Origin of the sequence: Halosimplex amylolyticum (assembly GCF_051414035.1) — an archaeon.
GTDB classification, from domain to species: Archaea; Halobacteriota; Halobacteria; order Halobacteriales; family Haloarculaceae; genus Halosimplex; species Halosimplex amylolyticum.
On sequence record NZ_JBLKNW010000005.1, the window covers coordinates 115344 to 169900 of the forward strand.

Annotated in this window: 60 protein-coding genes, 1 tRNA gene and 3 pseudogenes (1 of these 64 only partly in view); 41 read left to right on the top strand and 23 right to left on the bottom strand. The window is 65.1% G+C overall.

All coding sequences use genetic code 11. The annotated features are described in order from the left end of the window. From ACMGFE_RS18840 to ACMGFE_RS18850, 3 genes are all read left to right on the top strand, one after another. A protein-coding gene (locus ACMGFE_RS18840; protein ID WP_436926802.1) for an MFS transporter crosses the window boundary here: on the top strand, nt 1-437 show its 3' end. Its footprint begins 781 nt before the window's first position; only the last 437 of its 1218 coding nucleotides appear in the window; its start codon lies off the left edge, out of view; its stop codon occupies nt 435-437. Nucleotides 438-901: 464 nt separating this feature from the next. Then, nucleotides 902-974 (top strand) — tRNA-Pro (locus ACMGFE_RS18845). A gap of 574 nt (nt 975-1548) precedes the next feature. Further along, nucleotides 1549-2235, top strand: a complete 687-nt coding sequence (locus ACMGFE_RS18850; protein WP_436926803.1) for a hypothetical protein — start codon at nt 1549-1551, stop codon at nt 2233-2235. A gap of 482 nt (nt 2236-2717) precedes the next feature. Here the strand turns inward: ACMGFE_RS18850 and ACMGFE_RS18855 are convergent, their stop codons facing one another. Continuing rightward, nucleotides 2718-3317, bottom strand: a complete 600-nt coding sequence (locus tag ACMGFE_RS18855) for a hypothetical protein (RefSeq protein WP_436926804.1) — start codon at nt 3315-3317, stop codon at nt 2718-2720. A 462-nt stretch (nt 3318-3779) separates the two neighbouring features. On the opposite strand from ACMGFE_RS18855, the gene ACMGFE_RS18860 reads away from it, so the two are divergent. From ACMGFE_RS18860 to cofG, 11 genes are all read left to right on the top strand, one after another. Then, nucleotides 3780-4160 (top strand): hypothetical protein, encoded by a 381-nt coding sequence (locus ACMGFE_RS18860; RefSeq protein ID WP_436926805.1) that lies wholly within the window; start codon nt 3780-3782, stop codon nt 4158-4160. A gap of 114 nt (nt 4161-4274) precedes the next feature. Continuing rightward, the gene (locus tag ACMGFE_RS18865) at nt 4275-4874 is read left to right on the top strand and encodes a hypothetical protein (RefSeq protein ID WP_436926806.1); all 600 of its coding nucleotides are present in this window, start codon (nt 4275-4277) and stop codon (nt 4872-4874) included. Between the two features lie 151 nt (nt 4875-5025). Beyond that, nucleotides 5026-6081 (top strand): hypothetical protein, encoded by a 1056-nt coding sequence (locus tag ACMGFE_RS18870; protein ID WP_436926807.1) that lies wholly within the window; start codon nt 5026-5028, stop codon nt 6079-6081. Further along, nucleotides 6051-6578, top strand: coding sequence for a hypothetical protein (locus tag ACMGFE_RS18875; RefSeq protein WP_436926808.1), 528 nt, complete (start codon nt 6051-6053; stop codon nt 6576-6578). Before ACMGFE_RS18870 ends, ACMGFE_RS18875 begins: the two co-directional genes overlap by 31 nt. After that, on the top strand, nt 6575-7069 hold the full coding sequence (locus tag ACMGFE_RS18880; RefSeq protein WP_436926809.1) for a hypothetical protein: 495 nt from the start codon (nt 6575-6577) through the stop codon (nt 7067-7069). The genes ACMGFE_RS18875 and ACMGFE_RS18880 overlap by 4 nt, the downstream gene beginning before the upstream one ends. Nucleotides 7070-7453: 384 nt before the next feature. Continuing rightward, on the top strand, nt 7454-7654 hold the full coding sequence (locus tag ACMGFE_RS18885; protein ID WP_436926810.1) for a hypothetical protein: 201 nt from the start codon (nt 7454-7456) through the stop codon (nt 7652-7654). A gap of 282 nt (nt 7655-7936) precedes the next feature. Further along, complete coding sequence (locus ACMGFE_RS18890; RefSeq protein ID WP_436926811.1) at nt 7937-8842, top strand: complex I NDUFA9 subunit family protein; 906 nt, start codon at nt 7937-7939, stop codon at nt 8840-8842. 276 nt (nt 8843-9118) lie between these two features. Beyond that, nucleotides 9119-10303: a tubulin/FtsZ family protein gene (locus ACMGFE_RS18895; protein WP_436926812.1), complete on the top strand. Its 1185-nt coding sequence runs from the start codon at nt 9119-9121 to the stop codon at nt 10301-10303. Continuing rightward, on the top strand, nt 10281-11054 hold the full coding sequence (locus ACMGFE_RS18900; RefSeq protein ID WP_436926813.1) for a hypothetical protein: 774 nt from the start codon (nt 10281-10283) through the stop codon (nt 11052-11054). Before ACMGFE_RS18895 ends, ACMGFE_RS18900 begins: the two co-directional genes overlap by 23 nt. Beyond that, nucleotides 11055-11690: a 2-phospho-L-lactate guanylyltransferase gene (gene cofC, locus ACMGFE_RS18905; protein WP_436926814.1), complete on the top strand. Its 636-nt coding sequence runs from the start codon at nt 11055-11057 to the stop codon at nt 11688-11690. Between the two features lie 364 nt (nt 11691-12054). Next, nucleotides 12055-13203: a 7,8-didemethyl-8-hydroxy-5-deazariboflavin synthase subunit CofG gene (gene cofG, locus ACMGFE_RS18910; RefSeq protein ID WP_436926816.1), complete on the top strand. Its 1149-nt coding sequence runs from the start codon at nt 12055-12057 to the stop codon at nt 13201-13203. 21 nt (nt 13204-13224) lie between these two features. On the opposite strand, the gene ACMGFE_RS18915 is transcribed toward cofG, so the two are convergent. Next, nucleotides 13225-14106, bottom strand: a complete 882-nt coding sequence (locus ACMGFE_RS18915) for a DNA polymerase sliding clamp (RefSeq protein WP_436926817.1) — start codon at nt 14104-14106, stop codon at nt 13225-13227. Between the two features lie 288 nt (nt 14107-14394). Between ACMGFE_RS18915 and ACMGFE_RS18920 the strand changes: the two genes are divergently transcribed. Beyond that, a complete protein-coding gene (locus tag ACMGFE_RS18920) occupies nt 14395-14955 on the top strand; it encodes a DUF8102 family protein (protein WP_436926818.1) in 561 nt (186 codons plus the stop codon). Nucleotides 14956-14979: 24 nt separating this feature from the next. Here the strand turns inward: ACMGFE_RS18920 and ACMGFE_RS18925 are convergent, their stop codons facing one another. From ACMGFE_RS18925 to ACMGFE_RS18940, 4 genes are all read right to left on the bottom strand, one after another. Then, entirely contained in the window at nt 14980-15636 is a 657-nt protein-coding gene (locus ACMGFE_RS18925) for a helix-turn-helix domain-containing protein (RefSeq protein ID WP_436926819.1), read from the bottom strand. A 205-nt stretch (nt 15637-15841) separates the two neighbouring features. Continuing rightward, nucleotides 15842-16639: an MFS transporter gene (locus ACMGFE_RS18930; RefSeq protein WP_436926820.1), complete on the bottom strand. Its 798-nt coding sequence runs from the start codon at nt 16637-16639 to the stop codon at nt 15842-15844. Between the two features lie 200 nt (nt 16640-16839). Further along, nucleotides 16840-18243 carry a 7,8-didemethyl-8-hydroxy-5-deazariboflavin synthase subunit CofH gene (cofH, locus tag ACMGFE_RS18935; RefSeq protein WP_436926821.1) on the bottom strand — a complete coding sequence of 468 codons (1404 nt, stop codon included), beginning with the start codon at nt 18241-18243 and terminating at the stop codon, nt 16840-16842. A gap of 73 nt (nt 18244-18316) precedes the next feature. Next, nucleotides 18317-19351, bottom strand: a complete 1035-nt coding sequence (locus tag ACMGFE_RS18940; RefSeq protein WP_436926823.1) for a sodium:calcium antiporter — start codon at nt 19349-19351, stop codon at nt 18317-18319. Between the two features lie 115 nt (nt 19352-19466). On the opposite strand from ACMGFE_RS18940, the gene ACMGFE_RS18945 reads away from it, so the two are divergent. From ACMGFE_RS18945 to ACMGFE_RS18965, 5 genes and pseudogenes are all read left to right on the top strand, one after another. After that, entirely contained in the window at nt 19467-20519 is a 1053-nt protein-coding gene (locus tag ACMGFE_RS18945; RefSeq protein WP_436926824.1) for a phosphoribosylaminoimidazolesuccinocarboxamide synthase, read from the top strand. An 18-nt stretch (nt 20520-20537) separates the two neighbouring features. Beyond that, nucleotides 20538-20705: pseudogene (locus ACMGFE_RS18950) on the top strand (CHY zinc finger protein); the annotation flags it as partial. A 131-nt stretch (nt 20706-20836) separates the two neighbouring features. Then, entirely contained in the window at nt 20837-21268 is a 432-nt protein-coding gene (gene tnpA, locus ACMGFE_RS18955; RefSeq protein WP_436926826.1) for an IS200/IS605 family transposase, read from the top strand. Next, entirely contained in the window at nt 21265-22539 is a 1275-nt protein-coding gene (locus ACMGFE_RS18960; protein ID WP_436926827.1) for an RNA-guided endonuclease InsQ/TnpB family protein, read from the top strand. The genes tnpA (ACMGFE_RS18955) and ACMGFE_RS18960 overlap by 4 nt, the downstream gene beginning before the upstream one ends. Nucleotides 22540-22566: 27 nt before the next feature. Next, nucleotides 22567-22809 (top strand): annotated as a pseudogene (locus ACMGFE_RS18965) (CHY zinc finger protein); the annotation flags it as partial. 158 nt (nt 22810-22967) lie between these two features. On the opposite strand, the gene ACMGFE_RS18970 reads toward ACMGFE_RS18965, so the two are convergent. Both ACMGFE_RS18970 and tnpA (ACMGFE_RS18975) read right to left on the bottom strand, forming a co-directional pair. After that, nucleotides 22968-23954 (bottom strand): formyltetrahydrofolate deformylase, encoded by a 987-nt coding sequence (locus ACMGFE_RS18970; protein ID WP_436926828.1) that lies wholly within the window; start codon nt 23952-23954, stop codon nt 22968-22970. 146 nt (nt 23955-24100) lie between these two features. After that, a pseudogene (gene tnpA, locus ACMGFE_RS18975) lies at nt 24101-24513 on the bottom strand (IS200/IS605 family transposase). Nucleotides 24514-24542: 29 nt separating this feature from the next. Between tnpA (ACMGFE_RS18975) and ACMGFE_RS18980 the strand changes: the two are divergent. The 6 genes from ACMGFE_RS18980 to ACMGFE_RS19005 all read left to right on the top strand — a co-directional run bounded on the left by ACMGFE_RS18980 (nt 24543) and on the right by ACMGFE_RS19005 (nt 28710). Next, nucleotides 24543-25847, top strand: coding sequence for an RNA-guided endonuclease TnpB family protein (locus ACMGFE_RS18980; protein ID WP_436926829.1), 1305 nt, complete (start codon nt 24543-24545; stop codon nt 25845-25847). Between the two features lie 175 nt (nt 25848-26022). Continuing rightward, nucleotides 26023-26415: a hypothetical protein gene (locus ACMGFE_RS18985; RefSeq protein WP_436926830.1), complete on the top strand. Its 393-nt coding sequence runs from the start codon at nt 26023-26025 to the stop codon at nt 26413-26415. Nucleotides 26416-26559: 144 nt separating this feature from the next. Then, complete coding sequence (locus ACMGFE_RS18990) at nt 26560-26778, top strand: hypothetical protein (RefSeq protein WP_436926831.1); 219 nt, start codon at nt 26560-26562, stop codon at nt 26776-26778. A 193-nt stretch (nt 26779-26971) separates the two neighbouring features. Beyond that, nucleotides 26972-27223, top strand: coding sequence for a phosphoribosylformylglycinamidine synthase subunit PurS (gene purS / locus ACMGFE_RS18995; protein WP_436926832.1), 252 nt, complete (start codon nt 26972-26974; stop codon nt 27221-27223). Further along, nucleotides 27220-27897: a phosphoribosylformylglycinamidine synthase I gene (purQ, locus tag ACMGFE_RS19000; protein WP_436926833.1), complete on the top strand. Its 678-nt coding sequence runs from the start codon at nt 27220-27222 to the stop codon at nt 27895-27897. Before purS ends, purQ begins: the two co-directional genes overlap by 4 nt. Nucleotides 27898-28047: 150 nt before the next feature. Beyond that, entirely contained in the window at nt 28048-28710 is a 663-nt protein-coding gene (locus ACMGFE_RS19005) for a hypothetical protein (protein WP_436926835.1), read from the top strand. Nucleotides 28711-28747: 37 nt separating this feature from the next. Here the strand turns inward: ACMGFE_RS19005 and ACMGFE_RS19010 are convergent, their stop codons facing one another. After that, entirely contained in the window at nt 28748-28933 is a 186-nt protein-coding gene (locus ACMGFE_RS19010) for a hypothetical protein (RefSeq protein WP_436926836.1), read from the bottom strand. Between the two features lie 57 nt (nt 28934-28990). Further along, nucleotides 28991-29521 (bottom strand): NUDIX hydrolase, encoded by a 531-nt coding sequence (locus tag ACMGFE_RS19015; protein WP_436926837.1) that lies wholly within the window; start codon nt 29519-29521, stop codon nt 28991-28993. Between the two features lie 148 nt (nt 29522-29669). On the opposite strand from ACMGFE_RS19015, the gene ACMGFE_RS19020 reads away from it, so the two are divergent. Continuing rightward, complete coding sequence (locus tag ACMGFE_RS19020; protein WP_436926838.1) at nt 29670-30392, top strand: ABC transporter ATP-binding protein; 723 nt, start codon at nt 29670-29672, stop codon at nt 30390-30392. A gap of 37 nt (nt 30393-30429) precedes the next feature. After that, complete coding sequence (locus ACMGFE_RS19025) at nt 30430-31674, top strand: ABC transporter permease (protein ID WP_436926839.1); 1245 nt, start codon at nt 30430-30432, stop codon at nt 31672-31674. A gap of 359 nt (nt 31675-32033) precedes the next feature. Here the strand turns inward: ACMGFE_RS19025 and ACMGFE_RS19030 are convergent, their stop codons facing one another. The 4 genes from ACMGFE_RS19030 to ACMGFE_RS19045 all read right to left on the bottom strand — a co-directional run bounded on the left by ACMGFE_RS19030 (nt 32034) and on the right by ACMGFE_RS19045 (nt 37702). Then, complete coding sequence (locus ACMGFE_RS19030; protein WP_436926840.1) at nt 32034-33113, bottom strand: archaeosine biosynthesis radical SAM protein RaSEA; 1080 nt, start codon at nt 33111-33113, stop codon at nt 32034-32036. A gap of 191 nt (nt 33114-33304) precedes the next feature. Beyond that, a complete protein-coding gene (locus ACMGFE_RS19035; RefSeq protein WP_436926842.1) occupies nt 33305-35290 on the bottom strand; it encodes a hypothetical protein in 1986 nt (661 codons plus the stop codon). Between the two features lie 170 nt (nt 35291-35460). After that, nucleotides 35461-37305, bottom strand: coding sequence for an archaeosine synthase subunit alpha (gene arcS, locus ACMGFE_RS19040; RefSeq protein ID WP_436926843.1), 1845 nt, complete (start codon nt 37303-37305; stop codon nt 35461-35463). Between the two features lie 79 nt (nt 37306-37384). Continuing rightward, nucleotides 37385-37702 carry a hypothetical protein gene (locus ACMGFE_RS19045; RefSeq protein WP_436926844.1) on the bottom strand — a complete coding sequence of 106 codons (318 nt, stop codon included), beginning with the start codon at nt 37700-37702 and terminating at the stop codon, nt 37385-37387. 117 nt (nt 37703-37819) lie between these two features. On the opposite strand from ACMGFE_RS19045, the gene ACMGFE_RS19050 reads away from it, so the two are divergent. Continuing rightward, on the top strand, nt 37820-38017 hold the full coding sequence (locus ACMGFE_RS19050) for a DUF8107 family protein (protein ID WP_436926845.1): 198 nt from the start codon (nt 37820-37822) through the stop codon (nt 38015-38017). A 99-nt stretch (nt 38018-38116) separates the two neighbouring features. Continuing rightward, the gene (locus ACMGFE_RS19055; protein WP_436926846.1) at nt 38117-38815 is read left to right on the top strand and encodes a type 1 glutamine amidotransferase domain-containing protein; all 699 of its coding nucleotides are present in this window, start codon (nt 38117-38119) and stop codon (nt 38813-38815) included. Nucleotides 38816-38833: 18 nt separating this feature from the next. Here ACMGFE_RS19055 and ACMGFE_RS19060 read toward each other — a convergent pair whose 3' ends face one another. Next, the gene (locus tag ACMGFE_RS19060) at nt 38834-39274 is read right to left on the bottom strand and encodes a universal stress protein (RefSeq protein WP_436926848.1); all 441 of its coding nucleotides are present in this window, start codon (nt 39272-39274) and stop codon (nt 38834-38836) included. 581 nt (nt 39275-39855) lie between these two features. Here ACMGFE_RS19060 and upp point away from each other — a divergent pair. The 3 genes from upp to ACMGFE_RS19075 all read left to right on the top strand — a co-directional run bounded on the left by upp (nt 39856) and on the right by ACMGFE_RS19075 (nt 42376). Further along, nucleotides 39856-40536, top strand: coding sequence for a uracil phosphoribosyltransferase (gene upp / locus ACMGFE_RS19065; RefSeq protein WP_436926849.1), 681 nt, complete (start codon nt 39856-39858; stop codon nt 40534-40536). A 190-nt stretch (nt 40537-40726) separates the two neighbouring features. After that, nucleotides 40727-41317: an NUDIX domain-containing protein gene (locus tag ACMGFE_RS19070; protein WP_436926850.1), complete on the top strand. Its 591-nt coding sequence runs from the start codon at nt 40727-40729 to the stop codon at nt 41315-41317. 111 nt (nt 41318-41428) lie between these two features. Further along, nucleotides 41429-42376, top strand: coding sequence for an aldo/keto reductase (locus ACMGFE_RS19075; protein ID WP_436926852.1), 948 nt, complete (start codon nt 41429-41431; stop codon nt 42374-42376). A gap of 50 nt (nt 42377-42426) precedes the next feature. Here the strand turns inward: ACMGFE_RS19075 and ACMGFE_RS19080 are convergent, their stop codons facing one another. Both ACMGFE_RS19080 and ACMGFE_RS19085 read right to left on the bottom strand, forming a co-directional pair. Beyond that, nucleotides 42427-42657, bottom strand: a complete 231-nt coding sequence (locus tag ACMGFE_RS19080; RefSeq protein ID WP_436926853.1) for an Lrp/AsnC family transcriptional regulator — start codon at nt 42655-42657, stop codon at nt 42427-42429. A 1-nt stretch (nt 42658) separates the two neighbouring features. Next, nucleotides 42659-43339: a potassium channel family protein gene (locus ACMGFE_RS19085; RefSeq protein WP_436926854.1), complete on the bottom strand. Its 681-nt coding sequence runs from the start codon at nt 43337-43339 to the stop codon at nt 42659-42661. Nucleotides 43340-43553: 214 nt separating this feature from the next. Between ACMGFE_RS19085 and ACMGFE_RS19090 the strand changes: the two genes are divergently transcribed. Next, nucleotides 43554-43784, top strand: a complete 231-nt coding sequence (locus tag ACMGFE_RS19090; RefSeq protein ID WP_436926855.1) for an Lrp/AsnC family transcriptional regulator — start codon at nt 43554-43556, stop codon at nt 43782-43784. Between the two features lie 157 nt (nt 43785-43941). On the opposite strand, the gene ACMGFE_RS19095 is transcribed toward ACMGFE_RS19090, so the two are convergent. Next, entirely contained in the window at nt 43942-45009 is a 1068-nt protein-coding gene (locus ACMGFE_RS19095; RefSeq protein ID WP_436926856.1) for a thiamine pyrophosphate-dependent enzyme, read from the bottom strand. A gap of 486 nt (nt 45010-45495) precedes the next feature. Here ACMGFE_RS19095 and ACMGFE_RS19100 point away from each other — a divergent pair, with 486 nt between their 5' ends. Next, nucleotides 45496-45846: a DUF7991 family protein gene (locus ACMGFE_RS19100; protein ID WP_436926857.1), complete on the top strand. Its 351-nt coding sequence runs from the start codon at nt 45496-45498 to the stop codon at nt 45844-45846. Nucleotides 45847-45876: 30 nt separating this feature from the next. On the opposite strand, the gene tmk is transcribed toward ACMGFE_RS19100, so the two are convergent. Beyond that, the gene (tmk, locus tag ACMGFE_RS19105) at nt 45877-46482 is read right to left on the bottom strand and encodes a dTMP kinase (protein ID WP_436926858.1); all 606 of its coding nucleotides are present in this window, start codon (nt 46480-46482) and stop codon (nt 45877-45879) included. A gap of 292 nt (nt 46483-46774) precedes the next feature. Continuing rightward, a complete protein-coding gene (locus ACMGFE_RS19110) occupies nt 46775-46984 on the bottom strand; it encodes a hypothetical protein (protein WP_436926859.1) in 210 nt (69 codons plus the stop codon). Here ACMGFE_RS19110 and ACMGFE_RS19115 point away from each other — a divergent pair. Next, entirely contained in the window at nt 46983-48281 is a 1299-nt protein-coding gene (locus tag ACMGFE_RS19115; protein ID WP_436926860.1) for an outer membrane protein assembly factor BamB family protein, read from the top strand. The genes ACMGFE_RS19110 and ACMGFE_RS19115 overlap by 2 nt on opposite strands. A gap of 39 nt (nt 48282-48320) precedes the next feature. Here ACMGFE_RS19115 and ACMGFE_RS19120 read toward each other — a convergent pair whose 3' ends face one another. Together ACMGFE_RS19120 and ACMGFE_RS19125 are read right to left on the bottom strand one after the other, a co-directional pair. Continuing rightward, nucleotides 48321-49562: a hypothetical protein gene (locus ACMGFE_RS19120; protein WP_436926861.1), complete on the bottom strand. Its 1242-nt coding sequence runs from the start codon at nt 49560-49562 to the stop codon at nt 48321-48323. A 114-nt stretch (nt 49563-49676) separates the two neighbouring features. Continuing rightward, a complete protein-coding gene (locus ACMGFE_RS19125; protein WP_436926862.1) occupies nt 49677-50144 on the bottom strand; it encodes an NUDIX domain-containing protein in 468 nt (155 codons plus the stop codon). A 119-nt stretch (nt 50145-50263) separates the two neighbouring features. Here ACMGFE_RS19125 and ACMGFE_RS19130 point away from each other — a divergent pair, with 119 nt between their 5' ends. The 5 genes from ACMGFE_RS19130 (at nt 50264) to ACMGFE_RS19150 (ending at nt 53514) form a co-directional block, all read left to right on the top strand. Further along, complete coding sequence (locus ACMGFE_RS19130) at nt 50264-50815, top strand: NUDIX hydrolase (protein ID WP_436926863.1); 552 nt, start codon at nt 50264-50266, stop codon at nt 50813-50815. Between the two features lie 46 nt (nt 50816-50861). Beyond that, nucleotides 50862-51029: a hypothetical protein gene (locus tag ACMGFE_RS19135; protein ID WP_436926864.1), complete on the top strand. Its 168-nt coding sequence runs from the start codon at nt 50862-50864 to the stop codon at nt 51027-51029. A gap of 42 nt (nt 51030-51071) precedes the next feature. Beyond that, nucleotides 51072-52544, top strand: coding sequence for a tRNA guanosine(15) transglycosylase TgtA (tgtA, locus tag ACMGFE_RS19140; RefSeq protein WP_436926865.1), 1473 nt, complete (start codon nt 51072-51074; stop codon nt 52542-52544). A 365-nt stretch (nt 52545-52909) separates the two neighbouring features. Continuing rightward, nucleotides 52910-53044, top strand: coding sequence for a hypothetical protein (locus ACMGFE_RS19145; RefSeq protein WP_436926867.1), 135 nt, complete (start codon nt 52910-52912; stop codon nt 53042-53044). A gap of 44 nt (nt 53045-53088) precedes the next feature. Continuing rightward, entirely contained in the window at nt 53089-53514 is a 426-nt protein-coding gene (locus tag ACMGFE_RS19150; protein WP_436926868.1) for a hypothetical protein, read from the top strand. 270 nt (nt 53515-53784) lie between these two features. Here ACMGFE_RS19150 and ACMGFE_RS19155 read toward each other — a convergent pair whose 3' ends face one another. Next, nucleotides 53785-54186 carry a VOC family protein gene (locus ACMGFE_RS19155; protein ID WP_436926869.1) on the bottom strand — a complete coding sequence of 134 codons (402 nt, stop codon included), beginning with the start codon at nt 54184-54186 and terminating at the stop codon, nt 53785-53787. Nucleotides 54187-54557: the final 371 nt, after the last annotated feature.

Genomic DNA, 54557 nt, shown 5'->3' on the forward strand with positions numbered 1-54557 from the left:
GCTTCCTGTTCAGCGCCCTGTTCGTCGTGAGTCTCGTGCAACTGCTCACCGGCGAGGTCAGCGACCGGACGGGCGCCCTCCCGCTCGTCGTGCTCACGCTCGCCCTCGCGTCGACCGGTCTGGGCTCGGTGGTCCTGCTCACGGACGTCGGTGGCCCCGTGGCGCTGGGCGCGGCGGTCGTCTGTCTCGGCCTCGGCGCGCACGGGTACCGCCCGGTCCGGGGGGCGTACATGATGTCGGTGCTCCCCGCGGCTGGTACCGGCGGGAGCTTCGGCGCGGTGCGAACGGTACAGATGATCGCCGGCGCGTCGTCTCCCGCCCTGGTGGGCGTCCTCTCCGAGACGGCCGGGTTACAGCCGGCGTTCTGGCTCCTCACCGCAGCACTGCTCGTCGCGACTGGTCTCTCCGTCGTTCTCTGGCTGTCCGATTCGGCCTGACGCGGCCGTCGAATCGACGTGATGCAGCCATCACGCGTCTCGCCCGTTCGATCGGTACTTGCGCGGCGGTCTGGTACTGCGCGCGACGCCAGGAGGCAGTCGACGCGGTCGACGTCCCGATCTGGGTCGACGCCGACACCGGCGACGGGAACGCGGTCACCGCCCAGGTGACGACGGACTACCGCGAGTCCGAGACCCGAACGTGACCGTCTCGGTCTCGGCGGCTCGGCCGCGTCCGGGACTGTCGTCGCCGGCCGCAGGTCCTGGCTGTGACCGGTTCGGCGTCTCGGCAGTCGACGGAGCGCTGCGACTGCCTTCCGGGATAGCGAGGCCCTACTGGCGGTCTGCCCCGCGCTGTGTCTCGAACGACCCCGACCGGCGGACGGGAGCGCCGCCTCGCGGTCCTCGCCCGGGTTCGGAAGCGTTAAAAACAGCCGGCGTCTTCGTTCAGATGCTACCAGCACGGGCCGGTGGGGTAGCTTGGTATCCTTCGGCCTTCGGGTGGCCGTAACCGCGATTCAAATTCGCGCCGGCCCACTTTTCACCGACGCTCCGTGCCGAGCGACAGCGACCGAGTTCGGAAGGGTGTCTCTCGTTGTGACTTCGACACTGGTGAGTGGGTTGTGAACTTTCGGGGAGCGCTATCTGGTCTGCCGGGGTGATGAGGTCACGACCGGACGGCGAGCGCTGTAGAGTCGACGCCTGGAGGCTGCTGGCGTAGCGGCCGCCTGCCCGCGGACCGGGAGCGTCCCGTTCGCGGTAGTGGCGACACTCTCAATCCCCTCTACTTCCCGGGTATTTTCGCCCCTGTTGCGGGTTTCACCGCAGGGTGAGGCAGGAGATAGAGGACGTCGAGCTGGGCGCGGTGGGCTATGGGCGGTGGGCTGAAGCCACCGCCCGAGCGGAAACGCGACCGGGGCGGTCGCGTTTCCACTTAGGGGTGTGGCTAAGGCCACATCATCAAAATACACAGCACCGCATCTCAGAGTGTCGAGCCGAAACCTGCCTGCCTGCCTCCCTTGGCGGACACGCGAAATTTCAGGGTATTTGCTCAACACACAACCTACTGTCGAGAAGAAAATAGTATAACATATCAACCAGATCTCCGGATGTGAGTCGATTAACTCGGGTATCAGAATACGAAAAGCCGGTGATTATCGCTGTTGTGCTATTCCTCGCCACGGTCGTTATCTATCTGGAAACGGACCTCTATACCGCGGACGAGGCAGTTGCTTTTGGTACTCTTTTCTTAGCACTCATCACCGCGATAACTGTCTATTATTCGCGAAGACAGACAGAATACATGCGAAAGGAAGTCGAGTTTATGAGACGGCCTCGGCTATCCATCCATCACGAGACAGATGATGAACGGACTGGATTTCTTGTGTTCGAGAATACTGGTCAAGTTCCGATTGAAGCGACAGTCCAATTATCGCTTGCTCCAGTAGCTGAGACTGAATCTGAGTATCCTATTTTGGATGATGAGATTGCTTATGAAGACTTACCCGATCGGATAAAGGTCTACGAAGGCGGCATGGGGGATTGGCGCAACACGACTGAGTTCTTAGAACCCGGACAAAAGGAAAAATATATTATTGGTATGTTCGGGCATGAAATGACTGCCCGAGATAACGATTACGACTTGGAGGATTTCCACTGGATACGGGTCGATGGCACTATAAAATCAAATATTCACGAAGAGGACACACGCTTGCTGCAACGATTGTATATTTACTCTATTGATGATTCGAACGTTATATTCTCTTCATACTCCTTTCTAGAAGCTCGACGCCGCTAAGGCAATTACTGGTTCTCTTGAAATCCACTATATTGAGGCTTCTGTCCAAGTAGCAACATGCAATGAATAATGGTTATTCGCCCGTCGCGCGTCTTATATATACACTCCGCCGGCCGCTCTCAAAGCGCGGCCCATGGCGTGCGCCACTCGCCATCGAGGCGAGCGGGCGCGATGGGCTATCCATTGTATACTATGGGGGGTGGCTTTCCGTTTGCACCTTTACACCCGACCGCTGTCTGGTGGTTTTCAGTGACTCAGTGTAAAGCAGTTGAGTAGCAACGTAGATAATCTATCCGAGATTTCGGTGGATTCGGTGAGTATCAGCGCTATCTGTTGAGAAACATCGGGTTTCACCACTGAGGAATACGTCTTAGTTTGGCGCCTATAGCACGCAGGACATTCCTAGAACTGAGGGATTTGGTATCAGGAAATAGGCGATGGAAAGGCCTTCATAGGCCTGAATTCCCTTCTTGAAGTCTAGATTATTCTAATAGCTCATCAGGGTCTTTGGTGATTATTATCGGGTGCCCGGTTTCATCACAAACGCCCTCGTATTCCATGAGTCCCATCGAAGAGGGGAACGAATCGGGCTGTGCCGTTAGTTCATGTGAACCATCACACATATCGCAGTCCTTTCTGATTTTGTCGGGGACGTCGAGGCTATCTAAGAAATCTGGGCTGGGTGCATCACCTGTTACTTCGCCTATGTCTTCAGAAAGCCATCCCATGTGTTTCTCTTTCACCTCTTCGTAGTCGGGTCCTTCAGCAACGATAGCCCACTCCGCAGTGTCGTGGTCACAGTGCAGACCGTATGAATAGCCATCTATCTCGACTACTATCGAAATTGCTTCGCGATCTCCGGGAAGCGGCATATCTAACATTTTCTCGACGCGAGAAATCCGGGCGTCATTCTTCAATTCTTCAAACTGCTCTTTATCTATGACCTCATCTGGCATTTCATCCGGCTTTGGCTCGGGCAATAGTGCATCTTCAACCAGACCGCCCTCATCTGGACAATCATGGAGACGGAGGCTGCTGAGTGTCTCAAATGATTCACCGCAGCTGTCGCACGTTCTTGCCATGGAGAGTTAATTACTCGACTTCCTATATGAAATGACGGGTCAAGTTCTGACCAACAAGGCGGCGTTTTCACTGGGTTCGTACAATCGAGGGAGTACTTCTTCACACTACCCCTGGCGGTCACACGTTGAGAAAGGCATTCGACGCGATATGCACACTAGAGGGATCAATCTGTGTGTATATTTGCGCTCATGTTCTCCCAGTCGAGTGGCGGATCGCGGAACTTGTGAGGTATCCGGTGTGGAGTTTATTAACAGCGGAGGCTTGGGATACTCGCTTAGGACGGTATTTTCGCTCTGTGTTCACGAGTTTTCGCGTACAAACCCTCGAAGACAGCAAATTCACACCTGTCTCATTACCATAATATTTTGTAACAGCGTTCTATTTCTGAAATCATGGTTTCACGTACGTTCCGTAGATTTGCCGTATCATTCGTTCTAAGCGCGTTGTTCGTCTCGGTCCCTATGTTCTTCATCAACGTGGACTCAATATCTGGAGTGAGCGACGAAGGCGGGATAGCGCTTAGTTTGATTCAACTAATAGCGCTATTTATTCCTGCACTCGCTATATTTACCCAGGCTATTTTACAATATTCCGAAAGTAGAGCAAATGAACCCGGGAAATCTGGTGGCGTAGGGAAGCTAGGTGCAGAGGAGCTTCGATTTTTTACGTTTATGTCAGGAGCGGTGTCGTCGCTCCTACTTGGCATCGGTCTAGTCATGTTAATTGCAGCACTCAAGCTTCCCAGTTCGATTGAGGTTGCCGCGGTGTTCATAATGATAGCAATTCTTTTTGTTCCATTCACGTTATCGACCGTCTGTTGGAATATGTATGTGGATAGATAGCTCGGCTGCATTATACGCCTGATTCGGGCTGGAAAAGCAATAGCGGATTACTTTCACTTCCACTCCGGACCAGGCTGGCCTCTTTTTACCACCCCTCCCTGGATTCGAGCGACGATGGCAACGAACCAGGCCGTCGAGATCGGCGAAACGTGGACGGGTGAGAGAGTTCTGGACGACGCGACGCGAGCGCGAATCAAGTCCGCAATCCGGGGCCTTCTCACTCTGAAGGAGCCACAGGACGACCTCGAAGAACTCACCGACGACCTTCCGCTGGAGGTGACCCAACTCAACATCTCGTACGCACCGGAGTACATCCTTGAATTCGACCTATTCGTGGACCACCCGGACGGGATGACGTTCGTCACCGACGAACCGATAGACTGTCCGCACCACGAGAGCGGGGAACCGCTCTCGACGCTCGCGGAGCTGGGCGAGGACTACGCGGCCCTGGAGAAGGACCTGCTCGAAGTCATTTGCCTGATGGCTGACCTGCCGGAGATCCCGACTGACCGCGAAGAGTACGTCTTCGGCGACTTCGCGTTCACGAACCTGTTCTGCTACGACGGGACGCTGGCGTTCACGTTCATGTGTCCGGTCAACTATCCAGCCAGGAAGATGTACCAAGATGGTGCCTTTGAACTTGGGAGGAAAGTCGGACTTCCAGTAGAGCCGGCCTTAGAAGAACAGAACGTAGTGTACCAAGACGATAACTAATTATGACCGCACCAATTGTCTCCGTTGTCTAAACTATGATCGTCGGATTTACCAAGGTGAGTTGTTCTTGTCATAACAACCACTACTGATAGCAAGGATCAAACTTTTAGGTACTAGACACCATGCTCCGAGTCAATCAAATCATATAACGATGGCACCCCCGATACCCCTTATCATCCTCTATACTCGCAATTCTACCGCCGTAGAGGGTGCCACTCGCTTCCAGAAATTAGTGTTTCTGGCTCAAGAAGAGACAAGAATTCCCCCTAGATACACATACGAACCTGATAAGTTCGGACCATATTCCTGGGAATTAGAATCTGATTTGGAGAGGGCAATTGAATCAGGCTTCATTGAACGTAACGTTGAGTTTAATAGCGTTGGAAATCCGAAATACAAGTACTCACTAACGCCAGATGGGATCCGTGAGGCGAAATCACTTCTCCCTTCATACGAACCCTTATTTAGCGAACTTGAAAAGATAAAATCGAGATACAACAATTGGAACTTAGAAAAACTCCTTAGGTATGTATACAGAAAATATCCGAACTATCTTGATAACACTGACCTCGACGTTGATCGTTTATTCGATCCAGAAGCATCTTCTCAGTTCTATGAAACTGACGAGGAATTCGTAGGTGAGTTCAGGTACTTAGAGACTTTGAGTAGAGTAGCTGGCGAAATCACAAGGTCTGGAGAATCTTTTGAGCGAATTGCAATTAGCACTCTTCAGGAAACTGAACTTCAGGTCGAGAAGTTTGAGAATGGGCGTATCTCGGTTTATTGGGAAACAGATACTAAAATCACTGATTTCATTGATTGCTTAGAATCAGATTCGAGTATTGTATCTGAATCGAGTTTAGAATTTACGCTTGGTAATAGGTGGATGAGAGGGAAATTTGGTGAAATTGCTCCAAGGTTGTATGATCGTCGCGATTGTAGCTTCCTTGCTGTAGCTAGTGAAGATCATGAGTACGAAGTTACGTGGGAACGAGATATTACGGGAGTGGAAGGTGTGAATGAAATCACAGCTCTGTTCATGCCAGAGGATGAACTCACCTCTACAACTATCAGAAGCGTTCTTTCGACGTACTTGGCTCAGGAATACAAGTCGAATGAAGCAGGCCGAACGATTGATCCTGGCACAATCACTAGTGATGATGTTCGGCAGTCGGTATGGGAGACCGCGAAATTCATTCTTGGATAGCATCATCTACTATCGAAGAATCTAACTTAAATGAGCGTGAGGTGGGAAAACAGATGTCTGGAAACCCTAATCTAAAAGGAACAAAATGCTTTGATTCCTGTGGGAGCGACGGCAATATAGATCTAATCTCCTGCGTAGATGGCACTTCTGAGAAGTGCACGTTAGGGAAGAGAGAGACTGGTTCTCAGAGCGTCGAGATAAAAAATGCAAAAAGGCATACTGTTGATACAGAAGTAATTCTAAATAGCCAAAATGACGCAATTGAATTTCATTCAAAATCCGGCTCTTCAGCTCCTGAGCATGATGAAGATATAACCGTGGGTCCTGCCTCAATCGGTAGTGCTGGAGCTAATTCATTTAAGATCGACATCAAACAATCAACACAAACACTTGTTTCAGAGGAAACTCTGGAAGTCTCCCTGGACTATGAGTATCAGAACTCGTCTCGGGGAACTATAACCGGCCCAGATGTCTTTCCTCGAATTAACTTAAAGTGACAGTGCTGGATGCAAGGCTCATCCTTGAACTTACTCCGTTTTTCACAACTATTGTTATCGAATTATTGGGGGCCGGGGTAAGCTCAAAATTTGAAGACCAAATAGAAAGAGTACATATCGGCGATCTCGTTGGAGAAGTTGAATTGGACGATATCAAAGATGCGGCGACTCATAGCTTCCACTACAAACAATGTATGCTCTACTACGATTTTGGACTTACTGCTGTATTCATTGTTTTCATGACAAAGGCCCTTGATAATACCGCCAATCTGAATACAACTATCATTGCTGGTGTAATCAGCTTCTTAACTATTTTATTCGCGCGCGTTCTAACTGAAAAATATTTTGAGGAACGGGATCCAAATAAGTATAGCAATCTTGACCGAATTCCCCTTAACATCCGGGGTCACGTGATATATCTGTACTACAAAGCAGTCTTCGTGATCATTGCCAATCTCGTCCCTATTGTATTACTCATTGCTTTAGGTTGAAGACGAGTTTTCTTCGTATTATTTTTTCAGTATCTCATTCTTTCTCGCAGCAAAATTTGTACGTAATAGCCTCTGATCCCGTAGAATTGGCGGTTTTACTTTCACTCACCCCCTCAGACTCGGTTCTTTTACACACCCCTCGAAATTCGCCGACTGGCCATGTCGAAGTTGACGATTGAGACGCAGGAGGATAGCTGGCGACTCCAGTGTCCGAACGGGCACAAGGTCGCACCGACGAACAATCACTGGTACTGCCGCCAGTGCGCACGCAGGTGGGACGACGAAGGGACGCTGGGGATAGAGGAAACCATCGACCAGAAGACTGGGAAACAAGTGTCCGTGATCGAGCACACTTTTACTACACACTCCGTCGAACTGGCAGGTATGTCCACGGCGGACGACCTCAGACAGCGAGTCGAACCGGTCGAGTGCGGGGCGGGCCACGCGGCGGTCGAGATGTACGAGAAGGAGGCCATCGGAAGCGAAATCACGTACGCCTGCCCGACGTGCGGGAGAGCGATCGCCCTGGAACTGCTCGGGAGCGAGGTGGAGCGCGAACTGGTGAACGAGGGGGAACTCGTCTGAGTCGAGGCAGCCGAGACCGGCCAGAGTCCCGTGCAGCCGCTCCGATGGTCGGTCGAGCAGCTGCTCGGGCGTCCGTCCGAACGAGTCGGGTGCAACGCACCCAGCCGGTACGAGAGAACTCTTCGGGCGGTCGACCGATTCGGGCCGCCGATCGACTCGACCCGCCGACCGCTTCGGACCGCCGATCACTTCCACCCGCCGACCGGTTCGGACGCTCGAACGCGCGGATACACCACCAGTTGGGCGGGAACGTTTAGGGGGCTGGCGTTCAACAGTTCTGACATGAACGCACTCGTCGTCGGCGGGAACGGCTTCGTCGGGTCGCACCTCTGCAGGGAACTGGTCGAGCGGGGCCACGACGTGACCGTGCTGGCGCGCAGGCCCGAAGACGGCGACCTGCCCGACGGCGTGGACACGTACGCGGGCGACGTGACCGACTACGACTCGATCGAGGGCGCCTTCGAGGGGCAGGACGCGGTCGTCTACCTCGTCGCGCTGTCGCCGCTGTTCAAGCCGGACGGGGGCGACGAGATGCACGACCGGGTTCACCGCGGCGGGACGGAGCACTGCCTGCGCGCGGCGGCCGAACACGGCGTCGACAGGTTCGTCCAGCAGAGCGCCCTGAGCGCGGACGCCGACGCGCCGACCCACTACCTGCGCTCGAAGGGCCACGCCGAGGACCTCGTCCGCGAGTCGGATCTCGAGTGGGTGATATTCCGGCCGTCCATCATCTTCGGCGAGGGCGGCGAGTTCGTCGAGTTCACCAAGAAACTGAAGTCGTGGTTCGCGCCGGGCCTGCCGGTGTATCCGCTGCCCGGTGGCGGGAAACAGACGCGCTTTCAGCCGATCTGGGTCGGGGAGTTCGTTCCGATGATGGCCGACGCCGTCGAGGACGACGAGCACGTCGGGGAGACCTACCAGATCGGCGGCCCGGAGGTGCTGACGCTCCGGGAGGTGACCGAACTGGTCTACGAGTCCGAGGGGAGGTCCGTCTCCATCGTCCCGCTGCCGATGGCGATGGCGAACGTCGGCCTCTCCGTCCTCGGCAGCGTCGGCTTCCCGATGGGGAAAGACCAGTTTCGGTCGCTGCGCCTCGACAACACGGTCGATTCGAACGACGTCGACGCGTTCGGCGTCGACGAGCGCGAGCTCCGCACGTTCCGGTCGTACCTGGGTCTGCCGGGCTGACGCGCCCGTCTTTCGGCGACCCGTCGAACAGTGCTTCCGGGTAGCCGAGTGCGTCTCCGGATTCTGGCAACTGGACGACGAATAAATCCCGCTCCCAATTCCTCTCAATGAGTTTTCAGCTCGATCGCGTTCGGACGGGGAAAGCACTGCTTACCGGCCCGCAGTCGTGCGATTTCGAAAAAACCGATTCGTGTATTGACAGCATCACGTTCGATAGCCGGGCAAAAAGCTTATAGTCGCGATGGGACTGTTTATTTCTCAACGGTAACGGCAGCTATGAAATTGGCGATGATCGGCTTCGGGCAGGCCGGCGGGAAGATCGTTGACAAGTTCCTCGAATACGACGAGGCTACGCAGAGCGGTATCGTCCGCTCTGCGGTCGCGGTCAACACTGCCAAGGCGGACCTGCTCGGGCTAGAACGAATCCCGGAGGAGAATCGAGTACTGATCGGCCAAGCGCGCGTGAAAGGTCACGGCGTGGGCGCCGACAACGAGCTCGGCGCGGAGATCGCCGAGGAAGACATCGACGAGGTCCAGGGGGCGATCGACAACATCCCGGTCCACGAGATCGACGCGTTCATGATCGTGGCCGGACTGGGCGGCGGGACCGGCTCGGGCGGTTCGCCGGTGCTGGCGAAGCACCTCAAGCGCATCTACACCGAACCCGTGTACGGACTGGGGGTCTTGCCCGGCGGCGACGAGGGCGGTATCTACACCCTCAACGCCGCGCGCTCGTTCCAGACGTTCGTCCGCGAGGTCGACAACCTGCTCGTGTTCGACAACGACGCCTGGCGCAAGTCGGGCGAGTCGATGGAGAGCGGGTACGAGGAGATTAACGACGAGATCGTCCGACGCTTCGGCGTCCTCTTCGGTGCCGGCGAGGTCGGCTCCGGCGACGAGGTCGCCGAGAGCGTCGTCGACTCCTCGGAGATCATCAACACGCTCTCGGGCGGCGGCGTCTCGACGGTCGGGTACGCCGCAGAGCGAGTCGAGGAGAACGACTCCGGCGGTCTACTCTCTCGCTTCAAGGGGGACGACGACGGCATCGACGACGGCGGGATGGAGACCGCCAACACGACCAACCGGATCACGTCGCTCGTCCGGAAGGCGGCCCTGGGTCGCCTGACGCTCCCCTGCGAAATCGACGGCGCCGAGCGCGCGCTGCTCGTGATGAGCGGTCCGTCGAACCACCTCAACCGGAAAGGCATCGAGCGCGGCCGCAAGTGGCTCGAAGAGCAGACCGGTTCCATGGAGGTCCGCGGCGGCGACTACCCGGTTCGCGAGAACAACGTCGCCGCGTCCATCCTGCTGTCGGGCGTCCACAACGTTCCGCGGATCAAGGAACTCCAGCAGGTCGCCATCGAGGCACAGGACAACATCGACGACATCCGGCAGCAAAGCGAAGATAACTTAGAGGAGTTGGTGGAAGATGACGAAGATGAGTTGGACCCGCTCTTCTAAGAGCGCTGCGTTGGTCGTATTGCTCGCCCTCTCGCTGGCGGCGGCCGGGACAGCCGGAGCTATCTCCGTCCAGGCCGGCGAGGTCCCCGAGGACTCTCGGGTCGGCGAGACGGTGACGACGACGGTGACCATCGAAGACCCGTTCGTCGACATGAACGACCAGTGGACGCTCCAGGGGAGCACGGAACTGGAGAACGTCAGCTGGACGATCACCGTCCTGCAACAGGGCGAGCGGGTCGAGCAGTACAACTTCGGCGAGCAGTCCTTCGAACAGGAACTGAACGCCAGTAACGGCGGCGACACGGTCGAAGTCGAGCTCACCGGCGACACGCCGGCCGTCGAGAACTACACGTACGAACCGCCCGAGACGTACACGCTCTACGACTTCGACGCCGTGGAGGGTAGCTCGACGAGCGGCCTGAACGCGACGCAGGTCCACCACTACACGAACGACAGTCGCGACGCGCGGACGGCCATCGACGACGCTGCGGCCGCCATCAACGAGTCCGGCGGCAACAGCGACGCAGAGAACGACCTGAACCAGGCGATCTCCGCCTACGAGAACAGCAACTTCGAGAACGCCCAGTCGCTGGCCGGTGACGCCCAGAGCCAGGCCGAACAGGCCCAGCAGTCCGCCCAGCGGACGCAGACCATCCTGATGGGCGTCGGCGCGCTGCTCGTCCTGCTCGTCGTCGTCGGCGGCGTCTACTACTGGCGCTCCAACCAGGACCAACCCACGAAGCTCCAGTAGATGCGCGTCGTCGTTCCGTTCGCACCCGAGCGGCCCAAGACTCGCCTCGCGCCCGTTCTCAGCGAGGCCGAGCGGGCCGAATTCGCGCGGACGATGCTCGACGACGTACTCGACGCGCTGTCCGCGCTCGACCGTGAGCGTCGCGACTCGCTCGACCTGCTCGTCCTCGCGACGGCGCCCGTCGACTGCGACGCACCGGTGACCGTCGACGACCGTCCGCTCACCGCGGCCGTGAACGCGCAACTCCCCGACAGCGCCGACGACCCGCCGACCGCGGTCGTCATGGCCGACCTCGCGCTGGCGACGCCCGACGCGCTCGAACGGCTGTTCGCGCCCGACGCGGACGTGGTGCTCGCACCGGGCCGCGGCGGCGGGACGAACGCGCTCGTCGCACGCGACCCCGACTTCGCCGTCGACTATCACGGCGCCTCCTTCCGGGACCACCGCGAGACGGCCCGCGAGATCGGCGCAGACCTCGCGGTCGTCGACTCCTTCCGCCTCTCGACGGACGTCGACGAACCGGCGGACCTGGTCGAGGTCCTGCTCCACGGCGAGGGGGCGGCCCGCTCGTGGCTCGACGACGCGGGGTTCGACCTCGCGGTCGCCGAGGGTCGCGTCGATGTCGAACGGAATTAGGGCCGATTCAGAACGAAATTCGGACAACGGTTTTCACCGGGCGAGCCTGTGATCCACACGCACGGGCCGGTCCCGTGCCGCTGGGTCGCGTCTCGTGCCGCGCCCGGACTGTACCGAGCTGGCCCCCCACCCTGCTCCCAGTCGCTTCGTCGTCCGCGGGCCGCGGGGGCACGTGCGGTCCGCCGTTCCGCGGCCGGCGACGCGCCGGGTCCGTCGCCGGCCGTCCATTGTTCACCCCGTTTGTCCGCCGTCGGACTCCGACCGCGTCCGCGGGACCCCGTCTGGCCCCCTCGGCTCTCCGAACCCGCTGTGCCTCGTCGCCGGGAACGTCAACACTTTGTCCGTCGAACGTGCACGGGCGACTGTGATACCCGGCGCGGACGAGTACGACGTGGACGTTAGCCCCTCTCAGGAGGCCATCGAGCGCCTGCTCGCAGTCGGCCCCGACGACGTCGACCCGGCCGACGAGCTGACGTTCGCCCGCAACGTGTTCGTCCCGCTGACGACCGCGTGTCGGTACACCTGTACCTACTGCACCTACTACGACCCGCCCGGCCAGGCGACGCTCATGTCGCCCGAGGAGGTCCGCGACGTGGTCCAGACGGGCGCCGACGCCGGCTGCACGGAGGCGCTGTTCACCTTCGGCGACGACCCCGACGACCGCTACACCGCGGTCCACGACCAGCTCGACGAGTGGGGCCACGACTCCATCCACACCTACCTCCGCGAGGTCTGCGAGATCACCCTCGACGAGGGGCTGCTCCCTCACGCCAATCCCGGCGACCAGACGCGCGAGCAGATGGCGACCGTCGCCGACGTGAACGCGAGCATGGGCGTCATGCTCGAAACCACCGCCGAGGTGCAGGCCCACGGCGGCCCGCGAGCGAAGAACCCCGGCCAGCGACTCAACACCATCCGCACCGCGGGGCAACTCGGCGTCCCGTTCACGACGGGCATCCTCGTCGGTATCGGCGAGGACTGGGAGGACCGCGCTGAGAGCCTGCTGGCCATCCGCGAGTTACACGACCGGTACGACCACGTCCAGGAGGTCATCGTCCAGCCCGTCCGCGAGAACGAGCGCTGGACGAACGGTTCGCCGGGCGTCGAGACGCTCCGGCGGACCGTGGCGATGGCCCGCTACGCCCTGCCAGAGGAGGTCTCGGTGCAGGTCCCGCCCAACCTCGCTCCCGTCCGCGACGTGCTGGACTGCGGCGTCGACGATCTGGGCGGCGTGTCGCCGGTCACCGACGACCACGTCAACCCCGACTACAAGTGGCCGGCGCTCCGGGAACTCGAGGACGTCGCCGACTACGCTGGCGTTCCGCTCGGCGAGCGACTGCCGGTCTACGAACGGTTCCTGCCCGCTCACCTCCGGAGTCCGAACGTCGAACCCGCCTCCCCGCCGACAGACGCCGACCGCTGGGTCTCCGCACAGATCGAGGAAGCCATCGCCGGCGCCGACGACGCCGGCCAGCGCTACCGGTCCGTGCTCTCGGGCGCGGCGGCGGACTGAGCCGCTCGCTGTCTCCCCGTTCTACCGCCTGATACGCGGCGCGAGGAGCCACCGCCCCGTTCCGTCGCCGTCCGCGATGGGATGTTCGAGCGAGAGCGGACAGCCGCCCTCGCCGCCCCCCACGAACTCGACGCTCACAGGCACGCCGTCGGGGATCGCACCGACGATGTCCCGGAGGTAGTCGACCGAGTACAGCGACTCGACCGGGTCGGCGCCGGCGGGGCCGGGGTCGAGCGCTTCGAGGTCGTCGTCGTCGAATTCGAGGCGCACGTCGTCGGTGTCGCCGCTGGCCGCGACCGCGAGCAGGCGCTCGTCCGGATCGACGGTGACCTCCGCGTGGTCCGCGACGAGAGCCGCTGCCCGGACCGACCGGCGCAGATCCGCCGCGGCTATCACCGCACTCGCGTCGACCGACCCGGCGTCGATCCACTCGACTCGTCTGACGGACTCGGCCGAAAGCGGCGCGAAGGCGTACTCGACGGCACCCGCGTTCACGTCGAAGCGACCGCTCTCGCCGAGCGCGAGTTCGATTCCCTCGCCGTCGGCCATCGCGACGGCGTCGCGGAGTCGGTCGAGGGCCACGCCGAACGTCTCTCCGTCCGCGGTGTACCTGTCGAACGCGTCGCCGTCGAGTCGTAGTTCGGCCATCGCCACGTCCGCGGGGTCGCGCGCGCGGAAGACGAGACCGTCGTCGAAGGTCATCCGACACTCGCTCGCGACGGCCATCGCGCCGTCCAGCGCGGTGGCCAGGGCCGCGGCGTCGACGCTGACGTCGAGCGAGCGGGCTGGCCCGTCGTCGGTCGCAGATGTGTGCTCGTCGGTCGATCCGCTCGGCCGTTCGTCGGTCGGTTCGTCGCTCTGTTCGCCGGTGTCGTCGCTGTCCTGTCGCTGTCGAGGGGTCATGCGTGTGGTCGTGAGTCGCGTGCGTGCCGGGGGAGAAGCGTTATCCGGCCCGTGGCCGAACCGACGACCGGGCGGCGCTTCGCTGCCCCGCGCTGTGCGCGGCCGGCGACACCTGCCAGGGAGTCCGGCCGCGCCGTCGATGCTTCCCGAGCGACTGCGCTCGCCGCCCGGAACCGTGTCTCGTCGTTCCCACAGAACCCGGTTAAACGTTGTGCCGCTTCCGTGAATCGTACCCCGATTCCGGGTATAATAACTTATATAGTGCGAGGATATAATCCAAAACAGAGTATGATAGGGGACGATCGACCGCGGGGGATCCTCTCGCCCGCGGACCGGGCGTACCTGCGGGGCGAGACGGCCTTCGAGAGCGACCAGAGCGAGCGCAACGCCCGGGCGCGGATCCGCGACCGCGTGCTGGCGGGGCTCTACGACGCCGATCTCCTCGCGGACGCGCTCTCGGAGCGCGACCGCGAACTCGTCTTCGGGAAGCACGTCGGCGGTGACCCCGAGGCCGTCCGCGCGCTCATCGGGACGCTCTCGCTGCTGTATCGGGGCGCTGAGGAGGCGGGGCTCGACTTCGGGAGCCTCCTCGAAGAGGGCGTCAGCCGCGCGGAGGCCGACCGCAACGTGGCCGCGGCCGTCGAGTTCGAGGTCCGGCGCGAACCGCTCGACCCCGACAGCCTCACCCGGAAGCTCAGGCGGACGGGGTCACTGACGCTCTCGGAACTCTCGTACCTCCGCGAGGCCGACGACGTGAGCCTCGACCGGCTACTCGACCGCTACGCGACCGACGTCGAGACCGACGAGGCGGACGACGACTGGGTCCAGGCGAAGATGACCAGTTTTTGATCGACGCGGGCGCCACGACCCTCGTCACTCTCCGGCGACGAACCCCGAGAAGACGCGCGACTCGATCTTCCGCAGGTGTTCCCCGACGGTGGCGGGCGAGACGTCGAGTCGTTCGGCGAGGTCGGCGTGGGTCGCCCGCCGGGGCGCGTCGTAGTAGCCTGCCCGTACCGCGGTCGCCAGCACTTCCCGCTGGCGGGCGGTCAGTCGCCCGAACAGCTGGCGGACGCCCGGCTCGTACGAACCGGTCTCGACCACTTCGATCGTCACTCCCTCGGGGATCTCGTCGAAGGCGTCGGTGAACGCCCGCTCCTCGCCGACGAGCGTGACGACCACGCCGCCCTCGGCGGCGGGCTCTATCGGCATCTCGACCATCGGGTCCGAACTACGTCCATAGCGCATGAGTCGGCGCGTGAGGTCGTCGAGTTCGAAGTGCGTGTAGACGAATCCGCGGTCGGGCCCCGTCGTCGTGTACTCGATCACGTGCGGCGAGTCGGCGAGGATCTCACTGTAGCGGTCGATGCCCGCCCGGACCTCCGACAACGAGACACCGGTCTCGCCGTCGATCAGTTCGAGCTGGTGCATCGGCCCCGGCGTGATCGCCGGCTCGTCGGCCACCGCAGCGTCTAGCGGGTGGAAAGCGTCCTCCTCGGCGGGCGTCGCCCGAACCGTCACGTAGCGCATACGCGAGCGAACGGGCGCCCGACTGATAACGCCATTGTATAAACCCGCCTCGTATAACTGGCAACAGACATACCCGGCGAGCGTCGTAATGGAGAGGTGCTGGACGGGCACGGACGCGACGGACCCGGGCGCTCGTCCCGTGTCCGCCCTGAATCTCACCCCCTCTCCCGGTCCGTCGCCCTCGCTGACGTTCGCGCTCCACTCGCTAGCCCGTCGGTTCGCGCTCCCGTTCCTGCCCCTCGTCCCGCCCGTCGCTCTCTACGTCCGTGTTGGCGACCACCTCGGAGCGGTTCCCTACGGAGTCGACACGTCGGTCGCGGTCGCGTTCAGTCGCTGCAGGTGGCGATTCGTCGTCGTCTGGCTTGCTCAGTTCGAGCGTGAGCGGCCGGGCCAGCCGACGAACGAACCCGCCGCTCCGTTCGCGAAGGCGGCCGACGACACCGGGGTCCTCCGACTCGGCCGCGCGGATGGAACTGCCTTCGCGGACGACGACCCCGCGGGATTCGAGTCGCTCGACGGCGGCGTCGACGGCGTCGTCGTCGGCCTCCAGCACTTCGGAGAGCTCACGCCGCGTGTGAGGTCGCTCTTCGACGGTCTCGTGGACCCGTCGCGCGACGTAGTCGTGATACACCTCGCGACCCGTCCGCTCCGTCTCGGTCGCGCCCTCGTGGCGGACCGTCTGGACGGCGTCGGCGACGAACCAGAGCCCAACGAGGACGAACGCGACCGGGAGCCACAGGGTCCCGTCGTCGAACAGGGCCATCGCGACCCCCCCGACGAGGGCGTAGACCCCGATTCCGCCGTTCCTGACGGACTGGCGGACGTCGTACACGTCGGTGACGAGTTCCGTCAGTCCGAAAATTGCGAGGGAGACGAGCGTCGTGATAAACTGCGCGGGGGAGGGACCGAGTACGTACCAGAGGAACGCCAGCACACCGGCCCACTGGAGGGCGGCCCAGAATCCGAGTCGCTCCCGGAGGGCCTCGCGGAGGGTTTCGGCCATCGCTGACGTGTTAGACGGACGAACGGATAGAACCGTCGGACCGAGGCGCTCACTCCGTTCGCACCTCGCGGCTCACGGCGCTTCGCGCCGCTCACATCGAGGTCTCCCTTCGTCTGCTCACGGGCGGCGAAGCCGCCCGTTCGCATGTATGAGGGACCGAAGGTCCCTCACTAGTCGACCTCGCTCCGCTCGGCCACGCGTCAATCGTCGGCGCTGGTCGGATCACTCGCCGCCTCGCCGAGCCAGTCGGGGTCGACCAGCGGCGTCCCGTCGGCCTTCGGACCCAGTTCGGGGCCGTGGGGGGCGTCGTCGGGGTCGATGGGCCGCCGCTGGCGGTAGTCAGTCGATCGCTCGACGGGGACGCGGCCGATGGCGTCGATCATCTCGACGTACTCGTCGAACGAGCGCACCTCGCCGAACTCGCCGCCCGCGCGCTTGGTGATCTCCTCGCTGAGGATGGTGCCCATGAAGTCGTCGGCGCCGCAGGAGAGCATCTTCAGCCCCTGCTCATCGCCGTACTTCACCCACGACGACTGGACGTGGTCGACGTTGTCGAGGAACAGTCTGGAGACGGCGATCAGCAGTTCGTCCTCGTGGGTCGTGGCGCCGGCCTCGACCATCCCCTCCTCGTGGAGCGGCGTGTTCTGGTGGACGAACGAGAGCGGGACGAACTCGGTAATCGCATCCGTCTTCTCCTGCAACTCGCGGATGCGCTCCAGGTGCATGACGCGGTGCATCTCGTTGTCGACGTGGCCGTACATGATCGTCGAGGTGACGTCGAGTCCCACGTTCGCGGCGGCCTCCATCGCTTCGAGCCACTCGTCGGTCCCGATCTTGCCCGGACAGATGACGTCGCGCACCTCGTCGACGAGGATCTCGGCGGCCGTGCCGGGCACCGAGTCGAGACCGGCCTCCTGCAGCCGACCGTACACCTCCTCGTAGGACCAGTCGGTGCCGCGGCGGCCGTGGTAGGCCTCCTCTGGCGTCATCGAGTGGACGTGGACGCCGTCGACGCTCATCGCCTCGATCTGCTCGCAGTAGGTGCCCGGGTCCACGTCGTACTCCTCCGGCGGCCGGTAGTTCAGGTCGCCGCGGTCACTCGCCTCCAGGATCTCGCGGTGTTCCTCGTCGAGGGCGAACGCCGGGTGGAGTCCGGAGACGGACGTGACCTCGTAGATGCCGCGCTCGACGGCCCTGCGGACGATATCGCGGGACTCGTGGGGGCGCTTGGTGAACCCGCCGTGGCTCTCGTCGTTCGCGGAACGGAACTGCTCGGAGCGGTCCTTGAAGTTGCAGAACAGACAGCCCGTGTTGCAGGCGGTCGTGACGTTGTTGTTGAGGTTGGCGACGAAGGTCACCTCGTCGCCGACCACTTCCTCGCGGCGGCGGTCGGCCGCTTCGAGGACGAGTTCCTTGCGTCCGGTGTCGATTCCCTCGTTCTCGGTCCCGGTCGTCAGCAGTTCGACGCCGTCGGCGACCGTCAGTCGCTCGCCGGCGCGCGCCTTCGCCAGCGCGTTCTCGAACGACTGGTCGGTCTCGGGGACGTGGTCGAACCCGAACTCCCCCCGCGGCACGTTGGCCCGCGGGTCGGCGGCGTCTGTCATTGGTCGCTCTCACAGCGTCCAGTGTGATAAACGGCCGGGAACCGGCCGGAGCGCCCGCCGTCTGAGACGGCGATTAGCCGCCGACGTCCGGCAGGACGGAGACGACCGACGTGAGCGTGTCGAGGACGACCCAGGCGACGAAGAGGAGGTACGCGGCCAGCAGCGCGGCCGATTCGGCCGTCGAGAGGGCCAGGTCCGTCCGGAGGACGGTAAAGAGGAGGATCGTCGCGAGCGTGAGGACGGCGAACATCGGGATGGCGAGCGCGAAGTTGAACGTCCACACGCCCACGATGAGGACACCCACCGGGATGGCGACGAGCAGGTCGAACGTGTTCGAGCCGAGGACGTTCGCCAGCGAGGCGACGCCGCGGTCGTCGCGCGCGGCCCGGACGCTCACCAGCGCGTCCGGCAGGCTCGTCGCGCCGGCGGCGACTGTGACGCCCATGATGAACTCGTCGATGCCGAAGGCCAGCCCGATCGCCTCGACCGCGTCGACGAGCTGGTGGACGGCGACGAGGATGACGAGCAGGCCGGCTAGCAGGTATCCCCACTGGCGGCGCGGGTCTACGCCTTCGCCCGCTTCGGGGTCGGCCACGTGGTCGGCGGTGTCCTGGACCTGGATGAACAGGTAGAGGCCGTAGAGGGCGAGCGGGATCATCGCCAGCGACCGGTTCATCTCGCCCGCGATGTGGTCGGCGCTCGCGTCGGGATAGTAGATCACGGCCATCGCGAAGGTGATCACGAGCACGGAGACGGCGAGCATGTAGAACTGCGCCTCCTTGTAGACGAGCGTCCGGTTGGCCTCGATGTCCTCCTCGGTGGAGATGCCCGCGATCGCGGGGATGACGAGGACGTTGAAGATCGCCGAGCCGACGATGGCGCCGGCGCCGAGGCCCAGCGACCCCGTGACCAGCGCCGAGAAGACGACCGTCGCTAGCTCCGGGAAACTCGACCCGACGGCGGCGACGACCGATCCCTGGACGACCTGTGGGAGCCCGTAGTAGGCCGAGAGGTCCTCGCTGGCGGATTCCAGCCAGGAACTGCCCAGCCAGACCGCACCCGTCGTTACCACGATGATGCCGACTGCGAGCCCGATGGATTCGACCATCGGTCCGACGTGCACGGGGCTGGCAAGTAGGTGTTTGGGCGGAGACGCCGGCGTGGAACCCGTCCGTCGCCGCGAGTGAGAAACGTCTTTGGCGCGGGGGAGCGAGACTCCGCTAATGACCTCTGTGAAGGAGTTCCGGGTGGAGCGGGCCGCCACGGCCGACGAACTCGGCCGCGGGGCGTTCGTCTTCACCGACGACTACTCGGTGTTCGACTGGGGGAAGATGCCCGACGAGATCCCCGACAAGGGCGCCTCCCTCTGTACCATGGGCGCGTTCAACTTCGAACTCCTCGAACGCGAGGGCGTCCCGACCCACTACGAGGGAGTCGCCACCGACGCGACCGACGGCGCGGTCTCCCTCGACGAAGCGTTAGACGCCGGCGACGCGCCCCGCGAGATGGTCATCGAACTCACACAGGTGCCCGACCTGCCCTTCGCGGGCGACGACGCCGACGACCCGAGCGGCTACGACTACGCCGCCTACCACGAACAAGCGGGCGAGAATTACCTCGTCCCGCTGGAGATCGTCTTTCGCAACCGCGTCGGCGTCGGCTCCTCGCTCCGTACGCGCACCGACCCCGCCGACCACGGCCTCGACTTCTCGGAGTGGCCCGACGAGGTGGTCGACCTCGACGACCCTATCGTCGAATTCTCGACGAAGTACGAGGAACAGGACCGCTACCTCGGCCGCGACGAGGCCGACCGGATCGCCGGCGTCGCCGACGTGGACGACCTCGCGGCCGTCGCGCGCGAGGTCAACCGGCTCGTCACCGAGCGCGCCGCGGACGTCGGTCTCACGCACGAGGACGGGAAGATCGAGTGTCTCTACTACGAGGGCGAGATCCGCGTCGGCGACGTCGTGGGAACGTTCGACGAGAACCGCTTCTCCTACGACGGCCAGCAGGTCTCCAAGGAAGTCGTCCGCCAGTACCACAAGCGCACCCAGCCCGAGTGGGTCGAGGCCGTCTCCGCCGCCAAGGCCGAAGCCGACGAGCGCGGCGTCGCCGACTGGAAGTCGCTGTGCGACCACGAGCCCGAACCGCTCGCCGACCACGTTATTCAGACCGCTCGCGACCTCTACTGCGCCGGCACCAACGCCTACGTCGGCCGCGACGCCTTCGACACACCCTCGCTCGACGCCGCGGTCGACGCGGTCCGCGACCTCTGACCGCCCGTCGCCTGACCGATGACGAACGGACCGGAAACCGATCGGCGAACGACCGCGCCGCCCGAGACGGACGGCCGGTTTCCCGTCCCGCTTCGCGGCGCCGCCGTCGGTTCCGAGACCCGCTGTGCGCACTACGATTCGCCAGTCGACGTGGTCGCGCTCCGATTTCCCTGCTGCGACTGTTACGGAAAATTCGTGGCGAAAGCCTCGCGCTTCAGGGCGGGGATGAAGCCGACCAACAGTATTCAACCGCTGACGATGTGCAGACGGGGTTCCAACGCAACCTTGAAGACGTCGAACCGTGATAGTATGCGTAGATGGTAAAGAGTACCCGTCATGCGAAATACGAACTCTATTACCACATAGTGTTCGTCCCGAAGTCGGGCGGAACCGAAGGTCCCGCTGACCTCGCGGAACAGGGTTCCGCTCAGTATCGTCGTTCGCACCTGACGGGGAAGACGAAGGAACGTCTCGAAACCATCTTCGATGAAATCTGTGAGGACAAGGGCCTCGAACTTGCCGAGTGCGAGGTCATGTCCGACCACGTACACCTGTTCATCGGGAGTCCGCCGAAGAACGCCCCTTCGCTTATCGTCAACTGGGTCAAGGGCATCTCGGCGCGGAAGTACAACAATCGCTACGACGACCACGTGAAGTGGACGCGTTCGTACTATGTCGGGACGGCGGGAAGTTCCTCAAAGGGCGCTATCGAACAGTACATCGCTGAACAAGAAGGGGGCGACGAATGAAGCGCGTCAACACCTTCGAGGTGGTTCCACAGACCGAGACCGACAAAGAGTGCCTCCGACGGCTCCTCGACGCCTCCGCCTCGCTGTGGAATGAACTCACCTACGAACGCCGTCAGAACTACTTCGGTGACGGCGACGTGTGGGACACCTCCGAGTACCGAGGGCGCTACAATGGTGTCGTCGGAAGCGCGACTGTTCAACAGGTCACGCGCAAGAACGGCGAAGCGTGGCGGTCGTTCTTCGCGCTGAAAGAGAAGGGCAAGTACGCTAACCCACCGTCGTACTGGGGCAACGAGGAGGACGGACGCGAACTCCGCACCTACATCCGATGCAACCAGTACACGATTCAGTGGGGCAAGCGAAGCCGTCTCGAAATCCCCGTCGGGCAAGCACTGAAAGACGAATACGGACTCGGCTACCACGAACGACTCCGCCTCGAACTCCGAGGCAACCCGAAATGGGTCGGCGAACAGGGTCGTCTGGAACTCAAATACGACGAGGTGAGCGACACGTTCAGGGCTTTCCAACCAGTCACCGTCCCTGATTCTCGACTGGATTCACCACTGGCTTCCCACGAAGCCGCCCTCGACGTTGGCGCGAACAACCTCGTCGCCTGTTCCACGACCACTGGGAACCAGTACCTCTACGACGGACGGGAGTTGTTTGAACGGTTCCGCGAGACGACAGACGAGATCGCCCGCCTACAGTCGAAACTCCGAGAGGGGAGCTACTCCTCGAAGCGGATTCGACGACTGTACCGACAGCGCACGAAGCACCGTGACCACGCACAGAACGCGCTGGCGCGCAACCTCGTTGAACGGTTGTACGACGAGGGCGTGGCGACAGTGTACGTAGGTGACTTGACCGACGTGCTGGAAACGCACTGGTCGGTCAGAGTCAATGAGAAGACGCACAATTTCTGGGCGTTCAAGCAGTTCATCCACCGTCTCGCGTGCGTCTGCGAAGAGTACGGCATCAGCCTCGAAGCCGAGTCGGAAGCGTGGACAAGTCAGACGTGTCCCGAGTGTGGCGGACACGTGAAAACGGTTCGCCACGGGGAGACGCTGACGTGTCCGTGTAGTTTCGAGGGGCACGCCGACCTCACGGCGTCAGAGACGTTCCTTCGGGAATACAGCGATTGCGAAGTCAGGCCGATGGCACGGCCCGTGCGATTCGAGTGGGACGACCACGAGTGGTCGGGGAAACCACACCCTCACGAACGTCCCAAAGAAGTGCGCACAAACCCGCAAGTTGCCTCCGTGGGTCGGTAGCCGAACCCCCAGCGGAGGAAACCTCGCGCTTTAGCGCGGGGTGGATGTCAATACCCCTGCTTTCGCTGCCACGACGCGGTGACCGACCACGAACCGGAGCGCGTCCCTCGCGAGGCATTCGACGACCCGGCGGTTCTCTGCGGCGTCTGCGGCGCGACGCTCTCCGTGCGGACGTACCTCGACTGCGACGACGCCTGTCCCGACTGCGGTGCTGCGTTCAACCCGGGCTGTCGCCGCCACCGCGATCGGTACTTCGCCGTCGAGGAGTGACGGCTCACGAAACTTCAAATGCGAGAGCGAGGCCACTCCATCGCGTGACCTGAACGCCGCCGCAGAGCGGTCCGCGGGAGCGCGACACGCCGCCCTGTGAGTTACTTGTGTCGCCTGTTCGCCAGAAACGCGGCTCCCCTCGGCAGACCGACGACGCGTCAGTCGTCCGCTTCGGCTTCCGGTTCGGTCTCGTCGTCCTGGTCGGCGACGTACTCGCCGAGCCCGTCGATCGGTCGGTCGGGGTTGGCCTGTTCGAGGTCTTTGGGCGCGCCGAGCTGCGCGTCGGTCTCCTCCGGGTCGCGGAGCCTCGTCCGCCCGCGGTGGACCGTCACCTCGTCGCTGAGGTGCAAGTCGATGGCCTCCAGCAGCGCTTCGGCCTCCAGCGGCTGGCCGATCTGCTGGAGCTCCTCCTCGGTGGCGTCGTCGGGGACGTTGAACGCCCGCTGGGTGATGATCGGCCCCTGGTCGAGGTCGGTCGTCACGTAGTGGGCGGTGACGCCGGCGATGCGGACGCCCTCTTCGATGGCCTGCATGTACGCCGACGCGCCCGGGAACGCCGGCAGCAGCGACGGGTGGACGTTGATGATGCGGTCCTCGTAGCGGAAGACGACGTCGGGGCTGAGGATGCGCATGTACCGGGCCAGCACGACGAGGTCGGCGTCGTACTCCGCCAGCAGGTCGAGCAGTTCCTCCTCGTCGGGCGTGCCCTTCTCGTCGCCGATGTCGTGGAACGGCACGTCGTACTTCTCGGCGAGCGGTTCGAGGTCGGAGTGGTTCCCGATGACGACCTCGACGTCGGCGCCCAGGTTCCCGCTCGCCCAGGCCTCGAAGATCGCCTCCAGGCAGTGGGACTCCTTGGTGACGAGGACGGCGATCTGCTGCGTCTCCCGGTCGTCCGGGAACCGCACCTGCACGTCGACGCCGAGTTCGTCGCCGAGGTCGTGGAGGTTCTCACGGAGGGTCTCTTCCTTGACGATCATCTCCGAGGTGTCGACCCGCATGGTCATGCGGAAGACGCCCTCGCGGACCGCCTGGTCCAGGTCTTCGATGTTGATGTTGCGCTCGAAGAGCATCGAGGTGATCTCGGCGATGAGCCCCGTGTCGTCCTTCCCGACGACGACGATCTCGGTCAACTCGCGCGTCATCGCGACCACCTCGACCGGTACCGTACCGGCGAGTGCGTACGTGAACGGACAGTCATCGGGTATCGCTGACGCCCGCTAGGTCTAAAGAACCTTCGAGGGAGAACTGCCCGATCCACCGGGGTCGGGCGTGAAGCCTAACATTCGGTCTAGTGTTCCGTCTCCTCGATGTACCGCTCTACCACCTCCTCAGATACCGCACCGGTCATTCCCAGGGAGTACCCGACCTTCTAGAGCCCGCCACCCCAGAAGTACGACCCCAAATCCTCGGGCGACTGTCCAGCGAGTGCTACCAAGAATATTAGTTGAATTATCGAGCAGTATCCGCAGGACTATACTTCGGATCGGACTGGACGAACAAGTGGACGTGGTCGTCAGCGCTCTCCAAGGCGATGATTTCGTGATCGTAGTGATCAGCAGTTTCCGCAAACAGCTTTCGCACAACCTCTTTCACTACGCCGAGGATAACGTGACGGTACTTGGGACGCCACACAAAATGATACTTGAGAGAACTAACCAAGTGTGCGTTACTGCAATATTTTCCCTCGCGAAACCAAAATATTCTTGATAAAATAGGCAGCTTATCAAGCTATGGGTAAGGAAGCCACGAAGACGATCCAGATGCGACTTCACGTTGTGTCTGGTGATCGGTCGTGGCTTCACGACGCCCGCCTCGCCTCACGCGAGATCTTCAACCAAACCATCCGCCTCAAACAGGACGGATACGCCCGCACCGAGATCCAGAAAGAAGTAGACCGCGACGATTTCCTTCGCAACAACAAGTGTGCGGTCGTCGGGAAAGCCCTCCAAACGTGGGATTCCTATCAGTCCCTTCTTGACCGATGGCGCGAACAGGACGACCCCGACGGGAGCAAGCCGACGCCACCTAGTACGGACAAATCTGGTGCGTACCCGCTCGTGATGGCGCACGGAGAAGGCTACCGCATCACCGTTGATGACGACACAGATCGCATTCAGTTCCGTATCAGCCCGAAGCCCTACAAGAAAGTGAAGGGTCATCTTCGCGGTGAACCGGATGCGATGGCTGAACTCCGAGATGTTATCGAGTCGGACGAGGTGGATGTAGGGCAGACCGAACTTCTGTACCGCGATGGCGTGTACTACCTACACGTCACGGTTACACGTGAGTTCGACCTGCCTGAACCCGATACGGCCGACACCTTGGTCGGCGTGGACATCAACGAGCGCACCGTCGCCCTCACCGCTCTCGACCGCGATACACTGCGGACGAAGGGCACACTCGTCCTCGACTACGGACGAATCAAACAGGAACGCCAGCGCTACCACACGATCACCAAACGCTGTCAGGAACACGGTAAGACGACTATCCACCGGAAACTCGGTGACGAGGAAGAGCGGTTCACCGAGTGGGTGTTGCACCGCCTCTCCCGAGCGGTCGTGGAGTTTGCGGACCAGTTCCCTGACCCGGTGATCGTGTTCGAGGATATGGAAGGCATCCGCGAGGAGATGCAGTACGGGTCATATATGAATCGACGGCTGCACAAACTTCCGTTCCACAAGTTTGAGACGTTCGTCTCGTATAAGACGACGTGGCAAGAGATTCCAATGGAAACGGTGGATGCCTACTACAACTCGCAAACGTGTTCTTGCTGTGGTGAGCGCGGGTATCGGCAGGGGCGACGATTTCGGTGTACCAACGATGAGTGCGGTCTGCGTCAGGATCACGCCGACCGGAATGCGTCGGTCAACATCGCGTGGCGCGAGAAGGCGAAACTCGACGGTACCAACACAAATTACCGGACTCACAAAACCCAGCCGCAGGTTCGCTTGGTGCGTCTGTCCGGGTCGGGGCGCGTAAGCCGCCCAACCTCATCCCGCTCGCTTGCCGAGCAGGGAGTGCTAGCGCACGGCTGAGGGAAGCAAGAAAAGCCTCGGGTCACTGTGCCCGCGGTCGTTTACAGGTTTCCCGTCCACCGTCGTGGGTTCGCACTCACGTTGGCCCGTCAGTATCAACGCTGGATTGCGCACGCCGAGAGTTATCGGGGCGGAGCGACTACTGACCACAGAGACGTTTATACGTGAATTGACTGTGCTGTCCGTCGACGCTGACGAGCGCGACTACGATGCGCTCGTCGCGGACGGTGATATCGCCGTGGTCGAAGCCCCTTCGGTCTCCGAGGCGGGCGACGCGCTCGACGCAGATCGCGTCGACTGCGTGGTCACGGAGTATGATCTGCTGGACGGGACTGGGTTGGACGTCCTCACTGGGGTCCGTGAAATGACGCCCGATACGCCAGTTGTCCTGTTCACCGACGCGTCACCGGCCCGGATCGACCCCGGCGGCGCGGCGGCGTCGTCGAGTACCTGCCGCGGGACAGGCCCGATGCGCGGGATTCGCACGCCCGTCTCGTCGGCAACGTCGTCGGCGAGCGGACGTAGGTCGGCTACCCGCTACCGACCGAGGAGGACGAACGCCTCGTGACACTCGAAAACTACAATCTGCCCGGATCGGAGGCCGCCGAGACGTTCGACTGGCTGACGGCGATCGCACGGGCGCACTTCGGCGTGAACGCGGCGTTCATCGGTGCTCGATGCTCACGAGGAGCGATTCCTGACCTGCTCGGGTGTGGCCTGGGAGACGCTCTCCCCCGAGAACTCGATGTGTACCCACACCATCCTTCGGGACGACCTGATGGTCGTCGAGGACACCCTCGCCGACGACCGCTTGGCAGGAAACGACTGCCTGGACGAGCTGAACATCTGCGCATACGCCGGCGTTCCGCTGAAAACTCCGCGATGCGCGACGAACGGCGCCTTCTGTCTGGCCCACGACGAGCTCCGCTGATTCTCCGAGGGCGAACGTCCCTCAGGGTTGGGCGACGGTCATCTCGCCCTCAAGAGCGGGACAGTGAACCTGAACGGCGATTACATCGCCTTCGGCACTCTATCGGCAGAAGGGGAGTCCCACGCTCAAGCCCACGGCTTTAGCCGTGGGTAGATGACAAGCGTTTTGCCCGCCGGTGACCGCTCTTCTCGCAATGACGGCCTACACCGCGACGGTCGAGGTCCGGCTCAAACACGGCGTCCTCGACCCCGAGGCGGAGACGACCGAACGCGCGCTCGAACGGCTCGGATTCGATCTCGACGACCTGCGAGCCGCCGACCTGTTCGAGGTCGACCTCGACGCAGAGAGCGCCGACGACGCCCGCGAGCGCGCCGGCGAGATGGCCGAGCGGCTGCTCGCCAACCCGACCATCCACGACTACGAGGTCGCCGTCGAGGAGCGATGACTGTCGCTGTCATCCAGTTCGGCGGGAGCAACTGCGACCGCGACACCGTCCAGGCGCTCGCCCACCTCGGCATCGACGCCGAACTCGTCTGGCACGAGGACGGCCTCCCCGACGACGCCACCGGCATCGTCCTCCCCGGTGGCTTCTCCTACGGCGACTACCTCCGCGCTGGCGCCATGGCCGCTCGCTCGCCCATCATGGACGAAGTCCGCGAGGCCGCCGACGCCGGGACGCCGGTCCTCGGCATCTGTAACGGCGCCCAGATCGGCTGTGAGTCGTCGCTCACCCCCGGCGCGTTCACCACGAACGAGAGCGCCCGCTTCCAGTGCGAGCACGTCCACCTCCGCGTCGAGAACGCCGACACTCCCTGGACCGACCACTTCGAGGAGGGCGAGGTCGTCGAGTTCCCCATCGCCCACGGCGAGGGCCGCTACGAGATCGACGACGAACGCCTCGACGAACTCGAAGCCGACGACCGCGTCCTCTTCCGCTACTGCGACGAGGACGGCGAGGTCTCCCCCGAGGCCAACCCCAACGGCTCGAAACACAGCATCGCGGGAGTCACCGGCGAGCGAGACTCCGTCGCCGTCCTGATGCCCCACCCCGAGCGCGTCTCCCTGCCCGACATCGGCTCCACAGACGGCCAGGGCGTCCTGCGCGCGTTCGGCGAATAACGTTCTCTTGCGTTCTGTTTCGGCTATCTGTCCGTTCGAGCAGCGTGTGCTGTCGCGAGCGATATCTTTCTCGCGAGCAGAGCAGCGCTCTATCAGAAAGGAAACTCTCTGGGAAAGGATTATATCGGAAACCGGTCAGAGTGGTTATCGATGGACGGAGCGTGGTTCACAGACGCGGGCGAACGCGGCGAGATAACCATCGAGCGCCGCGACGATAGCTGGTTCGTCGCGTCGCCCGGCGATATCGGGCAGACCAAGTGTGTCATCGCCGGTGGGCTCACTCTCGACGACGCTACCGACGAGCAAACGATCACTGCCACAGTGACAAATTTCCGCCGCGGCATCGGTGACAGACCCCATTTTCTCTTCGTTGAATCGTCCGCGGACGCGACCGGCACCGAGCGACAACTGGATACTGGGACCGACACTGACTCGGAGTCGAAACCCACCGCTTCCGACGGAAATCGGAATGCCGACAGTCCCGCCGACGACCGCTCGGCGTCTGCGAACGAACTCCGGGCCCTCTACGACTTCGGTGGGACGGGCGACTACGTCGACGTCGATGCCGTCGTCGATTCGATCCACTACGTCGACAAGGAGACAAACGGGACTCCGGATGTCAGGGGGGAACTCGTGGACGACAGCGTACTGGAACCGGTCACTTTCATCGTGAACGACGGCGTCAGCCATCCCTTCTTCGAAGAAGGCACACGCTTTCGATTCGAGAACGTGAAAGACCACTACTACAGCAAGAAAGCTGAAGTCCAGGTCGTCGTCAACAGAAATACCGAGTTCACCGAACTGGAGCGATAACGCTGCGAATCCGTGTAGCTACCGAAGACAGCCTGTTTCAGGAGTCGCGCTCGTCCTGCAGTTCCTCGACCTGTTGCTCCAGTTCGTCGATCCGCTCGTCTTTGCCGGAGTTTCCGAATCGCCGGACGAGAAACGCGATGCCGCCGACGATGCCGACGAAGACCGCGAAGACCAGCAGGACGACTACCAACTCGGTGGCGCCGGGTATCTGGAGGGGTATCACAGGGGGATGTCGCGCGGTCGACTTGTAGGTCTGGTGTTCCCGCAACCACTGTACGGACTATCGATCCGCTTCGAGTGCGCTGGCGAATTCGTACACGTCACGCGTGTACTCCGGGTTGTAGACGTCGGTTGGTAACTCCTCGAGCCAGCGCGCGTCGGTGATCTCTTCGTCGGGGTCGCCCAGGTCTCGCGCGGTGTCGACCTCGGGATCGGTCGCCCGGGCGAGGAAGTGGACGAATCGCATCTCGGTTCTGCGCTCCCCGTCCGTGACCACGCTCTCGTCGGCCCCGACCGGTCGCACGGGTTCGATGCCGACGCCGGTCTCCTCGGCCACCTCGCGAACCACGGCGTCTGGCAGCGACTCTCCGTCCTCGACGGCACCGCCAGGGAGCGTCCATTCGGTCGGGTAGGCCTCGTTTCGGATGGCCAGGATCCGCTCGTCCGCGTCGAAGACGACGCCGGCGACGCCCCACCCGGACCGGAACACTTCCGACTGGCGTAGCTCGTCGAAGCGGTCGGCGTCGACCTCGTGGCGCTCGGAGTCGACGACCAGGTCGTCGTACCGTTCCCGGGGGTCGGTCCGCTCCATGGGTGGTCTGTATCGCCCCGCAGTCGATAATCGCATCGGAACTCGGTCGCGACCGGCCGACTATCCCGGCTCTCGCCCGGTCGACGACCGTTCGCGGCGCCGGCAACCAGAACAGTCAACTACCTGATGGGCGCACCTGCCGACCAGCATGGCCGCCCAGGCAGTGCAGGTGGAGAACCTGCGGAAGCGCTACGGCGACGTACAGGCCCTCGACGGACTCTCGTTCGAGGTTCGTCCGGACGAGATATTCGGGCTGGTCGGCCCCAACGGGGCGGGGAAGACGACGACGCTGCGGACGCTCGCGACGCTGCTCAACAAGGACGACGGGACGGTGACCGTCGCCGGCCACGACGTCGACGGCGACCCGGACGCAGTCCGGCGAGCGATCCGATACCTGCCCGAGGACGCGGGCGCCTACGAGTCGATGAGCGGCCGGCAGTTCCTGGCGTTCGTCGCGGACTTCTACGCGGAGGGCGAGCAGGCGGCGGCGATGGTCGACCGCGGGGTCGAGATCGCCGACCTCGGCGACCGCATCGACGACGACACGCAGGCCTACAGCAAGGGGATGACGCGCAAACTCCTCCTCGGGAGCGCGCTCATGACCGACCCGAACCTCGCGATCCTCGACGAACCGACCTCGGGGCTGGACGTGCAAAACAGCAAGACCGTTCGGGAGGTCGTCAAGGAGTTCCCCGACGACGAACGGTCGATCCTCCTCTCCAGCCACGACATGCTCGAAGTCGAGTACCTCTGCGACCGCGTCGGCCTGCTCAACGACGGCGTCATCGTCACCAGCGGTTCGCCCGCGGAGCTGATGGCCGAGTACGACGCCGAGAACCTCGAAGACGTCTTCCTGGAGGTGGTGGCGTGAGCCGCGCCGCGACCACTCGTCGCGTGGAGGTGTGCGGATGAGACCCTTCACTCGCCTCATCTGGAAGGAAGCGAGGGAACTCCTGCGGCCGCGCTACATCCTGCCGATCCTCCTGCTCCCGCTCATCTTCGTCGGGATGGGCCAGGGATTCTCCGGCGTCGAGGCGCAACTCGGCCAGGAGCCGACGGTCGGCGTGGTCGACCGCGACGGCGGGCAGTACGCCGAAGTCGTCGCCGAGACGCTCGACGCCGAATCGGATCTCGCCTACCGCGCGACGAACGGCTCCGTCGAGACGGCGATGAACGAGACGGCCGCCGCGGGAGGGAGCGCGGTCGTCGAGATACCGTCGAACTTCACCGAGCGGATCGAGTCCGGCGAGCGGGGGAGAGTCCACCTCTACACCAGCGTGGAGAGCGTCAGCATCGTCGGCATCGCCAGCTCCGCGCAGGTCGAGGAGCTCCTCTCCCAGTCGGCCCACAACGTGACCGTCGCAATCACCGGCGCGAGCGAGACCCAGCTCGACCCGATCGAACGCGACCACACTACGTACGTGAAGGGTCGCCAGCTCTCGGCGCCGCCCGGCGTCGTCTCCGCCGCGTTCACCTCGCAGTTCATCTTCGTCCCGGTGATCATCATGCTGGCCATCGTCTTCTCCGGGCAGATGGTGATGAACTCGATGGCGAGCGAGACCGAGAACAAGACCCTGGAGACGCTGCTGTCGATGCCGGTCGAGCGCCGCTCGATCGTCGCCGCCAAACTCGTCGGCGGGTCGGTCGTCGGCCTCATCGCGACCGCGCTCTACACCGGGGGAATCGCCGTCAGTAACCTCTCGATCGGCGGGGTCGGCGGGGCCAGCGCGCTCACGCTCGGTGCCGGCGACTACCTGTTCATCGGCGTCTCCCTGTTTTTCACCCTCGTGGGCACGCTCGCCGTCGCCCTCTGCCTCGGGCTGTTCGCGGATAGCCAACAGGGTGCGCAGATGCTCCTGCTCCCGCTCTCGGGGCTCGCCATCGTCCCGATGTTCGCCACGATGTTCACCGACGTGGACGTGCTCGGGCCCGCGGCGAAGGGCCTCCTGCTCGCGATCCCCTTCACGCACCCGATCATCGCACCCAAGCGCCTGCTGTTCGACGACCGGGGGCTGGTGCTAGCCGGCATCGGCTACGAGATCGTGTTCGCGCTGGCGGCGGTGTGGCTCGCGGTGAAACTCTTCGAGTCGGATCGTCCGATCACCGGCAACGCCGGCTGGCTCGACCGACTCCTCCGCCTCGTCCAGCAGTAACCCGCTCGGCGGGCTTTCGATGTCGGCTGCCCGGCCGAAACTCCCGGATACTCGCCGCTTCGCTTCGCTGCATTCGCGCGCACCGCCTCACTACTCTCGCTCGATCACGGTGAACAGCGCCGTCGCTACCGAACTCGGAAGATAGGATAGGGAACGTAGGGGTCTGGAGCGTGTGACAGTCGGGGTCTCCAGGGCCCCTACGAGGGCGTTGATCCCTGATGCATAAAAACCCACGGCAACCGGAGTGAAAGTGTAACCGCGCGCACGCGGCGCCCCGAGATGTGGTAGTAGTTCACAGTGAAGCCATATCGGTGGGGTACGTTTCGGGTCGAGTCGGGACGACCGAGAGCCGTTCGGATCTATCGCGCCAGCGGTAGGGAGTAGCTCCGTTCGCGCTCGACGACGGCCTCCCAGGTCCGTTCACACTCACAGGACACCTGATCGAAGACCGACGGGTCCTGGCGCTCGTCGAAGTCCTTGATGGCGCGCTGGACGCGGTCGTCGCAGTCGCCGCAGTTGTGCGGCCCGCGGTCGGAACCGTGGCCGACCGGGTCGGAGACGACGATGCCGTCGACGTCCGCAGTGTCCTCCAGCACGTCGGCGACCGACCAGAGCCACGGCGGGCGATAGCCGCCGTCGTGGTAGAGCTCCTCGACCATCGTATAGCGCTGGACGTTGCAGGGGTTCATCGAGACGGTGTGACAGCCCTCGACGTCGAGACAGCGTCGCACCGACCGCTTCATGTCTTCGACGGCTTCGCCTTCCGAGAGGAACGGCGGCTTCATCAACAGGTAGGCCTTGATGGCGCCGCCCTCGACGGCGCTGGCCTCCGAACAGGCCTCCTCGAAGTCCGCGAAATCGAAGTACTTGTTCACGCAGTCCCGGCGGACGCGGTCGGTCGCCGTCTCCAGGCCGATCGCCACGTCGGTCTGGAGGCCCTGTGCGGTGAACTCGCGGATCTTCTCGCGGTCGACGAAGTCGGGCAGCGATTCGACGACGATGCGGTCGCGGTCGCCGAACGTTTCGGCGATGGCCCGTCGAGTCTCGGCGGGCACCTCGCGTTCGTCGAGGAAGGAGCCGGAGGTGTAGATCTTGATCTGCTCGGCGGGCGAATCGGCGTTCTCCTGCTCGTGCTCCAGACAGGTGTCGATCTGGGCCATGAGGTCCTCGTGGGCGACGGACCCGCCCTCGACGGACTCGGCGACGTAGCCACACATCGTGCAGCCGCCGGCGCGCGCCCACCGACAGCCGCCGGTGTTGAGGATGATGGTGAGAGAGTCGACGAAGCCGTCGGGGGTGTTGTCCTCGTCGAGCCAGACCCGCGTGGGCTCGCGCGAGTCGTAGCTGGCGTCGTTGCGCGAGCGCACCTCGCGCATCACCTTGTTGTGGGCGTCCATCCCCTTCCCCTGCTCGTAGACGTCGGGGCTCGGCTTGCTCATTGCCCCCGTCTATCCGGTCTGTCGATAAAACCTCGGCGGTCCGAGCGTCGCGAGGCGACGCTCGGAGCACGGAAGGCCACAGAGTCGGCTTCCGGCGGTCGCGGCTTTTGCGGTTCGAAAACCGCGAGCAGGAGAGACGGCAAAGCCGTCTCTCGGCGGTCCCGGGCTTCGCAAAGCGAAGGCCCTGGGGGTCACCGCGGCATCGTCAGCGTCCACCAGCGGAACTCGCCGGTGAGCACGTCGACCGCCGGCAACGCCGAGGGACCGTAGTGCATCAGCACGAACGCCGTCAGCAGGAGATAGATCGTCGCTATCCCGACGGCTGCACCGAAGGCGCCCGCCGCGACGGCGTCGGCTCGCTCGTCCCGCTGGCCGACCAGCAGCGCCCCCGCGAGCAGCGCGGCGACGGTCAGCGACGCGAGGCCGAGGGATTGAACGACCTCGCCCTTTGCCGTCTCGAAGACGAGCAGTGAGCCGAACGCGACGGGAGTACCGAACAGGACGGTCGCCTCGTACCCCAGGACGGCACCGCGGGTCCTCGTCACGAGTATCCGCCGCACCTGTGGGAGTCGGAACAGGCCGTACACCGCGAGCGGGTACACCGGGTGGAGATAGCGGACGGTCACCATGGCGTGAATGGGGAGTCGGTTCATGTACAGACAGACCAGCAGCCCGGTGAACACGACGACGACCAGGTCGACCGGGTCGACGGCCTCGCGCAGTCGCACAGTGCCCGCCCGGAGTTCGCCGACGCGTCGTCGGATCGGGAGCGCGGCCAGCGCCGCGACGACCGGTGCGGACTCGACGACCGAGAGGTTCGTCCCGCCGTCGAAGAAGATGTTGGCCGCGTCGTGGTTCGTATCGCCCCAGTGAACGAACGTCTGGAGGACGTCGTCGGTCTCCGTGAACAGCACCACGAGGCCGCTCACGTACATATCAGCGGCACGCTGGAGTAACGGGGCGATGGCGTCGAACTTAGCGAGGACGGCGCCGACGACCGACGCCAGCGCGGTGACGGGCCAGACGCCGCCCGACGCAGTCCCGCCGATGCGGCCGCCGCCGGAACCGCCGGTCGCTCCGCTTCCGGATCCACCGGTCTCGCCGCCGATCGCCCCACCACCGGCCACGTCGGTCGGCGACTGTCCGCGGTACGTCTCCAGGAAGTGCGGCGGGAGCAGCGGATTGCCCGAGATCAGGACGTTCGTCACGAGGAACGGGACGAGCGAGACGGCGAACAGCCCGCCGACGACCGCGAGCGTCCGCGCGTCGTTCCGCCGCGCCGTCGGGACGTCGACGACGGCGAGCGCCGCCAGGAGGGTGAACCCTTCGGGTGCGTGCACCCACGCGAGCAGTCCCGCACAGGCGTACGCGCCGCCGCGGAACGCTGCCGTTCTCAGGGCCGACTCGTCCGCCCGCCGACTCCGCGCGAACGCGTAGACGGCGAGGACGACGAACATCGCGGTGAGCGTGTGGCGCTTGGGCGTCGTCGCCCAGAAGGCGACCGGTGTCCCCAGCAGGACGGTCGCACCGCCCAGCAGTCCGACCCTCGTCCCGTGTCGATCCGCGAGCAGGCGATAGACGGTCACGACGATGACCGCTCCCGCGAGTATCGTCACCGCCTGCAGGGCGAGGACGTTCAGGTCGACGCGGAACGGCTTGTAGAACCAGGCGTTGCCGAGCAGCGCCGCGGCGGCGAGGGCCGCGCCGACGGCGAGGCCGCGGCGACGACGGCCGACGTGTTCACCGACGAGCGCGGTCGTCGCCAGCACCAGTCCGCTCCAGCCGACGACGACCAGCCAGCGCAGGTCGACCAGCGGGTCCAGCAGTTCCAGCCCCCAGAGGACGGGAAGCGCGAGCCCGACGACGCCGTACCCGCGGCCGTACACTCGCCCATCGACGTAGTGCATCCCCGGATAGCCGTAGCCGAGTTCGCCCATCTTCCCGAACGAGAGGTGGCCGTCGCTCATCCGTTCGAGCATCGGCACGAACAGCCCGATGTCGTTGAAGAAGACGCCGACGCGCCAGGTCAGCACGAACAGCGCGAGCGACCCGCAGAACAGCGCGAGGCCCGGCCGTCCGCCGAACAGTACCCGCGTCAGCGTCCCGGCGAGAGCCGCGAGGCGGTCGCGTTCGGCCTCCGCCGGGAGCCACGAGTATCGAGCAGAGTCACCGCTCACGCGACCGCCCTCCCGCGCCGCGTCGTCGCGCGTGCAGCCTCGCCGGTCGCTCGGTCCGCGGAATCACGTTGTCCCGAACTTTCCCGTTCCCCGAGATAACTATTGCGGGGGGATTATCGAAGGCGATAGCGGCGAGGCGGAGAGCGGGTTTCGGGCTACAGTCGCCGACGTCAGTCCAGTTCGTCGACGTGGCGGACCTCCGCGGCGATGCCGCGCGTCGAGTCGGCCATCTCCGGTCCCGTCATCTCCGCGCGGCCGACGGCGAAGGCGCTCGGTCCCTCGACGACGATCTCGTCGCCGACGCGGATCGACTCGTCGGCGTCGACGACGCCCGGCGCGAGCACGCTCCCGTGGGGCACGAAGTCGTCGATCTCGACGCGCTTGGTCGGGGCGTCGCTCTCGGCCCAGCGGCGAGCGCCCGCGAGCGTGAACGCCAGCGTCCCGTACGGTCTGACGACGACTGCGAGTTGCTCGCCGTCGCCGTCGTGGGCCTGCAGTCCCGGCTGACTGCCACGGATGGTCAGGTCGTCGAACAGCGCGTCGCCCGCGCCGTCGCCGAACTGGTAGTCGGCGATGGCCCTGACGGTGTTGTGCTGGCGCTCGCGCTTGCCGTACTTCGGCTCGCCCGAGAGCTCGCTGGCGAGGTTCCCGAGCGAGTCGGTGGTCGTGGGGTGGTCCTCGACGGTGTAGGTGAACTCCGTGCCCAGGCTCTCCTCGACGCGCTCGCAGATCGGGCGGTAGTCCTCGGGGACGTGCGCGATGACGCGCGGGTAGTCGGTGCGTTCGAGATAGCGTTCGAGGACGTTCGCGACGAACTCGATCTCGTTGGCGCTCCACCGGCCGGTCACGACGGAGTCGTAGTGCTGGGCGGGGTAGGTGAGTTCGAGTTCCTGCGGGACGACGCCGATCGGCGAGGTCATCGACACCTTGTGGGCGCGCCACTGGACGGCGTCGTGGTACTGCCTGTGGCTCTGGGAGTCGCTGTACGGCTTCGCCGCCGAGCAGGGCACGAGCACGAGCGGATTGTCGAAGCGGTTCCGGTACCGGGAGGTCACCCGCTCGGCGAAGCGCTGGATCTCCACGCGACGGATGGTGTCCTCGGTCGCCGCCGTGATCTCCGCCTGACGGAGGAGCGGCGTGCGCTCCTCGAGGTAGCCGTACTGCTGGTCGAGCCGGCGGAACGTGGCCGTGAGCCACTGCTCGTGACGGGCCTGGCCCTCGATGTAGTCGCGCAGTCGGCCGTCGCGGATACGTCGGCGGACGGTCTTGAGCGCCGCGGCCAGCACGTTGACGTTGTGTCGAGCGCAGTCGTCGCGGTCGAACGCCTCGCGCGGTTGCTGGCAGGTCGGACAGGCGCAGGGAAGTTCGTCCAGGTCTTCGAGGAACTGGTGGCCGTCGACGGTGAGGTAGCGGCCCTGTGTCCCCCGGATCACGGCTCGGTCGGCGTCCACGAGATCGACGCCCGCGTAGACCAGCGTCGCGACGTTCGCGGGGGTCGCGACGCCCGGCAGGTAGAGCGCGGTGTCCGGCGGGATCGCTTCGCGCACCCGGATCATCGCGTCGACGAACGCCCGGGCGTGACCGACGAGCCCCGGCGCGCCGGAGAGGACGTAGGCGTCGGTGCCGTGGTCGGTGGCCGTCCGCGTCGAGACGACGGCAGCGCTCGGGAAGTCGACGTCGGGGTACTCCGCGTCGAAGGCGTCCTGGACCTCGTCGGGGGTCCCCGCCGGGAACCCGCGGGCGGGGAGGACAGTGAGACGGGCGTCGTCGCCCTCGGGGGCGTCGGGCTCGGTGGCCCAGCCGCTCCCGGGGTCGGAGATGACGGGACGGGCGAGGCCTGCCTCGGGGGCGTCGTCGCCGCCGGCGTCGTCCGCGGTCGCCCCGCTGGCTCCGCTCGCGGCGTCGGCGCGGTCCGCATCGGTGACGAGTGCGGGCGTCGTCACCGGCGAGTCGAGGCGCAGCTCGGCGAGACGGGCCGCGCCGTCGCGCTCGTGGACCTCGAAGTAGTCGGTCATGTTGCTTCCGTCGGCGCGTGCCGGGATGAGACTATCGTCTCGGCACAGCGGTGCGCCCGGCGCCGGTCCGGCGACGGGACTACCACAGGAGCGGCAGCGCCAGCAGGGCGACGACGCCGATACAGCCCAGCGTCGCGAGGACCAGCCGTTCGAAGCGGTCGCCGACAGGCACCTCCGTGCGGTGTTCCGGGCTGACCGCCCAGACGAACCGGTAGTACGTCCCCGCGGTCGCCGCGAGGAACAGTCCGGTCGAGACGACCAACCCGTCTCTGATCGGCAGTCCCAGCGCGGCGAAGTAACCCGGACCGAACGAGTACGCGACCGCGAACGCCGCCGCTGTGACGACGAACCACGGCACCGGGTCGACGGCGGCTCCCTCTCGATTCCGGAGTTTCATGCGTCCGGTTCGGATTGGATCCCTGTATGTCTTATCGGGGCGTGCGCAACGTGTCTGGGCGCGTGCCCCCCGACAACGACCCACACAGCTAAGGGGCCGGCGGCCGCGCTCGTGGGTATGGCGACAGACGGTCGGACGGCCTCGGACGGCGATATCCGCGTGCTGCTCGTGCTGGATCTGGTCTTCTCGCTCGTGTTCAGCGTCGGCGTCGTCTACGGGCTCGATATCGTGGGTCTCGGGGAGTTCACGCCCGTGAACGTCGCCATCGCGACCGCCTTCCTCGCCGGCGTGACCTACCTGGTCGTACTGCGGTGAGGCCGCGCCCCCGGCGCGGACGCACGGCGGCACTTCGGTTCCGGCAAGGCCGTCGGGCGGGGGATCCCTTACCAGGCTCGCGACCGTAGCGCGCTCGCTATGACGTCCGCACTGTTCGTCGTCAGCGAGGAAGGGTACTGGGCAGAGGAATGCGTGGAACCGCTCACCACGCTCGAATCCGCGGGCGTGGACGTGACGGTCGCGACGCCCTCGGGCGACCCGCCGGTCGTCGACGAGCGCTCGATCGACCCCGACGAGGTGGGCGAGGAGACCGCCGAACGCGTCCGCGAGGTCCACGAGAACCACGAGGAACTGAACGACCCCGAACCGATCGCGCGGGTCGACGCCGCCGACTACGACGCGGTGGCGTTCCCAGGCGGCCACGGCACCGAGTGGGACGTCAACCAGGACAGACACGCCCGGACGCTGCTGCGCGACGCCGTCGCGGGCGATGACGGGAAGGCGCTCGTCGTCTGTCACGCCGTCGGCATCCTCGCCTTCACGCGCACCGACGACGGCGAGTTCCTCGTCGACGGGCGCGACGTCACCGGCTTCCCCAACGAGTGGGAGCAGGGCATCGTCGACGACGACGACCGGATGCCCGACGGCCGGAAGCTCCCCTACTGGGTCGAAGACGAGGTCGTCGCGGCCGGCGGCAACTGGGACGCCGAACTCGACGCCGACGCGAGCGTCACCGTCGACGGCGACCTCGTAACCGCTCGCGGCCCCGAGTCGTCCTCGGCCGCCGCACAGGCGCTGCTCGACGAACTCGGCGTCGCCGCCGCCGCTGGCGACTGAGTCCGCCGGGTCCGTTCCCTACTCGTCAACACCTGCTCCGCCGACCACGAGCGTCGGTACCGTCGTCAGTCGGACGACCCGTTCGGTCGTGCTCCCGGTGCTCGCGACCCGGCTGAGCCCCGTCCGGCCGTGGGTCCCCATCACGATCAGGTCGACGCCGTAGTCGTCCGCGGCGTCGACGATCTCCTCGTGCGGGACGCCGCGGCGCAGATGCCGCTCGACCGCGACGCCCGCGTTCTCGCCCGCCTCGGCGACCGCGTCGAGCGCTCGCTCACCCGTCGCCTCTTCTTCCTCGACCACCACGTCCCAGTGGCTCGTCGCCGGATAGGTCTCGTCGACGACGAACAGCGCCTCGACGGTCGCGCCGTACTGGCTCGCCAGGTCGACCGCGTGCTCGGTCGCCCGCTCGCTCGGCTCGCTCCCGTCCGTCGGTACCAGGATCCGCTCGTACCCTGCCATGCGCCACGACAGCACCCACCGGTATGTGAGTGTGTCGACCGTTCAACCGGCGGATCGCGGCCGAGTTGCCATTCACACAGGCGCGCGCTGTCGCGAGTCTCGTCTCGCGACAGCAGTCGCGCGAGGGATGAGTAGCGCAGGGCGAGCGCGAGCGAGCCCCGAGCAACGCAATCGGCTGGGGAGGCGTGAGGCGCGGTGTTGTGCGGTGTGGTCCTGCTGTCCTGGTGGACTGAAAGGGCGAGGCGCGGTGGCGCGGTCTGCGCGGGCCCCTATCCGAGGGAGCGCCAGCGACCGAGGATATCCCGCACAGACCGCGCGAGCGGGCCGAGGGCTTTCATTGCTTGCTGTCGACTGCTGCTCGAACTGCTAGCGAGCGGGCCGAGGGCTTTCATTGCTTGCTGTCGACTGCTGCTCGAACTGCTAGCGAGCGGGCCGAGGGCTTTCATCGCTTGCTGTCGACTGCTGCTCGAACTGCTAGCGAGCGGATTTCACTGAAACCAACAGCACTCTTGCCGAGAACTACCGCAAACACGTCTCCTAGCCGCGGTGGATATTTGGTGGGTCCGTACGCAGTCGGGCATATGACGATCGAAGACCGCGGCGACGCGAGTCTCATCACGCACGCGCTCGCCAGGGACATGCTGACGCAGCTCCGGGACGTGGAGACCGAACAGGTGGCGTTCCGGAAGGGACTGGTCAAGCTGGGCCGGATCTGCGGCTACGAGATCATCGACGGTGCGATGGAGACGGAGTACGTCTCCGTCCAGACGCCGCTGACCGAGACGATGGGCGAGCGCGTCAAGGGGCTGGACGACGTCGTCATCATCAACGTCCTCCGCGCGGCCACACCGTTCGTCGAGGGGCTACTCAAGGCGTTCCCGCGCGCCCGCCAGGGCGTCATCTCGGCGAGTCGCGACGAGGCCGCCGGGATGGACGACGACGGCGAGTTCCCCATCTCCGTCGACTACGTGAAACTCCCGGACATCGAACCCGACGACACCGTCATCGTGGCCGACCCCATGCTGGCAACGGGGTCGACGATGTGCGCGGTGCTGGAGCACGTCCTCGAAGGCCAGCCCGACCCCGAACACCTCTTCGTCCTCTCGGCGGTGAGCGCCCCCGAGGGACTGCTCCGGGTGAACGAGACCGTCCCGCAGGCGGATCTGTTGACCGTCGCCATCGACGACGAACTCGACGACGACGGCTACATCGTCCCCGGCCTCGGCGACGCCGGCGACCGGGCGTTCCGGACGACCGAGTAACCGCAACCTCCTCCCCGCTCCTCTTTCACGGCGAGTCACACCGCCTGCGGATTCGCGGCGAGTTACATCGCCTGCGGACCGACGCTGACACACCACCTGCGGACCGACGCTGGCACGCCGGCTGCACCGCCCATCTCTCATGATCGTTTCGACGGCACCGTTACGTGCACCCGTTGCGTGTGGTGTGGGTATGGTTAACTTCCCACCGGATTACTGCCCGTACTGCGGGTCCGAACTGGACCTCGTGGAGGGGCCGACGGTGTACCGCTGTGACGCCTGCGACGACTTCGTGTTCCACAACGCCGTCCTCGGTGGCGGGATCGTCGTGGTCGACGGAGACAGGGTGTTGCTCGTCGAGGACTTCCGCGGTCCCGGTACGTGGAAGATCCCGGAAGGGGTGCCGGAGATCCCCGAATCGCCCCGCGAGGGGGTCGCCCGAGAACTCGAAGAAGAGACGGGGCTGACCGTCGACCCGGACGAACTCGTCTACCTCTACGACGTCGGGAAGGAAGTCGGCGAGGACATGTTCCGGATGCACATCTACTACGCGGTCGACCGCAGCCAGACGACGGGGCCGCTCGAAGCGGGGTCGGACGCGACGGACGCCCGCTTCTGGACGCCCAGCGAGTTCGAAGAATCCGAGCACGTGCTACGCGATATGCCCAACCCCGACGAGACCCGTTCGTGGAAGATGGGCCTGGACGTGCTGCGCGACCAGTCGAAGCAGGCCCTGCAGCGCGAGTCGCGCTACGCCGACCTCTTCGCGCCGCACGTGAAGTGACGACGGAAGCGGACGCGTGAATCGGTGACTGGGACGGGAACGTGACCTCGTCCGATTCCGAGCAGCTTCCGGTTCCGCTACGGTTAACCGGGCTCGTGCCGCTCAATGCGCATGGAGTACACGAAACTCGGCGCGACGGGACTCGACGTCTCACGACTGTGTTTCGGGACGTGGCGATTCAACAAGACCGGCAGCGACGGGACCGTCGAGACGGACCGCGAGGAGGCCCACGAACTGCTCGACGCGTTCGCGGAGGCCGGCGGCAACTTCGTCGACACCGCGAACAGCTACGGGAACGGGAAGTCCGAGGAGTGGATCGGCGAGTGGCTGGCCGAGCGCGACCGCGAGGACTACGTGATCGCCTCGAAGGTGTACAACGCGGGCGTCAGCCGCTTTTCCAGCAACCTCTCGCGCAAGAACATCCGCGCGGAGATCGAGGGAAGTCTCGACCGGTTGGACACCGACTACCTCGACGTCTACTACATCCACCGCTGGGACGACGACACGCCCATCGCGGAGACGCTCCGGACGCTCACCCGCCTGGTCGAGGAGGGGAAGGTCCACTACCTGGCGGCGTCGTCGATGGCGGCGTGGAAGCTCATGAAGGGGCTCTCCGTGAGCGAAGTCGAGGGTCTGGAGCGGTTCGAGGCAACCCAGCCGCGGTTCAACGCCGCCGACCGGCCGCAGGACTATCTCGACGTCTGCGCCGACCAGGACGTCGCGGTCTGTCCGTACTCGCCGCTCGACGGCGGCTTCCTGACCGGGAAGTACGAACAGGGCGACGCCGAAGACGACTCGCGCGCGGCGCTGCACGACTGGGACATGGAGTTCTCCGACCGGCAGTGGCGCGTGCTGGAGGCCGTCGAGTCGGTCGCCGACGAGGTCGACGCCACGCCCGCACAGGTCTCGCTGCGGTGGCTCGCCGACCAGCGCGAGTTCACCTGCGTGCCGATCTTCGGCGCTCGCACGACCGACCAGATGGAGGAGAACCTCGGCGCGATGGACGTGTCGCTCTCGGCTGCCCAGTTCGACCGCATCACCGACGCGTATCACGACTGAGGACGGCGGCGGTCTCTCGCCTCCCGAGAAAGAGCGACTCGCTGTGACCGCTAATCCATCGCGACGTAGGTCTGTGTGTTCTCGATGCCGTCGATGTTCTGGATGTGGGTGGCGGCGACGGCCTTCACGTCGGCGGTCTCCGCGACGTCGACGGTGGCGATGAAGTCGACGTCGCCGGCGACGATGTAGGCGCTCTCGACGCCGTCGACGTCGAGGATCTCGGATTTGAGGCGCTCGGCGTCGCCGGAGTGGGCCTTGACCATGACGTAGGCGCGCACCATCTCAGGCACCCCCCTTGGCCGCGACGGCCTCGCCGACGACGATCTGGCGCACGTCGTCGAGTTTCTCGAAGTCCGCGAGGACGGCGAGCGTGTCCCCGACTTCGAGGGAGACGTCGTCGTCCGGGATCGAGAGCGGATGGCCCTTCTTCCCGAAGGCGAGCAGTTCGGTGTCGGAGGGGAGTTCGAGTTCGCTCAGGGTGTACCCGTGCATGGGAGAGTCCGCCGAGACGGTGAGCTCGACGAGCTGGAGGTTCTGCGCGATGTCGGCGACGGCGCGGATGTTGCCGCCCAGCAGGGCGTTCTTGGCGACGATGGCGCCGAGGCGCTCGGGGTAGATGACCTCGTCGACGTCCGAGGCGTACTTGCGGTAGATATCCTCGCGGTAGTCCTCGTCGATGCGGAGGACGGTGCGACAGCCGTGGTACTTCGCGACCATGCACGCGACGAAGTTCGTCGAGAGGTCGCCCGTCAGCGCGCCGAGCGCGTCGGCGTCGTCCAGATCCGCCGATAGCAAGACCTGCTCGTCGCTGGCGTCCCCCTCGATGACCTGGTAGCCCTCGGCCTTCGCGCGGTCGACCTTCGTCGGGTCGCGTTCGATGAGGACCACGTCGTGTCCGCTGTCTTCGAGTGCCCGCGCCGTTCGAAGCCCGACGCGGCCGGCACCCACGATAACGAATCGCATGTGAACCGGTACGGCGAGGCGAGGAATAAAGCTACCTCCGCCACGGACTTCTCGCGCTCTCGCAGTCACCCGCGGCGTCGGTGACCCTCCGCGGCGACCGGCCGTCGACGCCTGGGTCCTTCCGTCGGGAATCCCGACGACAGGGGCCGCGAACTCCGGGTTCGCCGGTGCCGGGGGAAGGTTTTTGACTCGTCCAAGCGAACTTTCGTCTACGATGGTGCGGGCCTTTATCATGGTGAAGACGGCGGCCGGAAAGTCCGAGGAACTCCTGGCGTCGATCCGGGACATCGAGGGCGTCGAGGAGGCGCACATCGTCGCCGGACAGTACGACATCATCGTCGAGGCGACGGGCGAGGAGGTGTACGACCTGATGCACGGCGTCGCGACGAAACTCCGCGACCTCGGCGGGGTCGCCGACACGAAGACGTACATCTGTCTCGACTGACCGCGCCGCTCCGCCGCCGTCTCCGCGTTCTTCTCCCGCAGTTACTCCCGAGTCGGCCGCTCAGTGGGGTATTCGTCGCACTCATTCGTCGCACTCACTCGCCACCTCACCCGTCGCACTCATTCGTCGCGCTCACCCGTCACACTCACTCGCCACCTCACTCCCGCGTCCGCTCGCGTTCGGCGACGGCGCGTCGCTGTGCGAGGACGCGGGGCGGGAGCTCGGCGTAGGCGTACTCGAACGCTTCCTCGGGCTCGGGTTCTGGCGTCGACTCCGCGGCGGCGACGGCCTCGTCTAACTCCGCGTCCGCGCTCTCGCGGGCGTCTTCCACGAACGACTCGTCGATCGCGCCTTCCTCGCGGAGGTACTCGGCGGTGCGCTCCAGCGGGTCGGCGGTGCGCCACTCGGGCAGGGCCACGTCGCCGCGGTAGCGGCCGGGGTCGTCGCTGGTCGAGTGCGCGCCCTGGCGGTAGGTGAGGCTCTCGACGAGCACCGGGTCGCCCGCCCGCGCTCGTTCCCTGGACTCGGCGACGACCTCGTACACCGCCAGCGGGTCGTTCCCGTCGACGCGGACGCCGTCGAAGCCGTAGGCGCGCGCCTTCTGGGCGATTGTCTCGCTCGCCGTCTGGCGCTCTTCGGGCAGGCTGATCGCCCAGTGGTTGTTCTCGCAGAAGAAGACGACCGGCGCCGAGAACACGCCCGCGAAGTTCATCGCCTCGTGGAAGTCCCCCTCCGAGGTCGCGCCGTCGCCGAGGTACGCGCAGACCGCGTGGTCCTCGCCCAGGTGTGTCGCCGCTATCCCCGCGCCGACGGCGTGGGGAAGTTGGGTCGCGATGGGCGTCGCCGTCGTGAAGGTGGTCCCGAGGCGGTCGCTATCTCGATTCTCGGCTGTCGAGTCGCCCGTCGGCCCGTCGGGTTCGAACGCGGAGAGCCCGCGGCGAAAGCGGAGGATGTCGGCGGGAGGGCGACCGCGGGCGATCTGCATCGCGTTCGACCGATAGGTCGGGAACAGCCAGTCGTCGTCGGCCAGCGCGTGGGCCGCGCCGACCTGCGACCCCTCCTGGCCCTCGAAGGGGGGATAGCCGCTCATCCAGCCTCTGCGCTGGAGCGCGACCGCCCGGTGGTCGAAGACCCGGGCGCGCACGACGTCCCGTAGCAGCGTCCGTACCAGGTCGGAGTCGACGCTCGTCTCCGCCAGCGACCGCTCGCCGATGACGCGGTGCATGGTGTCTCCGTTGGCGTGGCGTCGTGAAAGCGATTGTGTCGAGTTCGAGGGACCGCGACAGCGAGTAGATCCGAGAGAACCACCGCGAACAGCGTGAAAGCCCCGGCCTGCTTCGGTCGCGCGGCTTGCTGCGCGCTTCGCTCACTCCGTTCGCTGCAGTGCTTACTGCGCCGTGCTTCCCGAAGCAGGCCGCCCCTTCCATTCCCGCCCGCTCAGACTGTCGAACCAGCCGACATGGGTGGGACTGAAAGGGGCCGGACCCTGCGGGAACCCGGACGACGTAAGCACCGCAGTGAGCGTAGCGAACGAGGAGCGCAACGAGTCCCGGGAGCGCAGGGTCCGGGGGCTTTCACGCTGTTCTCACGAGCGGTCATGCTGGCGGTCGCAGTTCGAACGGCGAATCGGGGCCCACTACTGGCCGTTCTCACACCTGTTACTCCAACTCGCAGTCGACACCTCAAAGAGCACGCCTCACCAAAGGGGGGTATGGTCACCGCCATCGAGGCGCTCGAACTGGCGTTCATCCTGTTCGTCCACAGCGCCGCCGCCGCCCTGATGACGCGCTTTTTCCGCGTGCGCCTGAAGACGCGCTGGGGCGGGTTCCTCTACGCCAGCGTCATCGTTCCCGTGGCGCTCCTCCTCTCGACGCTCGTGTTCAGTGGCATCCTCCCGCTCGGTCCGGACCTGGGGTCGGCCGGCGTCGTCGTCACCGTCGTCATCCTCCTGCCCACGGTGACCGGCATCACCTTCGACTACTTCTGGATGCCCTCGCCGGACGAGGTCGACCTCCCCGAGCGCTGGGACGACGACCGGCCCAGCCGCTACGAGAACCGCTGATCCGTCGCGAAAACCGCAGTTATTGCCCTTTCACTCCCCGAGCAGGTCGAGGACGGTCGATTCCACGTCCGCCAGCACCGCGTCCTGCGAGCGGGTCGCGTCGACCCGGACGAACCGCTCGGGGTCGTCGTCGATCAGGCGCTCGTAGTTCCCGCGGACGGGTTCGAGGAACTCGACCTGCTCCATCTTGTTCGTCGACCCGGCGCGGCGGGCGCCCGTCTCGGGGTCGACGTCGAGGTAGACGGTCGCGTCCGGCTTCCGGGTGAACGGCGCGTGGATCTCTCGGACGTAGTCGAGCGGGTCTGCCACGTCGAGGTGGGGATGGTCGGCGAGTGTCGCGCCCTGGTAGGCGTAGCGCGAGTCGGAGTAGCGGTCTGAGACGACGAGCCGACCGTCGTCCAGCGCGGGTCGGATCGTCCGCGACAGGTGATCGGCGTGGTCGGCGGTGTAGAGGAAGAGCTCGGCCACGGCGTCGGCGTCGGGGTCGCCGATGGACCGCTGGACGGCCTCCCCGTACCACGACTCGGTCGGCTCGCGCGTGAACACCGCGTCCGTGGGGACGGCGTCGCTCTCGGCCAGGTGGTCGGCCGCCGAGGACTTGCCGCTCCCGTCCAGCCCTTCCAGCGTGACGAGCATACCCGAGTGTCTCGGTGCCCTCACGTAAACGACTCGGTGCCCCGCGTTCGGATCTCACTGATGCGACCCGATCGGCTTCGCTCTCTCGTTCAGTCTGAAGTGCGAACGGACCACTGGCATTCGCGCGAGCGGAGCGAGCGCGATTCACCGAATCCGAGCGAAGCGAAGATTCAGCCTTTTCACCCATGTTTTTCGAGGAGTGGTGCCCGCAGCGAGCGGAGCGAGCGAGGACACCCGACGATGAAAAGGATGGCTGTACTGAGCATCTGGCGCCGAAGGCGCCGGTTCACCGTCAGAGCGAAGCTCTGACGAGCCCGCAGTCGTTCGCGGTGCTCACTCCTGCGGACACCGCATCGAGGCCGAAGGCCGAGATGCGGCCTTTTTCACCCATGTTTTTGCCGGCCGGGTTCCCGCAGCGCGCCGCAGGCGCGCGAGGAAACCCGGCCGGGAAAAAGATGGGGTCGAAAACATCAAACCATCCGCCGACGACAACCGGGTACATGGACGAGCGGTTCTCACGACGGGCGTTTCTGGGCGCCGTCGGCGCCGGCGCGGCGACAGGGATCGCGGGCTGTCAGGTAGCCCCCGGCGAGACACTCGACAGACGGGTCGAGACGGGCGACGGGTCGCTGGCCGCGCTCGCCGAGACGCAGTTCCGGGGCGGACTCCAGCGGCGGGGCGTATACCCGGACGCGACGATCCCCACCGATCCCGAGGTCGAGTGGACGATCCGGGAGATAAACACCGGCGACCACACCGCGGCGAAGGCGAGCCCGATCGAAGTGCCGGGCGGCGACGTCGTCGTCCCCGGCGACAACCGGGAGATCCGGCGCGTCACGCCCGCGGGCGAGGTCGTCTGGACCGCGACCGTCGAGCGGACGGGCCGGGGTATCCACGGGACGCCCGCAGTCGTCGACGGCACGGTGTACATCGGCGCGTACGACGGCGCGCTCTACGCCTTCGACCTCGAATCGGGCGAGCGCTACTGGCGGACGAAACTTGGCGACGCCATCGGGTCGAGCCCGGGGTATCACGACGGCACCGTCTACATCGCCGTCGAGTACTACGACCCCAGCGGCGCGATGTTCGGCGTCGACGCCGTCACCGGCGAAGTGGAGTGGGAGGACCAGCGCCCGACGAACCACCCCCACTCGACGTGTGCGATCGACCGCGACGCCGGACGACTCGTCGTCGGTTCGAACGACGGCGACCTCTACGCGTGGTCGTACCCCGATCTGGAGTTCCAGTGGACGTTCTCGACCGGCGAGCCGATCAAGGGACCGATCGCGACCGCCGACGGGAGCGCGTTCTTCGGGTCCTGGGACGAGACGGTCTACCGCGTCGCCCTCGACGAGGGGGTCGAGGAGTGGTCGTTCGAACCCGAGGACATGGTGATGTCCGGCCCCTCCGTCGAGGCCGAGACGGACACCGTCTACGTCGGAACACACGACTCGCGGCTGTACGCGCTGGACGTCGCCGACGGGGGCGAACGGTGGTCGTTCGACACCGGCGGCTCGCTCATCGGCTGTCCGACGGTCACGAGCGAGCACGTCCTCGTCGGGTCGTACGACCACAACTGCTACGCCGTCGAGAAGACGACCGGCGACGAGGTGTGGGGCGTCGAGGGCGTCGGCGTCGTGTCGAGCGCGCCGCTGGTCGCCGACGGCGCCGTCTACTTCACCGACCGCGCGTCGAAGGCGTATCTGAACGGCGGCGACGGCGAGGGCACCGACGCAGGATCCGGCGAGAAGGGGCAAAGCGGCGGTCTCTACAAGGTCGTCGAGCGCGGCGAGAGCTGAGGTCGACGGCGACCGTCAGGCGCGACGCCCGTCGGTCTGTCAGGGCTCCGCCCGGAAGAGCGCGAGCTGGCGGAGTATCGTCCGGTCTTCGAGCCCGCCGGCGAGCGCGCCCGTGAGCACGCCGATGGTCGCGACGAAGCCGCCGATCCGCACGAGGTCGACGACGGTCACGGCCGGGTCCTCCAGGCTGGGCCAGTTTGTCATCAGGTTCGGCGGGAAGACGACGAACTCGATGACGAGCATGATCCCGCCGACGAGGCTGAACAGGCCGACCATGCCGACGACGAGGATACAGAGGATGGCGACGTTGAGCAGCGCGACGTGTTCGGTGACGACGCCGCGGCGCTTGCGCGGGACGTTCAGGTTCAGCGAGAACACGAGGTACACCGCCGCCAGCAGGACGCTCACCGTCGCGAAGAGGACGGTCGTTCCGTTGTCGAGGTTGAGTCCCACGTCCCACGTCTCGGCGCTGAACACGAGGATGAGCGTCGGCGCGACGGCCGCCGTCGAGAGCTTCGGGAGCGAGAGCGGCAACAGCGGCGCGCGACTCGTCGCCAGCGCCCGGAGCAACTGCCGCCCGTTCCTGGCCGCGCTCAGCAGGTGGAACCAGACCAGTCCGAGGACGCTGCGGGACTCGACCTCCTCCTCCGGGATGGTGGTCGCGATGCGCTCCAGGTACCGGCTCACGTCGGCGTCGAACGCGGGGACGTCGGAGCGGTCGGGGTCGAACTCGTAGGGCGCCATGACGCCTCCTCCGGGGTCGTGACCGGCGCCGAGCACGTGTCCGACCTGGTGGAGCAGCACGGTCGCACCGTTCGAGCGGACGGCCGGCGAGTCGAGGGGGCGCCGGGGCTGGTCGCGACCGCTCACGCGGAGTCGGTGCGTCGAGACGACGGCGACGCGGCTCAGCGGCGAGGCCAGCCCCGCGACGCGTCGGTGGTCGCGCGCCAGCAGCGGGACGTCGGTGACGACGACCACGAGGTCGTACGGCCCCTCGACCATCCGGAGCGCCGCCTCGTCGAGAAACTGCGAGGGGCGGCGTGCGTCGGCGTCCGAGAGCGACTCGGGCTCCTCGGCGTGAAATCGCCAGCCCGCCTCGGTCGCCGCTTGGAGTTCGTCGGCGGCGTCGCCGGCGAGCCGCGCCGCGAACTCGCACAGCCGTTCGGTGTCGCCCCCGGGCGACGCCGCGACCAGCAGCCCGACGTCGACGACCGTACTCCGGTCGGCGACCGCGCGCGCGGCGACCGGGTTCTCCGTCGCTCGCGACGGCGACTCCTCCATACCTCGCGTTCGGCCGCGGGACGGAAAAAGCCGCTCTCGCCCCTGGTCCAGCGGCGGGCCCTCCCGCCGGCGGATCCTGCCGACGGTCCCGCGTCGCCGTCCGCCGACTGCCGATCAGTCGCCGCCCAGTTCCACGTCCGCGAGGTACCGCTCGACGTACTCGTGGAGGCCGTCCTCGTCGCCGGTGACGAACCGGTAGTCGTCGTGTTGTTCGTCCAGTTCGATCGGGTCGTCGGGATCGGTCTGCCGGACGTGATAGACCACGTTCACGGTGTGGCGGGAGTCGACGCCGTCGATCGACGACGTCTCCCAGAAGTGTCCGTAGACGCCGACGCGCTCGGCGACGGTCACGTCGACGCCGAGTTCTTCGCGGGCGACCCGGCGGGCCGCGTCCGCCAGCTCCTCTCCCTTGAAGAGGCGACTTCCCGGCCAGAACCACTCCCCGTTCGCCGGCGCTTTCGTCCGGTGAGCGAGCAGGACTCGCCCGTCGCGCTCCAGCACGATCTCGACGCAGACCTGCGGGACGCGCTCCAGTACGGTCGCGAACTCGTCTTCGGGGATGAACTCGTCGTGGACCTCCATGGAGACCCATCGACCGGCGTACCCTTCGTCGTTTCGAGGCGGCGTGGGGCCGTTCGGGTGGAGCACGCCGCCCCGCCGCAGCCGACACCGCTAACTCGGTCGCGCTGTGCCCTTCCGCTATGACCGACGACCTGGCCTGGGAGACCCTCGACAGCCGGACCTCCTACACCTGCGAGGGGTTCGACATCGTCACCGACACCGTCCGGTTCCCGAACGGCGTCGAGGCGGAGTACGACTACCTCGCGGAGGGCGAGAGCGTCGTCGTCCTCCCCTTTACGCCCGGGGGCGACTTGGTCGTCATCGAGGAGTGGCGCCAGGCGGTGGGACGAGTCAACCGCGCGCTCCCCGCTGGCGGCGTCGAGGACGACGACGCCGCTCCCGACGAGTGCGTCGCCCGCGAACTCGAAGAGGAGACGGGGTACCGGCCGGGGGGCGTCGAGCACCTCACGACCGTCGAGCCCGCCAACGGCTTCGCCGACGCCGTCTTCCACTACTTCGTCGCCCGCGACTGCGAGCCGACGGGCGAACAGGACCTCGATTACAACGAGGACATCCGCGTCGAGACGACGACGTTCGACGCGCTGGTGGAGGCCGCCCGCGACGACGAACTGCGCGACGGCCGGTCGATGCTCGCGGTGCTGTACTTCGAGCTGTTCGGTGATGAGTCGTAGCTTCGGCGATGTCTTGACAATCTAGCGTCGAGTACATTCGAGTACAATGCCGGAGATGGAAGTCGACGAAGCGCTCGCCGCTCGGCTCACGGAACTTCGTGAGGAGATCCGAGCGTCGACCGGACGAGAGATCTCCGAAGAGGAACTGATCGGGAAAATCGTCGGTGACGCGTACGAATCGAAAGCGGAGTTCGCCGACTCGTTTCGAGAATGACCGAACACAACCCTTAGGCCCGCCGGCCGGATATCGCGGGCAATGGCAGACGTCTTCGAGGTCGACCGCTACGACGCCGCCGGGCGACTGGGCGAACTGGAGGTCCCGCGCGCCGGCGTCACGGTCGAGACGCCCGCGCTCCTCCCGGTCATCAACCCCCACCTCCAGACCGTCACGCCCGCGCAACTCGAATCCGAGTTCGGCGCGGAGATCCTCATCACCAACTCCTACGTCCTCTACGGCAGCGACGACCTGCGCGACCCCGTCGAAGAGCGAGGGCTCCACGACCTGCTCGACTTCTCGGGTGCCATCGTCACCGACTCCGGCTCGTTCCAGTTGGCCGAGTACGGCGAGATCGACGTGACCAACGAGGAGATCCTGAACTTCCAGCACGACATCGGCTCGGACGTCGGCACGCCGGTCGACATCCCGACGCCGCCCGACGCGTCCCGCGAACAGGCCGAGCGCGAACTCGCGACCACGCAGGACCGCCTCGGCGCCGCCGCCGAGGTCGAGACGGGTGACATGCTCGTCAACGCGCCCGTCCAGGGGTCGACCTACCCCGACCTGCGCGAGGAGGCCGGTGCGCACGCCGCAGCGTCGGGACTCGACGTGTTCCCCGTCGGCGCGGTCGTCCCGATGATGAACGAGTACCGCTACGCTGACCTCGTGGACGTGGTCGCCGCGGCGAAACGGGGCCTCCCCGAGAGCGCGCCGGTCCACCTCTTCGGCGCCGGCCACCCCATGATGTTCGCGCTCGCCGTCGCGCTCGGCTGCGATCTCTTCGACTCGGCGGCCTACGCCATCTACGCCCGCGACGACCGCTACATGACCGTCCGCACCACCGAACACCTCGAAGACCTGGAGTACTTCCCCTGTTCCTGTCCGGTCTGTACGAGCCACACGCCCGCAGACCTCCGCGGGTACGATTCGCAGGAGCGCTATCGCCTGCTCGCCGAGCACAACCTCCACGTCTCCTTCGGCGAACTCCGGACGATCAAGCAGGCCATCCGCCGCGGGAGTCTGATGGAACTCGTCGAGGCGCGCGCCCGGAGCCACCCCGCGATGCTCGACGGCTACCGCGCCCTGCTGGAGCACGCCGACCAGCTCGAACGCACCGACCCCGTCTCCAAGGACACCTTCTTCCACCTCTCCGGCGAGAGCGCCCAGCGCCCGGAAGTCCTGCGCCACCACCAGCGCCTCGACCGCCTCGACGCCCGCGGCGACTCCGTCCTGCTGACCGAGGGCAACGACGCCGACGACTTCGACGAGTGCTGGAACGTCCAGCCGCCCTTTGGCCCGTTCCCGACGGAACTCGCGGACGGCTACCCGCTCACCGCCGAGATGCCCGAGCGGCTCGAATCTCCCGCCTACGAAGCGGCCGCCGCGGGCGTCCGCCGCCTCGTCGAGGCCCACCCGGACACCGCGTTCACGCTCGCTCACGACGACTGGCCGGAGAGCGCGCTCGGCGACGTGCCAGAACGCGTCGAACTGTGGGCCCTCGGCGAGGAGTAGATCTATCGACGTTCTGCATGGCGCGCGCTGTCGCGGCGATTTTGCCGCGACGAAGCCGCGCGAGGGATGAGTAACGCAGGGAGCGAAGCGACCGAGTAACGCAATCGGCTGGGGAGGTGTGAGGCTGTTTGTGGTGCTGTGTCGTGCAGTGCTGTCCTGGTGGACTGAAAGGGCGAGGCTCGCTCGCGCCGGAGGGGAGTCGCTGTGCGACCCCTATCTGAGCGAGCGCCAGCGAGCGAGGATATGTCGCACAGCGGCCGCAAGCGGGCCGAGGGCTTTCAGCGCTTGCGGTCGCTCGCGGCGAAAACGACTCCTAGCGAGCGGGTCGACGGAAAACCTACAACGAGCGCCGGTCAGACCCATCCGTGGTCGATATCGTCACGCCGTTCGTTGGCCCGGATCAGTGGTTCGTCGCGACGCTGGTCCTGCTGTTCGCGGTCTACTACGCGAAGCGGCTACTCGAACGGGCGAGAACGCGGTTCCGTGAGCAACGGGAGTAGCGGCCGCCCCACATTTTACGCTCTGGCCGCTCGTCCTGTCAGATATGGAAACTGACGACGGGATCGCTCGGGTCGAGTTCCTCGACGCGGTTCCCAAACACCGCTGGCCGGAACCGGAGACCGACAGTGCGACGGTCGACTTCGACGCCGGGGAGGGACAGGTCGTCGTCCTCGGTGTCGTAAAGAACGGCGACAGCCGCCACGAACTCGTCTGTGACTCGCTGACCCTCCAGACTGACCAGCGTGGAACGCTGGAGGCGACCGTCCGAATCGACGAGGACGACCAGGATTCGGAGATTGTGATGGGGTACACCGAGGCATTCCACTACCGACTGGTCGTCGAGTTCGACGACGCCGTTCCGGGTGAGTACGTCGTCCGCCACCTCGACGAGAACGGCGACCCGCAGTTCGAGGTGCAGGAAGTGTTGATGGTGGAACCCGAGGGCTACCAGCGGCGGGACCGTGAGTGACGCGCCCGTCCCACAGTCACACCGAGAACTGTTCATCGTCGCTCGCGCCTTCGGCGGTGTAGCCGCCGATGACGGCGTTGAGGGCGCCCCCTAACAGGAAACGAACCCGCTGAAGTACAGCTACGTCACGAGCAACAGGACGCCGCTGACGACGCCGAACGCCTCAGACTGGAGCACGAACCTGACGTAGATCTGGAACAACGCCTGGAGCGCCGCCCAGCCGACGGCCGCGGGCGCCTGACGACTCCGGGACGGGACCTCCGACCGCGCTCACTCGTCGGTCAACCGCGGCGACGCTACTTCCCAGAGGTGGCCGTCGGGATCGGCGAAGTACCCGGAGTAGCCGCCCCAGAACGTCTCCTCGGCCGGTTTGACGAGCTCTCCCCCGGCGTCGACCGCCTCGTCGAGGATCGAGTCGACCTCCTCCCGCGTCGCGACGTTGTGGGCCAGGGTGACGCCCGAGAACCCCCCGCCGTCGTCCGGGACGGTCGCGTCTTCGGCGAGCGACTCGCGCGGATACAGCGAGAGCCACGTGCCGTCGAGCGTGAAGAACGCCACGTCGCCGTCGTCGCCCCGGTCCTGCATCGGGAATCCGAGACCGTCACGGTAGAATTCGATTCCCTCCTCCACGTCCGCGACGCCGAGCGTGACGAGCGTGATTTCCGGATCCATAGCCGGCGTACGCGTCAACGAACCATAAGCTCGTGCCCTGCTCGGCCAGGTGTCGCCCGTTCCGTCCACCGTGCGTCAGGAAGACGTAGCGACGCGGATCGCCACTCTAAATCAACTTTGGGCTGGAAAGTAGACTTAGGCGGGGTCGGATCGACGGCTACGTCAGGGTTGACCCGAGAACTTCGCGACCGGGGCGTTCCGTTCGGGCTCTGAACCCGTCCAGCAGAACGGCGATCGGGCTTCTGAGACGCGGACAGGCGACGTGACGGGTCGCGCGTCACTGACCCTCGTCGTGGCCCGCGCGACCCGTGCGACGTGGCGCGGCCTGCGGGTCGACGTGAGGCCGGATCGGCGGACGTAGCCGTCTCGGC

Bases quoted from the DNA above. Each gene is read 5' to 3' on its own strand.
- ACMGFE_RS19025 (WP_436926839.1), top strand. From the start codon at position 30,430: ATGAGACCCTTCACTCGCCTCATCTGGAAGGAAGCGAGGGAACTCCTG.
- ACMGFE_RS18870 (WP_436926807.1), top strand. From the start codon at position 5,026: ATGGCACCCCCGATACCCCTTATCATCCTCTATACTCGCAATTCTACC.
- ACMGFE_RS18960 (WP_436926827.1), top strand. From the start codon at position 21,265: ATGAAGCGCGTCAACACCTTCGAGGTGGTTCCACAGACCGAGACCGAC.
- upp (WP_436926849.1), top strand. From the start codon at position 39,856: ATGACGATCGAAGACCGCGGCGACGCGAGTCTCATCACGCACGCGCTC.
- ACMGFE_RS19135 (WP_436926864.1), top strand. From the start codon at position 50,862: ATGCCGGAGATGGAAGTCGACGAAGCGCTCGCCGCTCGGCTCACGGAA.
- ACMGFE_RS18970 (WP_436926828.1), bottom strand. From the start codon at position 23,954: ATGACGCGCGAGTTGACCGAGATCGTCGTCGTCGGGAAGGACGACACG.
- purS (WP_436926832.1), top strand. From the start codon at position 26,972: ATGACGGCCTACACCGCGACGGTCGAGGTCCGGCTCAAACACGGCGTC.
- ACMGFE_RS18915 (WP_436926817.1), bottom strand. From the start codon at position 14,106: ATGACCCCTCGACAGCGACAGGACAGCGACGACACCGGCGAACAGAGC.
- ACMGFE_RS18890 (WP_436926811.1), top strand. From the start codon at position 7,937: ATGAACGCACTCGTCGTCGGCGGGAACGGCTTCGTCGGGTCGCACCTC.
- ACMGFE_RS18855 (WP_436926804.1), bottom strand. From the start codon at position 3,317: ATGGCAAGAACGTGCGACAGCTGCGGTGAATCATTTGAGACACTCAGC.
- ACMGFE_RS19030 (WP_436926840.1), bottom strand. From the start codon at position 33,113: ATGAGCAAGCCGAGCCCCGACGTCTACGAGCAGGGGAAGGGGATGGAC.
- ACMGFE_RS19155 (WP_436926869.1), bottom strand. From the start codon at position 54,186: ATGGATCCGGAAATCACGCTCGTCACGCTCGGCGTCGCGGACGTGGAG.
- ACMGFE_RS19130 (WP_436926863.1), top strand. From the start codon at position 50,264: ATGACCGACGACCTGGCCTGGGAGACCCTCGACAGCCGGACCTCCTAC.
- ACMGFE_RS19080 (WP_436926853.1), bottom strand. From the start codon at position 42,657: ATGGTGCGCGCCTACGTCATGGTCAAGGCCCACTCCGGCGACGCCGAG.
- arcS (WP_436926843.1), bottom strand. From the start codon at position 37,305: ATGACCGACTACTTCGAGGTCCACGAGCGCGACGGCGCGGCCCGTCTC.
- ACMGFE_RS19110 (WP_436926859.1), bottom strand. From the start codon at position 46,984: ATGTACCCGGTTGTCGTCGGCGGATGGTTTGATGTTTTCGACCCCATC.
- ACMGFE_RS19075 (WP_436926852.1), top strand. From the start codon at position 41,429: ATGGAGTACACGAAACTCGGCGCGACGGGACTCGACGTCTCACGACTG.
- ACMGFE_RS19055 (WP_436926846.1), top strand. From the start codon at position 38,117: ATGACGTCCGCACTGTTCGTCGTCAGCGAGGAAGGGTACTGGGCAGAG.
- ACMGFE_RS18875 (WP_436926808.1), top strand. From the start codon at position 6,051: ATGGGAGACCGCGAAATTCATTCTTGGATAGCATCATCTACTATCGAA.
- cofC (WP_436926814.1), top strand. From the start codon at position 11,055: ATGCGCGTCGTCGTTCCGTTCGCACCCGAGCGGCCCAAGACTCGCCTC.
- ACMGFE_RS19150 (WP_436926868.1), top strand. From the start codon at position 53,089: ATGGAAACTGACGACGGGATCGCTCGGGTCGAGTTCCTCGACGCGGTT.
- ACMGFE_RS19085 (WP_436926854.1), bottom strand. From the start codon at position 43,339: ATGCGATTCGTTATCGTGGGTGCCGGCCGCGTCGGGCTTCGAACGGCG.
- ACMGFE_RS18865 (WP_436926806.1), top strand. From the start codon at position 4,275: ATGGCAACGAACCAGGCCGTCGAGATCGGCGAAACGTGGACGGGTGAG.
- ACMGFE_RS19115 (WP_436926860.1), top strand. From the start codon at position 46,983: ATGGACGAGCGGTTCTCACGACGGGCGTTTCTGGGCGCCGTCGGCGCC.
- ACMGFE_RS18940 (WP_436926823.1), bottom strand. From the start codon at position 19,351: ATGGTCGAATCCATCGGGCTCGCAGTCGGCATCATCGTGGTAACGACG.
- ACMGFE_RS18885 (WP_436926810.1), top strand. From the start codon at position 7,454: ATGTCCACGGCGGACGACCTCAGACAGCGAGTCGAACCGGTCGAGTGC.
- tmk (WP_436926858.1), bottom strand. From the start codon at position 46,482: ATGCTCGTCACGCTGGAAGGGCTGGACGGGAGCGGCAAGTCCTCGGCG.
- ACMGFE_RS19020 (WP_436926838.1), top strand. From the start codon at position 29,670: ATGGCCGCCCAGGCAGTGCAGGTGGAGAACCTGCGGAAGCGCTACGGC.
- tnpA (WP_436926826.1), top strand. From the start codon at position 20,837: ATGGTAAAGAGTACCCGTCATGCGAAATACGAACTCTATTACCACATA.
- ACMGFE_RS19005 (WP_436926835.1), top strand. From the start codon at position 28,048: ATGGACGGAGCGTGGTTCACAGACGCGGGCGAACGCGGCGAGATAACC.
- ACMGFE_RS19060 (WP_436926848.1), bottom strand. From the start codon at position 39,274: ATGGCAGGGTACGAGCGGATCCTGGTACCGACGGACGGGAGCGAGCCG.
- ACMGFE_RS18945 (WP_436926824.1), top strand. From the start codon at position 19,467: ATGACCTCTGTGAAGGAGTTCCGGGTGGAGCGGGCCGCCACGGCCGAC.
- ACMGFE_RS19095 (WP_436926856.1), bottom strand. From the start codon at position 45,009: ATGCACCGCGTCATCGGCGAGCGGTCGCTGGCGGAGACGAGCGTCGAC.
- cofH (WP_436926821.1), bottom strand. From the start codon at position 18,243: ATGACAGACGCCGCCGACCCGCGGGCCAACGTGCCGCGGGGGGAGTTC.
- ACMGFE_RS18925 (WP_436926819.1), bottom strand. From the start codon at position 15,636: ATGCGCTACGTGACGGTTCGGGCGACGCCCGCCGAGGAGGACGCTTTC.
- ACMGFE_RS19070 (WP_436926850.1), top strand. From the start codon at position 40,727: ATGGTTAACTTCCCACCGGATTACTGCCCGTACTGCGGGTCCGAACTG.
- ACMGFE_RS19125 (WP_436926862.1), bottom strand. From the start codon at position 50,144: ATGGAGGTCCACGACGAGTTCATCCCCGAAGACGAGTTCGCGACCGTA.
- ACMGFE_RS18900 (WP_436926813.1), top strand. From the start codon at position 10,281: ATGAGTTGGACCCGCTCTTCTAAGAGCGCTGCGTTGGTCGTATTGCTC.
- ACMGFE_RS18980 (WP_436926829.1), top strand. From the start codon at position 24,543: ATGGGTAAGGAAGCCACGAAGACGATCCAGATGCGACTTCACGTTGTG.
- ACMGFE_RS18895 (WP_436926812.1), top strand. From the start codon at position 9,119: ATGAAATTGGCGATGATCGGCTTCGGGCAGGCCGGCGGGAAGATCGTT.
- ACMGFE_RS19100 (WP_436926857.1), top strand. From the start codon at position 45,496: ATGGTCACCGCCATCGAGGCGCTCGAACTGGCGTTCATCCTGTTCGTC.
- ACMGFE_RS19090 (WP_436926855.1), top strand. From the start codon at position 43,554: ATGGTGCGGGCCTTTATCATGGTGAAGACGGCGGCCGGAAAGTCCGAG.
- tgtA (WP_436926865.1), top strand. From the start codon at position 51,072: ATGGCAGACGTCTTCGAGGTCGACCGCTACGACGCCGCCGGGCGACTG.
- ACMGFE_RS18930 (WP_436926820.1), bottom strand. From the start codon at position 16,639: ATGGCCGAAACCCTCCGCGAGGCCCTCCGGGAGCGACTCGGATTCTGG.
- ACMGFE_RS19120 (WP_436926861.1), bottom strand. From the start codon at position 49,562: ATGGAGGAGTCGCCGTCGCGAGCGACGGAGAACCCGGTCGCCGCGCGC.
- ACMGFE_RS19045 (WP_436926844.1), bottom strand. From the start codon at position 37,702: ATGAAACTCCGGAATCGAGAGGGAGCCGCCGTCGACCCGGTGCCGTGG.
- ACMGFE_RS18920 (WP_436926818.1), top strand. From the start codon at position 14,395: ATGATAGGGGACGATCGACCGCGGGGGATCCTCTCGCCCGCGGACCGG.
- ACMGFE_RS19050 (WP_436926845.1), top strand. From the start codon at position 37,820: ATGGCGACAGACGGTCGGACGGCCTCGGACGGCGATATCCGCGTGCTG.
- ACMGFE_RS19015 (WP_436926837.1), bottom strand. From the start codon at position 29,521: ATGGAGCGGACCGACCCCCGGGAACGGTACGACGACCTGGTCGTCGAC.
- ACMGFE_RS18860 (WP_436926805.1), top strand. From the start codon at position 3,780: ATGTTCTTCATCAACGTGGACTCAATATCTGGAGTGAGCGACGAAGGC.
- purQ (WP_436926833.1), top strand. From the start codon at position 27,220: ATGACTGTCGCTGTCATCCAGTTCGGCGGGAGCAACTGCGACCGCGAC.